This window comes from Halopiger djelfimassiliensis, assembly GCF_000455365.1.
Classification (GTDB): Archaea; Halobacteriota; Halobacteria; order Halobacteriales; family Natrialbaceae; genus Halopiger_B; species Halopiger_B djelfimassiliensis.
Genome location: NZ_HG315685.1, coordinates 25,006 through 80,917, shown reverse-complemented (window position 1 = coordinate 80,917; position 55,912 = coordinate 25,006). Strand labels below are relative to the sequence as shown.

Here is a 55,912-nt window from a genome sequence, read left to right as displayed (position 1 = left end):
CTGATCCCGGACAGGCAGCCAAAGACGGGTGAGAGAACGCGGTCCGTCGACTCCCCGGCAGGGACGACGAGCGGGACTGATCACCGGGTCGACAGCGGCGTGGTCAGGGAACGAACGCAACCCCAAACAACGACAGCAGGAGTACCAGTACCGACCCGGGGAACCCGCCGATCGCGACGATAGCGAGGGCGACCGGCGTGACGGCCACGGAGAGCCCGAACACCGCTTGCGCGAGAAACAGCACTACCAGGCCGACGACCGCGTTGACGATGAGGGGTCTGACCGTCTGGACGAGCGACGACGCCCCCAGAACGGCCGCAAGGACGAGGACTAACAGGAGGATCTCGAGTCCCGTACCCATACGCGACACTACCCTACCGGAGAACAAAACCGTTCGGACCGGAACGAAACCCTTTATGACTTGCGCCCAGAAGGGAGGGGTACGGGATCGTGGGTTAGCTTGGTATACTTCGGGCCTTGGGTGCCCGTGACCCCGGTTCAAATCCGGGCGATCCCATCCTCTTATACGGGTTTTCGACCGAATAGTTGCTTCTCCGACACGGCTACCATCTGGTAACTGAGGATGGTGGCAGTGAGTCGTGTCGTCGAACTCGAGTCACCAGTGTTCGAGTTCTGCGGGTGCGATATCTTGAATGATGGCCAGCGCTACACTCGAGACTCCGGAGAGAAAGCCGACCAACGTCAAGCGGACCGAGGACGGAGGGCACTCGAGAAGCGGCACCCGACCGAAAGACGCGACCACGAACTTTAGCCGCTCGACCGGCGTTCAGTCCGGTAATTGTCATCTGGGTTACTGCCAGCGATTCGAGCTGTTCTGCCACGCGAACGGCACTCAGTCGTCGTCCGCGTTCCCTGGCTCAGTCGCCGAGTCTAGGAGCGCCCCCTCGACGGGATCGAACGCCGTCCCGCCACACTGGCAGCCGTCGCGCCGTCCGATCGGTAGGTAGGAGCCGTCCGAAACCTCGAGCGCTGCATACAGCGCCCCACAGGAGGTACACGCGGCGATCGTTCGATGTCGCTCGTCATCAGCAGTCTCGTCGGAATCAGCCATGGAGAGTCAGTTTCGGGGACGGCTGTCAAAGGACTACGGTGAGCATGCGAGCGACAACACGGTTGTTGTGATCGGCATCACAACGGCACGAGGGACATCGCAGCGAGCGGTGTGATGTTTCGGACCCCTTCAAGGGGCCGACGACAGGGGTTCGAGACCGAATAGATCAGGGAGCCAGCTATTCAGCCACCAGTACCAAAAGAAATTGGCCACACCGACATACCCGATGAGAACGAACCACCGGTGTGGCCACGGGAACTGACGGCAGGGATCAAACGGGGACGGCGTGTGCATCTCGGCTCCCCGGGACCAACGGCGGTTTCGAGCGGCCGGTTCGACCGTGGCCCGGAATCGATCCGTGTTCGAACCGAACGACGGCTGTGACCGCTGACTGCGAGTAGGAACGGGGAAATCAGTTTCGCCCCGCTTTGCAATCATTTATACCCGATGGCGGCCCTAGCAGGGTGCAATGGCGCAAGCGGGAAATTCCGAACTCGTCGACGCGTTCGAGCAGTTCTTCCGCAACTACTACGACAACGAGATCAAACAGCTTGCGCAACAGTATCCCAACGAGCAGCGCTCGCTTCACGTCGACTGGCAGGATCTCTATCGGTACGATCCCGATCTGGCCGACGATTTCCTGAACCAGCCCGAGCAGCTCCAGCGCTACGCCGAAGAGGCGCTGCGACTGTACGACCTGCCGATCGACGTCAGCCTCGGGCAGGCCCACGTTCGGGTTCGAAACCTCCCCGACACCGAGTCCCCCGAGATCCGGGAGATCCGCGCCCGCGATATGAACTCGCTGGTCCAGGTCCGGGGGATCGTCCGGAAAGCGACCGACGTCCGCCCGAAGATCGAAGAAGCCGCCTTCGAATGCCAGCTCTGTGGGACCCTCACCCGCGTTCCCCAGTCCAGCGGCGACTTTCAGGAACCCCACGAGTGTCAGGGCTGTGAGCGACAGGGGCCGTTCAAGGTAAACTTCGACCAGTCCGAGTTCGTCGACTCCCAGAAGCTCCGCATTCAGGAGAGTCCCGAGGGCCTGCGCGGCGGCGAAACGCCCCAATCGCTCGACGTCCACGTCGAGGACGACATCACCGGCGAGGTCACGCCGGGCGACCACGTCTCCGCGACCGGCGTCCTCCGACTCGAGCAACAGGGCGACGGCCAGGACAAATCACCGGTCTTCGACTTCTACATGGAGGGGATGGCCGTCGATATCGACGAAGAGCAGTTCGAGGACATGGACATCACCGACGAAGACAAAGAGGAAATCGTCCGGCTGTCCTCGAGCGACGACATCTACGACCAGATGGTCGCGTCGATCGCTCCCTCCATCTACGGCTACGAGCAGGAGAAACTCGCGATGATCCTCCAGTTGTTCTCCGGGGTGACCAAGCAGTTGCCCGACGGGTCGCGGATTCGCGGGGACTTACATATGCTTCTTATAGGGGACCCGGGGACCGGAAAATCGCAGATGCTGGGATATATCCAAAATATCGCCCCACGGTCCGTCTACACCTCCGGGAAGGGGTCGTCCTCGGCGGGGCTGACCGCTGCGGCCGTTCGCGACGACTTCGGCGACGGCCAGCAGTGGACCCTCGAGGCCGGCGCGCTCGTGCTGGCCGACCAGGGGATCGCCGCGGTCGACGAGCTCGACAAGATGAGATGTGTGACTGGAGATACACTTGTTCATACTGATAACGAAATCAAACCAATCCGCGAACTCGCATACGACGCGATACGAGACGGTTCGATCGAGGAACTCGAGAACGGTCGGACGATTCGTAACGTCGACGCGGCAGTCTGGACGATGGCGGAGGATGGAACGATCGTCAAGCGCGACGTACTCGCGATCCACGAGTACGATTCCCCGGACGAACTTCGGGAGATCAATCTGGAAAGCGGCGAACAGCTAACGACGACGGCTGACCACCCGTTTTTCGTTTTGGACGAGGGTGAGCGAGTGGAACGCCAGGCACAGAATCTGAACGAAGGTGACTGGGTTTTCGTTCCCGGGACGATCCCAGCAGAAGTGACCGACGGTGGAGTCAGTGTCTTACCGTCGCATAGTTCGGAACTGGAAACGAGCCACTTGGATCCCTCGCACGGAGCGATCCTCGGATATCTCACCGGCGATGGAAACGTTTTCTACGACCGGGGCGAGGGCGTCTATGGATTCCGCTTTACGAACAAAGAGGAAGAGCTGCTAACCGACTTCGAGGAGGCGTGTACGGACGCGTTCGATACGCAACCCGTTCGTCATCCGAGTGAGCAACGAGATGACGGCGTCGGGACGGTCCGCGTACACGGAAAAGAGTACGTCGACGAACTCCTCGATTCCGGTGCGAATCTCGAAAACTACGATGGGAAGCGGCTCCCGGATGCAGTAACCGGAGCGTCTCGGGAGACGAAAGCTGCTTTCGTTCGCGCCCTCGCAGACTCGGAGGGGACTGTCGGCGATCGCGCCGTGGAAATCTCCTCTTCGAGTTACGAACTGTTGCTCGGAACGAAGATGCTCCTACTCGAGTTCGGAATCTCGAGTCAAATTCAGATGCGAACCCGAGACGGGAAACGTGATCTGTTTGTTCTTGCGATCACGTCCGACGAATCGCTCGAAGCGTTCCAGCGGCACATCGGGTTTACGCTCGAACGAAAGCAACGTGCGCTGGGCCGCGCCTGTGAACGAACCACCGGAGCGCGCACCATCGTAGATGTACTCCCGGAGTGCGGCGAGCTATTCGAACAGGCCCGTGGTGCGCTCCGGCTACACCAGTCCGAATGTGGTCTCGAAAACGATTCGACCTACTGCAACTTCGAAAACGGCGATGCGAACGCTTCGATTCGTCTCTCGAAGCGGATTCTCGAGGCGTTCGACGATCGGCGGACAGAGGCGACCGAGCATTACGACGAACTTGCGACAGAGACGTCTTGGAACCGACTTGCTGAGCTTCGAGAACGATACCACATCTCACAACGGGAAGTAGCTGCGGAGATGTCGGTGTCCCAGCAGCAACTCTCTGCTCGCTGGGGCGAGCGTTCCGAGCTCCGAGAGCGAGTTCGCAATCGGATTCGTGATCTCCTCGAGACACCAGCCGCTGTCGATCTGGAGCCGTTGCGGGAGCTAGTCGAAGGTGACGTGAAGTGGCGACGCGTCGAAACCGTTCGACGGGTCGATTCACGCGAACACACTGAGACCAGAGTTCACGTTCTCGAACAACGTCTCGCGGACGAAATCGGGACGAAAACCGTCGATACCGTTCGAAAGCAGGCTCGCTCCCTTATCGAGAGCGAGGAGTCCGCCGAAACGTGGGAGGAGCTCCGAGACCGGCTCGAGGCGTATGGGATCTCCTTCCAGCAAGTCGCCGCGGAGATGGACGTGGCAGAGTCGACCGTTTCACGGTGGTTTTCGGGTGACGTCGACGTTGGTAATTTCGATACCGTTCGATCGGTTTGCGAAGAATTACTCGATGCGAAACGGCACCGTGTATCGGCACTTCTCGAAGAGATCGAGCGACGGGATCAGCCACGAGTATACGACCTCACCGTCGAAGGAACCCACAATTTCATCGCGAACGGCATGGTCGTCCACAACTCCGAGGACCGCTCTGCCATGCACGAGGCCTTAGAACAGCAGAAAATCTCGGTCTCCAAGGCCGGCATCAACGCGACCCTCAAGTCCCGTTGCTCGCTGCTGGGTGCGGCCAACCCCAAGTACGGCCGCTTCGACCACTACGAGCCCATCAGCGAGCAGATCGACCTCGAGCCGGCGCTCATCTCGCGGTTCGATCTGATCTTTACGGTCACGGACCAGCCCGACGAGGAGAAGGACAAGAACCTCGCGGAACACATCATCACCACCAACTACGCGGGCGAGTTGACGACCCAGCGCGAGCAGATGAACCAGATCGACGTCAGTCAAAGCGAGATCGACGAGATGACCGATCAGGTCGATCCGGAGATCGACTCCGAGCTGTTGCGCAAGTATATCGCCTACGCGAAACAGAACTGCCATCCTCGGATGACCGAGGCGGCCCGCGAGGCGATCCGGGACTTCTACGTCGATCTGCGCTCGAAAGGGACCGACGAGGACGCCGCCGTCCCGGTCACCGCCCGAAAGCTCGAGGCGCTGGTCCGGCTCTCGGAGGCCAGCGCCCGCGTTCGGCTGTCGGATACCGTCGAAGAGGCGGACGCGAACCGGGTCATCGAGATCGTCCGGTCGTGCCTGCAGGATATCGGCGTCGACCCCGAGACCGGCGAGTTCGACGCGGACATCGTCGAAGCTGGAACGTCGAAATCCCAGCGGGATCGGATCAAGAACCTCAAACAGCTCATCAGCGACATCGAGGAGGAGTACGACGAGGGTGCGCCGGTCGACATCGTCCTCGAGCGGGCCGAGGAGGTCGGGATGGACCACTCCAAGGCCGAACACGAGATCGAGAACCTCAAACAGAAAGGCGAGGTGTACGAGCCGAGTACGGGTAACCTCCGGACGACGTAACGGCGTTGTCCCACGCTTTTGCCTGAGTTCTGTAGCGTTGCGGATCGATGAGGTCGTTGGATACGGCCTCGAGCGCGAGTCGAAACAGTCGGCCTACAGTTCGAGCGTATAGACCACTTCACGGCGCTGCTCGTCGCCGATCTCGACTTTGCCCTCGCCGGTCTGTTCGAACCCGTGTGTTTCGTAGAACCGCTGTCCGCCCTCGTTAGACGCCAGATCGATCGCGCGCAACCGTTCCATGTTGAAATCCTGCAGGTCCTCGCGCAGTCGTTCGTAGAGCGCAGTGCCGATCCCTTCCCCCTGGTGGTCGGGGTGGACCGACAGGCGGAGGATGTCGCCTTCCGCCTCCGTGACGACGCCGTGGGTAAAGCCGACGACGTCGCCGTCCGTTTCGGCGACGAGAAACGCGGTTCCGGGCTTGGACAGCGCCGTCTCGAGCGCGTCGTCGCCGTACCACTCGTCGATGGTCGCATCGATGGTGTCCGCATCGAGTTCGTCGTAGGTGTCGTGCCATGTCTCGCGGGCGACGGCCCTGATACGCTCGCGGTCCTCGAGGGTCGCTGGTCGAATCTCCATAGAACGTGATACGGCCCCAAGTGCCAAAGTGGTTCCACCGGCGCTGTTAGGGACCGGACGACAGCGGCACGTCGGATGCTCGAATACGGAACCGGTCACGGACCGGCGGGCAGTCGAAACGGCGGGATCGGCCGGAACGCTCACTCGCGGACGTCGAAGCCCCGGTCACGGACCGGCGGGCAGTCGAAACGGCGGGATCGGCCGGAACGCTCACTCGCGGACGTCGAAGCCCCGGTCACGGAGCAGGTCGGGCACGCGGCCGCGGTGATCACCCTGCAGTTCGATGCGCCCCTCGGCGACCGTGCCGCCCGTTCCCAGCGACCGTTTGAGGTCCGACGCGGTCGACTCGAGTTCCGACTTCGGAAGGTCGAATCCCTCGACGATGGTCACCGGTTTGTCGTAGCGTCGGCTCTCGGTTCGGATCGACAGCACCTGCTGGGACGTCTCGAGGTCGCTCTGACTGTCTAACTCCTCGAGCAAGTCGTCGAGGTCGTCTTCGTCTGTCATACAGTACCATGTATTGCAGGCGGGCATAGCCCTGTCCTTGCGCTCGCAACGGGCCGCATCCGCCCGCTCGAGTCCGGGAACGGAAGTCGAGAGCACTACAGTCGGGACTTGATCGTCTCCGCGGTCTTCTCGCCGACGCCGGGGACGCTCCGGAGGTCCTCGAGACTCGCGTCGCGAACGTTTTCGACGCTCCCGAACCGGCCGAGGAGCCGCTTTCTGGTCTCGGGACCGACGCCGGGAACCTCGTCGAGGACCGTCGAGACCTCGTCCCGAACGGTCCGGTGGTACTGTACCGCGAACCGGTGTGCCTCGTCGCGGACCCGCTGGAGGAGATGCAGATGCGGCGCGTCGTCAGGCCAGGAAAACTCCCGGTCCGGCGTGACCACGCGCTCCTCGGCTTTCGCAAGCGCGATCGCGGGAACGTCCCAGCCGACATCGGCGAGGGCATCGCGGGCGGCTCCGAGCTGTCCGTCGCCGCCGTCGATCACCAGCAGATCGGGATCGGGGCGGTCGTCCCGGCCCTCGACGGCGCGGGTGGCACGCCACTCGAGGAGCGCCCGCATGTTGTCGTAGTCGTCGTTTTGCTCCGTGAGTTTCTTCCGGCGGTAGTCGCCCGTTTCGGCGCTGCCGTCGACGAAGGTCACGTTGCTGCCGACCGCTGCGGTCCCCTGGGCGTGGCTCACGTCGAAGCCCTCGATCCGGGCGGCAGATTCGATCCCAAGGGCATCGGCGAGCATTCCACACTCGTCGCGGCCGCCGACGTTGCGCCGGGCGTTTTTCAGGGCGAGTTCGACGAGTTTCGCCTCGCGTCCCGCGCCGGGGACGCGAACCGAGACGCCTTCGGCTTCGAGCCACGCCTCGACCTCCTCGTCGTCGTGGCGCTCGGGAAGGAGCAACGCGTCGGGCAGTTCCCGCTCGGCATAGTACTGGACGATGAAGGCCTCGAGAACGGCTGGAACGACGCCACCGGTTTCGTCTCGAGCGACGGGGTCATCGGTTCCGGGTGCCTCGAGCGTGTGCCGGTCCCGGTCGACCAGTTTGCCGTCCTCCGCTCGCAGGCGAGCGACGGTCGCGTCCTCGCCCTCGATGGCGACGCCGAGGACGTCGACGGCCCGTTCGCCGTCGGCCGACTGAACCGCCTCGCCGCCCTCACCGTGGAAGGCCTCGACGGTCTCGAGGCGGTCCCGGAGGTTCGCCGCCCGCTCGAACTGTTGTTCCTGTGCGGCGGCCTCCATCTCCCGTCGCAGCGGGTCCGCGAGGACGCCGGTTTCGCCTTCCAGAAAGCGCTCGACCGCGGTGACGTCCTCGGCGTAGCTCGCGAGGTCGATCTCGCGGGTACAGGGCGCGGTACAGAGTCCCATTTCGTAGTCCAGACAGGGGCGGTCGCGGTTGGCGTACTTGTGATCCGAGCAGCCCCGCAGGCCGTAGGTCTCCCGCAGCGCCTTCACGACGGTCTCGACCTGCCCCTTGTTCGTGTAGGGACCGAAGACCGTCGCGGACTCGTCCGGATCGCGGGTGATCTCGATTTGCGGGGCCTCGTGGTCGGTCACCTGGATCATCGGGTAGGACTTGTCGTCTTTCAGTCGGACGTTGTAACGCGGCTGGTGGCGCTTGATCAGGTTCGCCTCGAGCAACAGCGCCTGCGTCTCGGTGTCGGTGACGGCGATTTCGATCCCGTCGGCGCGGTCGAGCATCCGCCGGATTCGGGCGCTGCGCGGGTCGGCGTACGACCGGACACGGCTCCGGAGATCGACGGCTTTGCCGACGTACAGCGTGGTGGTCCCGTCCCGGAACTGGTAGACGCCGGGCTCACGCGGCAGCGACTGTGCACGTTCGCGAACCCCTTCAGCGTTCATCGGCGGCCCTAGGCAGTCGGTAGCTTTCAGCCTGACTCCTCCGCTCGAGACGGACCGGCGGGTTCCGTCGTTTCGACATCGGCCGCCAACCGACACCGTCAGTCGGACGCCGGAACCCAGCAAACGGTACATTCTCGGTGGTCGGCCCGTAACGCTCGCCTATGAGTGACTCGACGGTCCGGTGCTGGCTCGTCGAACGCGAGTTCGGCGACCGCGACTTCGTAACGCTCGTCTACGCGACGCCCGATGGCTCGCGGTACCAGCAACGACAGCGGTCCTCGACCGCGTTACGGACCGGGTCCGAGGTGACCGCAGCCACCCGAATCCCCGAGGACGACCTCGAGCCGGTCGCCGACGAGGCGACCCGCAACCGGTACGCTGCGGAGGTCGATCGCGTCACCGAGCGGTACGATCCCGACGATCCGATCTAGCCGGTATCGGTATCTTTCCATCGCGTATATCGGTGTATTATCGGCTGTAAGTGGCAAACCTTATCGGGAGACGGTGTGTTCACACAGCTATGTCCGCTATCGTAGTCGAGGACCTGACCAAGTCGTACGGGCAGACCCTCGCGCTCGAAAACCTCTCGTTCGAGGTGCAGGAGGGCGAGGTGTTCGGGTTCCTCGGTCCGAACGGCGCTGGAAAGTCGACGACGATAAACGTCATCCTCGATTTCATCCGCCCCACCGACGGGCGGGTCGATGTTCTCGGACTCGACGCCCAGGCCGACAGCCGGGAGATCCGCTCGCGAACCGGCGTCCTCCCCGAAGGCGTCGAAACCTACGACCGCCTGACCGCCCGCCAGCACCTCGAGTTCGCCATCGAGTCGAAAGGGGCCGACGACGACCCCGAAGCGCTGCTCGAGCGAGTCGATCTGCTCGATGCGATCGACAAGAAAGCGGGGGGGTACTCGAAGGGGATGTCCCAGCGGCTCATGCTGGCGATGGCACTGGTCGGCGAGCCCGACTTGCTGATCCTCGACGAGCCCTCGACCGGTCTCGACCCCAACGGGGCACGAGAGATGCGGGAGATCGTCCGCGAGGAGAACAGACGGGGTGCGACGGTGTTTTTCTCGAGCCACATCATGGAGCAGGTCGAGGCGGTCTGTGACCGGGTCGGCATCCTCCGGGACGGCGAGATGGTCGCCGTCGACTCCGTCGAAGGGTTGCGCGACTCGGTCGGCAGCGGCACGTCGCTGCGGGTCACCGTCGATCGGATCGACGACGACGCCATCCAAGCCGTCCGCTCGCTACCCGACGTCGACAGCGCCACCGTCGAGGACGGCACGTCGCCGACGCTGGTCGTGCAGGTCGACGGGTCGAAAACGGCAGTCCTCTCGGCGCTCGAGGATCGCGGCATCGAGGTGCAGGACTTCTCGACGACGGAGGCGTCGCTCGAGGACGTCTTCCAGACGTACACGACCGGAACGGAGGTGGAAGCACGATGAGTGGAGCATCCGCGAGTTCGATCAACCCCGAAAGCGTCCGTGCAGTGGCCAAAAAGGACTTTCAGGATTCGGTACGGTCGTGGCTGTTCTGGGGGCTGAGTATTTTCTTCTTTACGCTGCTTGTCACCGTGACAGGCTTCATTTCGTACTTCGGACAGGACATCGCGACTCGCGGACAGACGACCGAAGCGCTCGTCGTCTACGTGAGTCAGATCACGCGGCTCGTCATCCCCGTGATCGCGTTGATCCTCGGCTGGAAGGCCATCGCGGGCGAGCGCGAGTCCGGCAGCATCAAAATCCTGCTCTCGCTGCCCCACTCCCGAAAGGACGTCCTGCTCGGGAAACTCGTCGGCCGGTCGGCCGTCCTGTCGATCTCGCTCGTCGTCGGGTTCGGGCTCGCCGCCGTCATCGTGGCCGGACTGTTGGGCTCGTTCGACTTCGTCGACTACGTCGGCCTGCTGGCGATGTCGATCATCTACGGCGTCGTATACACGAGTATCGCCATCACGGTCTCCTCGCTGACGCGATCGACGACCATCGCCTTCGCCGCGATCTTCGCGGTGTTCGTCCTCTTTTATATCGTCTGGGAGAGCGTCCTCGTCGCAGTGGGACTGCTGATGGCGTTTGGCTATCTCCCACAGAGTGAGACCGTCGCGAAGGGCGCGCTGATCTACCAGAACATCGAGCCCGGCACCGCGTACAACAACGTGTTGTCGCTCGTGACCTCCGTCGCCGCGGTCGAGCGAAACCCTCAGGAGGTCGCGCGACTCGAGGCCCTGTTCGACGGGAGCCTGCCGTTTTACCTGCAGGACTGGTTCGCGTTCGTCGTCCTGCTGGCCTGGATCGCCGTGCCGATCGGGATCGCGCTCTACCGGTTCGATCGCGTCGATCTCTAACAGTAGCCGGGAAGCCGATTTCTTTTTCAGCGGCGGCCGTGAAACACGGGGGCAGTCTCACCGGACAAGCCGTGGGTCATGGTCGACCGACGTGGAGATGGCGTCGGTACAGATAATAGGTCAGTGCTGGAACTGAGACGAACAGCAGTTCGGTGAATACGGCCCCGCCGAGGTGGACGACACCCGCGAGTCCCCAGAAACGACTCGGTGACCACGTTTCGGCTCCGCTGAGCATCCGCAGATCCGCAAGCAGACAAACGAGGACAACCACTGCCACGAGAACACCGATCCAGACGGCGAGCGTCTGGAGGACGAACCATGCGACATCCATACCGAGGGGAGAGTCGGGCGATCGAGCAGCGGCGAAAAACGCTTGCGAGGCGAAATCAGCGGCCAACGCCGTCAGAATCACGACAGGGAACGGGACGATGCCGTACCACCACGGTGAACTCGACATACGACACGGTTTCAGCGGTGTTGTATTATGCCTGTTCGTGCAGGAATGAGGTCTTCCGTCCCTGAGACTTCCGTCGGCACTGCCCGCGGGGTTCGCAGACGGAGCACTCGAGTCAGGTTCGATCCTGCGTCCCTGAATCGTACACCAACTGTAAGAGGGCAGGACGGTCACCGCAACCTGACGGGACGTTTAGGGGTCGACACCCCGTTACTCGGCACCGATGACCGAGTGTATCTTCTACGGCGGCAAAGGCGGCGTCGGCAAGACGACCTGTGCGGCGGCGACCGGACTGTCGCTGGCCGCGGCGGGACGGACGGCGCTGCTGGTCTCTACCGATCCGGCACACTCCCTTTCGGACTCGCTCGGGACCGACCTCGGGCCGGAACCGCGCGAACTCGAGGTCGCCGAGCGAACGCGCGATCCGGCCGGCGGTCTCTGGGCCGTCGAAATCGATCCCGACGAGCAGGCGGCACGCTACGAGAAACTGGCGCGGGCGCTCGCCAGGGATCTCCGGAGCGCCGGGATCCGCCTCGACGACGAGGAGGTCAAGCGGCTGTTCACCTCCGGCGCGCCGGCCGGCAGCGACGAAATCGCCGCGCTGGATCTGCTCGTCGAGTACGTCGACGAAGGCGACTGGGACGTCGTCGTCTTCGATACCGCGCCGACGGGCCACACCCTCCGTCTGTTCGACATGCCGGAGGTGATGGGACTGGCCCTCGAGACCGCCCAGTCGCTGCGCGGGCAGGCGAGACGGATCGGCAACGCGGCGCGGACGGCGGTGCTCGGGCCGATGTCGATGCTGGGAACCGACGACGACGAGGAGGAGAGCCTCGCAGCGTTCCGGGCGCGCCTCGAGCGTGCCCGCGACCTGCTGACCGATCCCGAACGCACCGAGTTCCGTGTCGTCCTGCTCCCGGAGGGGATGGCCATCGCCGAATCCGAGCGGTTGGTCGAGACGCTCCGAGAGGCCGACGTGCGCGTCGATCGTCTCGTCGTCAACCGCGTCTTCGAGGACCCCGAGGAGGGCTGTTCGCGGTGTCGGTCCCGCCACGAGCGGCATCTGGAGCGGGTCGCGGAGATCCGGGAGACGTTTCCGAACCTCGAAATCGTGACGCTGCCCGAACGGGAAAACGAGGTGCAGGGACTCGAGTCGCTGGCGGCGATCGCAAAGCGGTTGCCCGGCAAAGCCCGACGATGACAGCAGGTCGCGGTACCGACTCGATCGGCGCCGATTTCCTTGCTCCGACTATCGCCCGCTCCGGCCACGTCGCATCGGCGGCCTCGAGAACCGCCCGCGGCGCGTCCGTGACAACCGTTCTGTCACCGAGAGAACCTTTTTTAGCGTTCCGCGAAAGGTCGGCATATGTCGTTGTTCCCCGCCGAGATGGAGAGCGAACGGCTCCGGTACGAACGCCTCCATCCCGACGACTTCGATCCGTTCGAACTGTACGACCACGCCCACGCCGACGCGCCCGGAATCGACGAGGTCACGGAGTACGTGACCTGGGACCCGTACGAGCAGCCGAAAGACGCGTTCGACTGGGTCTCGACCTGCGGCGCGGCGTTCGACGACGGCGACGAGGCCAGCTACGTCGTCCGACCGAAAGACGGCGATCGTGCGGGGGAGCTGGCCGGCCTCGCGGGCCTGCATCCCGACTGGGACCGCCGGCTGGCGATGCTGGGTGTCTGGCTCCGAAAGCCGTTCTGGGGACGCGGCTATTCGGGCGAGCGCGCCGGCCGCATGCTCGAGCTCGCGTTCGAGCGGCTGGATCTCGAGGTCGTCGCGGTGGCACACGATCCCGAGAACGAGAACTCCCGGCGAGCTATCGAGCGCTACGTCGACCGGTTCGGCGGACGAAAAGAGGGGGTGATCCGAAACGGCATCGTCATCGGCGGCGAGCCGCGCGACTCCGTCCGGTACAGCATCACACGTGAAGAGTGGGCGGAAACCCGGTGACGGGAGACTGAGCGACGCCGGCGATGACGGCCTCGAGGACGGATACTATTTAGTTCCCTGGCATGTTACAGTGGGGTATGGCGTTCTCCATCGGACGCAACTCGTCCTCGCTGCTCACCGCGATCGGAGTAGCCGCTGCACTCGTCGCACTCGTCGGGACTCGGGTGCTCGGCTGGAAGTGGGGCGACGGCCGGCTCGCCCCCGCGGTTATCGGCGTCGTCGCGGCCGCGATCGCCGTTGTCGCGGTCGCTAGCCGGCTCGCTTGAGCCGTCGATACCGGATCGTCGGGAGCGACAGGCGATCACTCGAGGTCGATCCCGTACTCCTCGAGCAACTCGCGGAACGCCGCTTCGTCGAGGATCGGAACGTCGTTGTCCTCGGCGTTCCGTCGTTTCGTCGTCCCCGGATTACTGCCGGCCACGAGATAGTCGGTGTTCCCCGAGACGCTGCCCGTCGCGTTCGCGCCGTGGGTTTCGACGAATTCCTGCGCGTCGCTTCTGGTCATCCCCTCGAGCGAACCGGTAAAGACGAAGGTCAACCCGGCGAGTTCGTCGCCGCCGTCCTCGACGTCGGTCTCTCGAGGTGAGACGTGTGCCAGCAGGTCGTCGACGGCGGCGGCGTTTGCCTCGCTGGTGAAAAACCCGTGAATCTCCTCGGCGACCGTCTCGCCCACGTCATCGACGCCCTCCAGCCGTTCGGGGTCGCTCTCGGCGGCCTCGCGGAACCGCTCGAAGGTCCCGAACTCGCGGGCGAGTTCGCGGGCCGTCGTCGGTCCGACGTGTGGAATGCCAAGCGCCGAAAGGAAGTCCGCCAACGGCGGTTCGCGGCTGGCCTCGATCTCCGACAGCAGGTTTTCGGCGCTCGTCTCTCCCCAACCCTCGAGCGCGGTCAGCTCCTCGACGCCGAGTTCGTACAGATCCGCGACCGACTCGAGTAGGCCGGCGTCGACGAGTTGGCGGACGCTTTTTTCTCCCAGCCCCTCGAGATCGAGGCCGTCGTCGCCGGCGTAGTACTCGATCGAGCGCCGGAGTTGCGCGTCGCAGGCCAGTCCGCCGGTACAGAACGCCATCGGGCCGTCGCGCTCGACGGGACTGCCACAGACCGGGCAGGTATCTGGTAGTTCGTAGTGGCCCTCGCTGTCTTTCTCGACGACCGCCGCGACGTAGGGGATGACGTCGCCGGCCCGCTGGACGCGGACGGTGTCGCCGACGTTGACGTTCTTTTCCTCGATTTCGTCGGGATTGTGGAGGCTCGCCCGCGAGACCGTCACGCCGCCGACGTCGACCGGTTCGAGCAAGGCGACGGGCGTCAGTCGACCGGTGCGACCGACCTGGACCGCCACGTCGACGATCGGCGTCACTTCCGCGCGGGCGGGGAACTTGTAGGCGAACGCGTACCGGTCGTGGCGGGCCGTACGGCCGAGTTCCTCGCGGGCATCGCGGTCGTCGACCTTGATAACGGTGCCGTCGATCTCGTAGTTGAGATCGTCGCGGGCCTCGAGCAGTCGATCGCGGTAGTCGATCGCCTCGTCGATGTCGTCAACCACCTCGACGCGGCCGTTGACCCGGAGTCCCCAGTCGGGGAACCGCTCGAGTTCCTCGCGGTGGCTCTCGGCCCCGTCGCTGCTCTCGAGCACGTCGAAGTAGAAGACCTCGAGCGGGCGCTCGGCGACGACCGTCGGATCGAGTTGGCGGATCGTTCCCGCGGTGGCGTTGCGCGGGTTGGCGAACGGTTCCTCGCCGCGTTCGATCCGCTCGCGGTTGTACGCCTGAAAGGCGTCCTTGGGCATGTAGACCTCGCCGCGAACCGCGAGGAACTCGGGATAGTCGCCGTGGAGTTGCTGGGGGACCGAGCCGATTGTCCGCGCGTTCCGGGTGACGTCGTCGCCCTCGCGCCCGTCGCCCCGCGTTACGGCGCGCTCGAGGCTGCCGTCCTCGTAGACGAACTCCATCGAGACGCCGTCGAACTTGGGTTCACAGACGTAGTCGACCTCGCCGACTTCGCGCTGGAGACGATCGTCGAACTCCCGAACGTCCGCGGCCTCGCCGCTCTGGTCGATCGAGAGCATCGGGGCGACGTGTTCGACCGTCTCGAACTCCGATATCGGTTCACCGCCGACGCTGCGGGTCGGGCTGTCGGGGTGTTCGAGGCCGAAGGCGTCCTCGAGTTCCTGCAGCCGTGCAAAGAGCGCGTCGTAGGTCCGGTCGGCGATGATCGGATCGCTCTCGACGTAATAGCGGCGGTCGTGTTCGCGGATGGCATCGCGGAGCTGTTCGACCTGCTTGCGGGCCTCCGACTCCGAAAGCGTCTCGACCGGCTCGAACTCCGTCGGCGGATCACGGAGGTACGGGTTCTCCTCGTCGTCGGCGACTGACATGGCTCGAGAGTTGCCGCTCGCATCCGTTAACGTTACCGTCCGCAGACGCTCGATCCCCACCGATCCGGACGCTTCCGGCTCGAGACACTCACTTCCAGGGGTTCTCGACCAGTTCGGCGTGGACACGCGAGCCGACGGCAAGTCGGCAGTCGGTCCGCGGCATGGCGATACACAGGAGCACGTAGCCCGCCGTCCGGTGGCGCGTCTTGAGCGCGCGAGGGTCGCGGCGGTACGCGAAGGCGTCGTCGACGGCGACCGTCGAATCCGACCCGTCGGCCTCGAGCAGCCGCCCGGCACAGGTCCCGCAGGCACCGGTGCGGCAGCCGAACGGGAGGGCGAGCTCGGCGCGTTCGGCCGCCTCGAGCACCGTCTCGTCCTCGTCGGCTTCGATCGTCCGCGTGCGGCCGGTCGGCCACTCGAGGGTCAGATCGTAGCTCGTCATCGCTCCGAGACCGGGACGTCGTGAAATCGGATACCCCGCCCGATCATCCGTCGACGGTCACTGCCAGACGTCGCTCGTACAGTCGCCGTCGGGCCAGCGGATCTCGTGGGCGCGGGCCGGTCCCGCCGGACACGCGCCCCAGTCGACGAGGAACTCCTCGTCGAGCTCGAGCGTGCCGTTCCGGGGGTCGACGTCGGCTTTCAGCATCACCGATCCGCGTTCGCCCTCCTCGGGGTAGAACTGCTCGTCCCACGAGGAGAACAGCGACGTCGTCCAGTAGAGCCGTTCGCCGTCCAGCGACAGCTGGAGCATCTGCGGGCCGGCGGCCAGTTCCCGTCCCTGCACTTCCTGAATCTCGCCGAAGTGACCGCCGATCGACAGCGAGTCCGCCCGGCGCGGGTTCGCGGGATCGGAGACGTCGTACATCCAGACCTCGCCGTGGAGCCAGTTCGAGCCGAACAGGTAGCGGTCGTCCATCGAGAGCAGGATGTCCGTCGGCAGCGCCGGCACGGGCATCTCCCAGTCGGGGTGCTCGCGGTCCTCGAAGTCGACGACCTTCTCGGCGCGGTACTCGTCGCCGTCGTCCCAAAAATGGAAGACGTTCGACGACAGCGCGGCCCCGACGAACCCGTGGGTCGACTCGGGGGTGTGCAGAAACCGCACCTCGAGCGGAATCAGCCCCTCCTCGCCGAGGTCGATCGTCTGCTCGACGGTGCCGTCCTCCCAGTCCCAGAAGTGAAGCCGGTGACCGTACCGCCCTTCTTCGACGTCCTCGAGATCGAATCCGGGGTAGTAGGTCTTGGGCGCGGCCCACTCGGTCGAGACCATCACGTTCTGTCGGGGCTGGTACCAGTAGTCGTAGTTCATCCCGATCTCGCCGGGCGGCTCCCACCGGCCCTCGATCTCGAAGTCGTCGTTCAACTCGAGGAACCCGCCGGGAAGGTCGCCGTCGGCGTCCCCGAGCATGCTGATGAGGATCTTGCCCTCGGGCACGCAGTGGACCGTGTGTGGGGCCGAGAGGTCGTGCTCGAAGACCTCATCGGGTTCGATGACAGTCTCGAGTTCCGGGTTCCGCCGATCCGCCGCGTCGATCACGTGGAGCCGCGAGGAACGCTGGCCGGGGACGATCAGGTGCCGTCGCTCGAGTCCCTCGACGTGACACGACGAAGAGCAGGCGTTCCACCCGAAATGATGGAGTTCGTCGCCCCGTTCGGGCATCTCGATCCGGTCGACGATCTCGCAGTAGGTGTCCGACTCGGGATCGAGGTCGACGACGGCCACGAAATCGGGTGCATCGACGTCCGTCCCGACATAGAGGCTCATCACGTAGGCCAGGCGCTCCCGGTCGCTTTCCTCGATCGCAGCCTGCGGCGTCGCATAGCCGGGTCCCTCGTGGTGCTGGTGTTCGTGGGCCGAGTCCGCATCGCTTTGCTCGTGGTCCGGTCCCGCGTCGCCGCCCGCACTCGCATCACTCATGGGTGGTCCCGACCACGAACGCGTAGATAAGTCTGTGCGGGGTGTTACGCCCATGGACTGTCGCCGACTTCCGACCGGACCCGCGGCCCGACCTCGAGACGGCAGTCGGTTTGCGGGGATGCGATACAGAGCAGGACGTAGCCGTCCGCCCGTTCGCGGTCGGTCAGCGCCGCCGGCGACCGCCGATAGGAGAACGCGTCGGCGGGGTCGGGGGGCTGGTCCGTCCCGTCCGCGCCGACGTCTGTGTCCCCGTTCTCGATCTCGAGCAGCCGGCCGACGCAGGTGATACAGGTTCCCTTCCGGCAGTCGTACGGGAGCCGAACGCCGGCCCGCTGTGCCGCCTCGAGCACCGTCTCCTGCGGGTCGACCGGGATAGCGTCGGTTCCGCCGTCCGGCCATTCGAGGGTCACGTCGTATTCCGTCATCGTCGCCCCTCCGACCATGCCCGTCGTTCGTACCGTTCGGTCATGGATCACGGTACGGCTGGAAACGGGAAAAAGTCCGCGCGGCAACGGAAAGCGGACGGGAAGCGAACGGGGCGGAAGGCACAGTTTCACGTCGCTTCGAAAGGACGGTCGCGGTTCGGCGAACGGTCTCAGTCCACGGAGGACGTCGACGCCGCCGTTGCTTCCGGGGCGTCCTGTTCCGGTTCCTCCTTGTAGAAGATCCCCCAGCCGGTCGCGCCCATCAGGATCAACACGAGCGGCGAGATGATCCCGAAGAAGTAGTACGGGGCGTACTCGATCACCGGCACCCCGAGTGCCGAGGCCATGAAGACGCCGCCCGACCCCCATGGAACGAACGCCGACGTCGTCGTCCCCGCGGCTTCGACTGCCCGCGAGAGGTTCCGACTCTCGAGGTCGTACTCGTCGTAGAGGTTCTGCAGCGTCATTCCGGGGACGACGATCGCCATGTACTGTTCCGCCGCGAGGAAGTTCATCGCGACGGTGCCCACGGCCGTTCCGGCCGTCAAGCCCGCAACGCTACTGATAGCCCGTCCGATGTAGTACGCGAACGCCGCCAGCACGCCGGTTTCCTGAAGGATGCCGCCCAACGCCAGCGCGGCGACGACGATCGAAACGACCCACACGGACCCTTCGAGGCCGCCGCTCGAAAGCAGTTCGTTCGTCAGTTCGACGCCCGTCTCGGGGCTGGTCCCGGCGTGGATCGTTTTCCACGCGGCGGCGAAGCCAACACCCTGCACCGTGGTGCTGATCGCGGCGCCGGCGAAGATGCCGGCCCCGAGCGACGGCAGCGCCGGGAAGCCGTAGAACGCGAGCGCGAACGTGAGGACGAGCGGGAGGAACGTCAGCGGCGAGATGACGTAACTGCTCGAGAGTCCGCCCTGGATCTCGGCGATCCGATCGACGGGAACCGTTCCGCTCGCGTTCAGTCCTAGAACGGCGAACAGGAACAGCGAGATCGTAAACGCGATCAGGGTGCCGGGGCGCATCGCCCGAATGTGGTCCATCAGCTCCGTGTTCGTGACCGCGGCGGCGAGGTTCGTGGTATCCGAGAGGGGCGAGTTCTTGTCGCCGGTGTAGGCCCCTGACAGGACGGCACCGGCCGTCATCGCCTCCGGAATCCCCAGGCCGGAGCCGATCCCGATCATCGCAACGCCGAGCGTCCCGGCCGTCGTCCAGGACGATCCGATCGCGAAGGCGACGATCGCCGAGAGGACGACGGTGAACGGGAGGAATATCTGCGGCGAGAGGAACTCCAACCCGTAGTACATCAGCGTCGGGATCGTCCCGGAGTCGATCCAGGACGCGATGAGCATGTAGATGACGAACAGGATGAGGATGGCCTGGAGCCCCGTGAGAATGCTGCGACCGATCCCGTCGTAGAGGTCCTCCCAGGAGTAGCCGAAATAGTATCGGCCGAACAGCCCGGCGAAGGCGATCCCCCACAACAGCGGGATCTGCGGGTCCATCCCGAGCCAGATCATCCCGACCGAGAGGAACAGAAGCATCCCAACAATCGGAACGAGCGCTTCCAACAGTGACGGCTGCTTGTCCGCAGGGATCTCGTCGTATGTCTTCGGTGTGAACTCAAGCACCATGGTATTGGTTAACCATTTCTTTCTATAGGGGGTATAAATAACACCACCATTCGGAATAGAGTTGTTTACTACCGATCGCCGTCGCAGTCGACCCAGTACTTTACCCGTCCCGACCCCTACGATCCGGTAGATGGGACAGGGAACGGATACGGAGTACGGACTCGTCGACCTCGAGGAGTCCGACACGCCGGGCGACGAGTGGGAAGAGATCGACGTCTCGGACACCGAGGCGGACAGGATCGCCCGCAAGCGCGACCGGAAGTTCAACCAGTTTCGCGAGCGGATCACGGACGCCGACCAGTTCAAGGTCGAGCAGTCCGTGTTCGACGACGCGACCTTCGCGGCGCTCTATAAGCTCGTTCAGGACGGCCACGTCGAGGCCTTCGGCGGCCCGCTCTCGACGGGCAAGGAGGCGAACGTCTACCACGCGCTGGGCGACGACCGGGAGGTCGCGGTCAAGGTCTACCGGATCAACGCCTCGAACTTCCGGCAGATGCGCGACTACCTCGAGGGCGACCCCCGCTTCGAGGGGCTGGGTGGCAAGAAGAAAGACGTCGTCCTCGCCTGGACGAAAAAGGAACTCGCGAACCTCCGGCGGGCCAGACGGGCCGGGGTACGGGTTCCGGAGCCGATCGCCGTCGAACGCAACGTGCTGGTGATGGAGTACATCGGCAACGAGGACGGGCGCGCGAAGCGCCTCGGCGAAGTACACATCGAGAACCCCCGGACGGCCTACGAGGTCATGCGCGAGTACATGCGGCGGCTCTACGCCGCCGGCATCGTCCACGGCGACCTGAGCGAGTACAACGTCGTCTTCGACGAGGGACAGCTCGTGCTCATCGACCTCGGGCAGGCCGTGACGGTCCACCACCCCAACAGCCGCGATTTCCTCGAACGGGACTGTCACAACGTCGCGAGTTTCTTCTCCCGGCAGGGGCTCGAGACCGACGAAGACGAACTGCTCGAGTTCGTCACGAGTCCGGACCCGGACCCGTCACGGGAGTGATGCGGCCGGACGCTCGGTCGGCCCGGACGGCCTCGATGCGCCCCTCCGTTTCGGGTGCGATGACCTCGGCCTCCCGGATCCGCTCGATGGCAAGCGCCGACAGCAGCGTTCCCTCGTCGGAAGGGGCGAGCACGTCGGCGTCCGCGAGCATCCCGTATCCGTCGCCGCCGTCCGCGACGAAATCGTTCGTGGCGAGTTCGTACGTGGCGTCGTCAGCGAGGGGTTCGCCAGCGACCGTGACCGCCTCGAGACGGTCGCCGGCGGGTGCGTCCGGATCGTAGGCGTACGACATCCCGCTGACCTGCGGGAACCGGCCGTGGCGCTCCTCGACCGCGCTTACGCCGTGCTCGATCGCCGCACGGAGGGTTGTGCCGGTCACGTCGAGTTTCACGGAGCGGTTCGGGAACGGCAGGATATCGACGACCGTTCGCCGGGTGATCTCGCCGGCCTCGTAACGCCGGTCGCTGCGGATGCCGCCGCCGTTCTGGAGCGCGATATCGGCATCGACGTCGGCGCGCATGAGGTCGGTCAGCCAGCTTCCGACGTTCGACTCCTCGCTGCGGACCGTCTCGATCCGCGTCTCGAGCGGCACCGTCGTCTCGCCGATCACCACGTCGAGTTCGGTCTCGAGGTCGCGCTCGTACTCCTCGAACCGCGCGCGGACAGCGTCGTGGGGCTCGACCGCGCCTCGCTCGACCTCGGCTTCGAGGTCGTACCGTTCGAACGAGTAGTCGACGACGCCGTCGCTTCCGACCGTGAGATCCAACCGGCCGACGTATTCGAACTCGTCGCCGACGACCGAGACGACGGTGTCGTTGATCTCCTTGGGTTCGTCGTAGACCTTCGCGGCGTGGTCGCCGACGGCGACGTCGATGCCGTCGACGGCCGCGACCAGCGCCTCGGTGACGGGGCTGGCGAGATGCGATAGCAGGACGATTACGTCCGCACCCTCTTCTTGCAGGTCGGCGACGACATCCGCGGCCGCGCTCTCGGGATCACGCACCGCGACGTGTTCGCCGACGGCGGTGACGTCGGGGGTATCCGCCGGCGCGAGTCCGGTGATCCCGAACCGTCTGCCATCGATCTCCTCGAGCGCGTACCGTTTGGCACCCTCCGCGGCCGCGAACACCTCGCCGGTTCGTTCGTCGCGAACGTTCGCGCTCACCCAGGTGAACTCGCTGTCGGCAACGTTCTCCCGGAGGCTCTCCGGTCCGTCGTCGAACTCGTGGTTGCCGAACGTATCGTAGGCAAGCGGGCTCGCGTTGAACAGCGAGACCATGTGTGCGCCGTCGAAAACGGACGATTCGACGGACGTGTGCAGGTCGTCGCCGTTGCCGACGACGAGCGCGTTGTCCGTGGGCGCGGCCGCTGCCTGCTCGTCCATCAACCCGAAGTAGTTCGCGACGTTCAGGGGTTCGTCCGGATCGCCCATCGAACCGTGAACGTGCGTGTCGTGGAGGAGACGGACGGTTACCGGTTCGGCGGAACCGGCTTCGCCCGGGTCGTCCGCATCACGCCCCGCGCTCGGTTCCTCGTCGTCCGCCGCGTCGTCGAACGCACATCCCGCCAGTGTGACTGTGCCCGCCGCACCGACGCCGTACAGGAGTCGCCGCCTGTCGATTTCGCCGGCCGTGTCCGATGGCATACACGGCGATCTCGCTCGGCGTATTAATATGACTACTGGAATACATATAATTGGACGAAAATACTGAAACGGACCGGTACGAGCAGCGACACAGACAGACGTTCACAATACATCGGAAACCAGCTCGTTCCGATCGCTGCTCGGCCGAACGAAAGTCTCAACTGCCTCGCGGTCGAACGCCGTCGTAATGGCGTCCGGTCTCGAGTGGCGCTGGCCCACCCCCTCGAGAGCGGACAGTCCCGCCGTTGCGGGCGACGCGGCCTAACCCGGCGGCTGCGGCGGCAGCGGCTCCCTGCGCTCGTTCTCGCGCTCGAACCGCGTGCCAGCCGCTGCAGTCGATACCCGAGACGAATGACGACAGCTGACGATCTGACCACCGATAGTACAGTCACTCCCTACGACGTTAGGGGAGAGATCGACTACGAAAAGCTGTGCGAGCGCTTCGGAGCCGATCCGCTCACCGACGAGCAAGTCGCTCGCTTCCCCGATCACCCGCTGGTCCGCCGGCGGACGTTCTACGCGGGCCGGGACGTCGACCGGTATCTCGCGGCCGCCGACGCCGGCGATCCGCACGCGATCGTCACCGGGAGAGGTCCGTCCGGCCCGATGCATCTCGGGCACGTGCTGCCGTTCTACCTCGCGAAACGGTTTCAGGAGGCGACGGGGGCGACGGTCTACGTACCGCTCTCGGACGACGAGAAGTTCCTCGCGAAAGCCCAGTCCTTCGAATCGATCGGCGAACACACCCGCGAGAACCTCAGGGACGTACTCGCGGTCGGCTTCGATCCCGAGCGGACGCGGATCGTCGTCGATACCGCCGACGCGGACGTGATCTATCCGATCGCGGTTCGCCTCGCCAAGCATCTCACACCCGCCACCGTCGAGGCCGTCTACGGCGAGCAGGAGACCGTCGGGCTGCAGTTCTATCCGGCCGTGCAGGCGGCCCACCTGCTCCTGCCGCAACTGGTTGCGGGCCGCCGGCCGACCCTCGTCCCGATCGCCGTCGATCAGGACCCACACGTTCGGGTCTGTCGTGACATCGCCGCGAAGGACGCGCTTCCGGTCGAAAAACCGGGTGCCCTGCTCGGACGCTTCCTCCCGAGCCTCGAGGGGCCGGGCAAGATGAGTTCGTCCGACGACGCGCCGTCGATCGAACTCATTGCCGACCCCGAGACGGTCGCCGAGACGATCCGGACCCACGCCTACACCGGCGGTCGGGCGACCCTCGCGGAACACCGCGACCGAGGCGGTGATCCGACCGTCGACGTCCCCTTCCAGTATCTGCGCGTGTTCTTCGAACCCGACGACGCGACCCTCGAGCGAATCGCCCAGCGGTACCGTTCGGGGGACCTGCTCAGCGGGGAGTTGAAAGAGATCGCGATCGATCGAATCACCGCGTTTCTCGAGGGCCACCAGCGCCGCCGCGCTTCCCTCGGCGATCTCGGGACCGAACTCGAACCCTACCGCCTCACCGACGGCGAGCGCCGGTCCGCGCTCGAGCGGGCCGGCGTCCCCCCGGGGCCGACGACGCGTCCCCGAACGCAGTAGTGACTCGCCCGCACCCGACTCGATATGCACATCGGGATCATCGCCGACACCCACGACAACGTTGCGGCGGCCGAACGGGCGGCCGAGATCTTCGAAGCGGAGGGCGTCGAGGTCGTCGTCCACTGCGGTGACGTCGTCGCTCCGCCGACGGTGTCCGCTTTCGGGGGGTTCGAGGTCCACGGCGTCCTCGGGAACAACGACGGCGAGATCGCCGGCCTCGAGTCGGCGTTCGACGCGCTCGGCGGCGAAAGTACGCTCCACGGTCGCTTCGCCGACCTCGAGTTCGACGGGCTTTCGGTCGCGGTACTCCACGGCGAGTCGAAGGCCGAAATCGAGTCGCTGGCGGCCGCCGAGACGTACGATTTCGTCTGTTACGGGCACCACCACGAACGCGAACTCGCCGAGGAAGGACGGACGACGGTACTCAACCCCGGTGCACACTACCCGCCGACGCCCGACGATCACCGAACGGTCGCGATCGTCGAGACGCTCTCGGAATCGGTGCGGTTTCGCTCGGTGCTCGAGTAGGCCGGGACCGCTCGAAGGGCCGAAGCAAGCGGATCCGTCGCCCGAGCGGACGGCCGTCGGCCGGACCAAGCCCTTAACCTCACCGAGTGAATAGTGAGTGCGTATGCAGCACGTGAAGATTCCGCAGGACCGCATCGGCGTTCTCATCGGCGAGGGCGGCGAGACGATGCGCGAGATCGAGGCGGAAGCCGAGGTGCGACTCGACATCGACTCGGAGAACGGCTCCGTGGCGGTCGAAACCGTCGGCGATCCCGTTCGCGGCCTCAAAGGTCCCGAGATCGTCCGCGCGATCGGCCGTGGCTTTTCGCCCGACGAGGCGCTTCGACTGCTCGAGGACGACATGATGCTGTTCGACGTCGTCGACATCGACGCCGCCTCGCGCAACAAAAACGACATGAAACGGAAGAAGGGTCGGCTCATCGGTGAAGGCGGCCGGACCCGCGAACTCATGGAAGAGCTAACCGGTGCCGACGTCGTCATCTACGGGTCGACGCTCGGGATCATCGGCGCACCCCAGGAAGTCGATGCCGTCCGCAGCGCCGCCGAAATGCTCCTCGACGGCGCGCCACACGGTGCCGTCTACTCGTTCCTCGAGGAGAAACACAACGAGATGAAACATCAGGGGCTGGAGTACCACCGGTTCCCCGGCGGCCAGTCCTGATCCGACGGTCGGAGCCGACTCGCCGCTCGCCCGCCGATTCCCGCGGACATCCCCAGCCGCGATCGATTCTCATCGACTTCGAACTCGAGTTGGATATAAATAGTTGGAACGCGTCCGCGACGGAACCGCCGTACAACGCCCCCGTAGGGGGAGTTGGTTTGCAGATCCTCGAAAGTTTTATATAGAATAGCAATCAATCCATCGAGTGACCATGGCACAACAGCAGATGGGCAACCAGCCCCTCATCGTCCTCTCGGAGGACAGCCAGCGGACCTCCGGCAAAGACGCACAATCGATGAACGTTCAGGCCGGGAAGGCCGTCGCCGAGTCCGTACGGACCACGCTCGGTCCGAAGGGGATGGACAAGATGCTCGTCGACTCGACGGGCAACGTCGTCGTCACGAACGACGGCGTCACCCTCCTCTCGGAGATGGACATCGATCACCCGGCGGCCGACATGATCGTCGAAGTCGCCGAGACACAGGAGGACGAGGTCGGTGACGGGACCACGAGCGCCGTCGTCGTCGCCGGCGAACTGCTCAGTCAGGCCGAGGACCTCCTCGAGCAGGACATTCACGCGACCACCCTCGCACAGGGGTACCGACAGGCCGCCGAGGAGGCCACCGAGGCCCTCGAGGAGATCGCCATCGACGTCGACGAGGACGACACCGACATCCTCGAACAGATCGCCGCGACGGCGATGACCGGCAAGGGTGCCGAAAGCGCACGCGACCTGCTCGCGGGACTCGTCGTCGATGCCGTCCAGTCCGTCGCCGACGACGACGGCGTCGACACGGACAACATCAAAGTCGAGAAGGTCGTCGGCGGCTCCATCGAGAACTCCGAGCTCGTCGAGGGCGTCATCGTCGACAAGGAGCGTGTCTCCGAGAACATGCCGTACTTCGCCGAGGACGCCAACGTGGCGATCATCGACGGCGATCTCGAGATCAAAGAGACAGAGATCGACGCCGAGGTCAACGTCACCGACCCCGAACAGCTCGAGCAGTTCCTCGAACAGGAGGAACAGCAGCTCAAGGAGATGGCCGAGACGATCGCCGACGCCGGTGCCGACGTCGTCTTCGTCGACGGCGGCATCGACGACATGGCCCAGCACTACCTCGCTCAGGAGGGCATCATCGCCGTCCGCCGGGTCAAATCCAGCGACCAGACCCAGCTTGCCCGCGCGACCGGTGCCCGGCCCGTCTCGACGGTCGACGACCTCACCGAGGACCACCTCGGCTTCGCCGGCAGCGTCGCCCAGAAGGAGATCGCCGGCGACCAGCGCATCTTCGTCGAGGACGTCGAGGACGCAAAGGCCGTCACCCTGATCCTCCGCGGTGGCACCGAGCACGTCATCGACGAGGTCGACCGCGCCATCGAGGACTCGCTCGGCGTGGTCCGGACGACCATCGAGGACGGCAAGGTGCTCGCCGGCGGCGGCGCGCCCGAAGTCAACCTCTCGCTCGCGCTGCGTGACTACGCCGACTCCGTCGGCGGCCGCGAACAGCTCGCCGTCGAGGCCTTCGCCGACGCACTCGAGGTCATCCCGCGCACGCTGGCCGAGAACGCAGGGCTGGACCCCATCGACTCGCTGGTCGAACTCCGCGCCGACCACGACGGCGGCGACACCGCCGCCGGACTGGACGCCTTCACCGGCGACACCATCGACATGGCCGAGGAAGGCGTCTACGAGCCGCTGCGCGTGAAGACCCAGGCCATCGAGTCCGCCACCGAAGCCGCCGTCATGCTGCTGCGCATCGACGACGTCATCGCCGCCGGCGACCTCGCCGTCTCCGACGACGACGACGAGGAAGACATGCCCGCCGGCGGTGCCGGCGGCATGGGCGGCATGGGCGGTATGGGCGGCGGCATGGGCGGCATGATGTAAGCGAGAGCGACACGAACCACCTCGCTCCCGCCGCTTGAACGTGCCGTCGTTGTGCGCCGTTCGACCACGCCGGTGAGATCCGGACGACACCGGCGCTCGACGCCGTCGATTCGAGAGCATGCGGTTCGGGCACTCGAGTCGGCCCATCTTCGATACGCCGTTTCGTCGTAGCTCCCATCTCCGTTTTCCCGACGCTTCGAGGCGAACGCCACGACACCAGCCGTAGCCGATAGCGTTGCTTGCGTCCGACCGTCGAAAAGAGTGCGGTCGGACGGAGACGAGGGGAACGGCTCACTCCGGCATCCGAACCACCAGCGGAATCTGTGGATCACGGACCGCCTCGTCGCGACAGCAAAGCGCGCTGTCGCCGGCGATACCGCACCGGCAGTCGAAACGGCTCGATCGCCTAGTCGAGCCAGTTTTCACCCCACTCGTCTACGGCCTCGAAGACGGGACGGAGTGCACTTCCCTTCTCGGTCAGAGCGTAGTAGCTTGCGACCGGCGACTCGAGTTCCGTTCGGTTCTCGACGAGTCCGTGCTCCTCCAGGTCATCGAAGACACGCGAGAGGGTATACGAACTCGCACCCGTGGATCGCTTGAGTTCGTTGAACCGCTTTTCGCTGCCTCGCAGGTCGTGGAGGACGATGAGTTTCCACTTCGAACCGATCTCCCCGATCGCCCCCACGACGTTGCAGATATCCGCAGTTTGTCGTTCGGCCGCGGTGTCGCCGACAGTGTCGTCCGCCGGTGGTTGGGTCGTCATTACCTGGTAACACTATTGTTGCCTGACCTATATGCGGGTTTGGCAACAAATCAGGTAATACAATGAAACCACAATCCGCAACGGTAGCCGTGACCGGCGCAACCGACAACGGAAAACCGGACGAGCAGAACGGACAGACGACCGCCAGCAAGCCGGAGTTGGAAGGGTAATCGCACGGACGATGTCACGTCAGCTACTCCCCGAAACGGCTGGGCAGTGGAGTCCGGTACTCGTTCGACTAGCGCTTGGAATCCCGATGTTCGTCTCCGGCGTCGGCAAAGTCTTCGCGGTCGGGCCGAAATCGATGGGAATCTCGGGCTTTGCGGGCTTTCTGGCGAGCGTCGGCGTTCCACTGCCGACGATCGCTGCATGGGGTGTCGGGCTCGTCGAACTCGTCGGCGGGATCGCGTTGCTGATCGGTCTGGCTGTCCGAATCACGGGGGCAGTGATCGCCATCGACATGCTCGTCGCGACAGTATTGGTCCACCTCCCCAACGGGTATCCGACCTCGAGTAACGGGATCGAATTGACGCTCACGCTAAGCCTGATCGCGCTCGCGCTCGTCGCGAGTGGGCCGGGAGCGCTCTCGGTCGACCGTGCGCTTTTCGACACCGAGGGCCGGACGGCTGGCTCCACGGTCGAGGGACACTGACCGATACCCCACAGTACTAGTATGACACAAATGGATCCGGACGCCCTCCCACAGGGAACACGTATCGGTCGGACAGCACTTCGGGTTTCGGACCTCGAGGAGGTGACGGAGTTCTATCGGGACATCGTCGGTCTCGGTGTGCAACGCCGCTCCGACACCACCGCGGTTCTCGGCGTCGATGAAACGCCGCTCCTCGTCCTCGAGGGGGGCGCGGATGCATCTCCGCGGCGTGGGTCGAGCACGGGACTCTACCACAACGCGTTCCGAGTCCCCTCGCGTGAGGCACTTGGCGACGCGCTGAGGCGGATCCGGAACGAGTGGCAACTCGATGGGGCCTCCGACCACGCGGTCAGTGAGGCCCTCTATCTCACGGATCCGGAGGGAAACGGCGTCGAGATCTACCGCGATTTCCCGCGCGACGAGTGGCCGGTCGACGACGATGGCAGGGTACGGATCAGTACCGAGCCGCTCGATCTCGAGCGTATCGATGCCGCTGCCGGCGGGAGTACCCGAGCACCGCCGGGAACGGACATCGGACACGTCCATCTCGAAGTCTCCTCGCTTGAGACGTTCAGAGACTGCTACGTTGAGACCCTCGGGTTCGAGGTCCAAACAACCACTCCACGGGCGTTCTTCGTGTCTGCCGGCGGGTATCACCATCACATCGGGGCGAACACGTGGCACCAGCGAACAGCGCCAGTCAGCGGTCGCGGGCTGTCCTGGTTCGAAGTGATCCTTCCCGACACGCAGACACTCGACGCACTTCGCGAGCGACTCGCTGCCAGTCAGGTTACAGTAACCGAGACGGATTCGGGTATTGCAGTCACGGCTGCAGACGGGATCGAGGTCCGGTTCCGCCTCGGATAACGCCTCGGAAACAGTTTTCGTGCGATTTTCTCCCACAATCCGCTTGAAAACAGCGTTGGCGATCCCGACGGCCGCCGTCAGCCGTCGGTCAGTCCTGATTACGCGTCGTTGCGTCGTCTTCGGGTGCTGTGTCGTCCGCGAGCGGGTCCGTATCGTCCTCGGGTTCAGTAGCCTCCGCGAGCGATTCCGCGTCGTCCACGAGATCGGCGGTGTCGGTGGATTCACCCTCGAGCGCACTGGGTTCCGAGCCCGTGGTCGCTTCGGTTTCGAACTCGTCGAGGATATCGAGCAGGCGCGTCGACTGATCGGTCAGCTGTTGGGCCGCGCCGGTGACCTCGCTCAGCGCGGAGGTCTGTTCCTCCGCCGCTGCGGCGACGCTTTCGGCCTCGCTGGTCGTCTCTTCCGAAATCGTCGCCGCCTCGTCGACGATGGTAACGACTTCCTGCGTCGTGGCCGCCTGCTGCTGGGTCGCCGCGGAGATCTCCTGAATGCCGGTGTTGGTCTCCTGTGCGTAGTCGGCGATCCGGGTGAGCGCATCCACGGCCTGCTCGACGCGAACGGTCTGGTCTTCGACCTGCTGGGTCGTGCCTCTGACCTGCGTGACGGCAGTCCGTGTCTGCTCCTGAATTTCCTCGACGATCTCCTCGATAGCGTCGGCGGCTTCCTTCGTCTCCTCGGAAAGCTCCTTGACCTCGGTCGCGACGACGCCAAAGCCCTCGTTCGCGGAACTATCGTGGGACCGAGAGGCCTCGATGTTGGCGTTCAGCGCGATCATGTTCGTCTGCTCGGCGATTTCGGAGATGAACGAGGTGAGTTCGTCGATCTCCTGCATCTCCTCGTGGAGCGCTTCGATCTCTTCGAGCGCCGAGTCCGACTCCTCGAGGACGGTCTCCATGCCGTCGATGGCCTCCTGTGCGGCGTCGCGTCCCTTCGAACCGGTTTCGGCGGTTCGTTCGGCGAGGTCTGCGACCTCGTTCGAGGAGGCCGCGATCTCTTCGGTCGTCGTCGAGAGCGCGTTCATCTCCTGCGAGGCCGACTGGAGGCTCTCGTTCTGTCGCTGTGCACCGACGGAAATCTGCTGGACCGATTCGGAGACCTGTTCGCTGGCCGACCGGACCTCCTCGCTCGAGGCGGTCACCTGTTCGGAGGCCGTCGCGACCTCCTGTGCGAACGCCTTGACCTCCTCGGTCGTCCGCTCGATGGCGGCGATCATCTCGTTGAAATCGCGGGCGATAGCGGTCATCGCCTCGTTTTCGCTCTCCGGATCCATCCGGACGGTAAAGTCACCGTCCCCGGCGGCCTGCATGACCCCGCTGTACTCGTCGGCTTTCCGCTCGAGGTGGTTGTTGAGCTTTTCGGCGCGCTTGCGTGCCCGTTCGGCGTTTTCGCGGGCGGATTCGGCTTCGTCGATCTGCTCGCGCAGGGCCGTCTGCATCGAGTCGAACGCCGTGTACAGGCGGCCGATGTTGTCGATCCGGTCGGTCTCGAAGGAGACGTCCAGATCGCCGTCCTCCATCCGTCCGGCCTTTGTCGTCAGGCGATCGATCGCCGTCGCCGTGTTCCGTCCGAGGACGACGCCGACGACGCCGATTACCAACACGCCGATCAGCGTCGCGAGGGTCCCGAACCGGCCGACGGTCGCGACGAACCCGTACGCGTCGTCGGTGGGCGTGTGCACGAGCATAACCCACTCACGGTCACCGAGTTCCATCTTCTCGTATCCGACGACGTACTCCTCGTTCGGGAACCCGTAGTTCTCGTCGTCGACGATCGTCGACGGCGGCGTGGCGTGTGTCGCCGATCCGGACCGTTCCATTCCGGCATCGAGACTGAAAGCGTCCGCGACGACGCCGTTTGCGTCGTCGTACTCCGCGAACAGCTCGGCGTCGCTTTCGTCGGTGAAAATCACCTGCTCGTCCTCGTTGACGACCAGCGTAACGACGTTCTCGGCGGTTGCATAGCTCCCGAACTCGCTCGTGTACTCGTTGAGTCGGACCGTGTAGACGAGTGCCCGATCGTCACCGCCGTCGACCGGTTCCACGTACGAGATTACGGGCTGGCTCAGGGCGTCGGTTTCGTAGGTGTACTCCGTCGTCACGAACCGCTCCCGGTCCGCAAGCCGATCCTCCGCAGGGAACCCGTACTCGGAAACCGACTCGATATCGCGCGGTGACGACGCCAACACCTCGCCGGAATCGGTGTCGACGTAGTCGATCTGGAACGCCTGTTCCGGAAGTTGGTTGACGTCAAGATAGTCGTCGATCGCCTCCGTCTCCCCCGATTGCACCACCGGCGTCTCCGCGAGTACCTGTATCGTTCCGCGGTTTTCCTCGTCCCAGTTCTCGAGGTTGCTCGCCTCCTGTTCGGCCGTCGACTGTATCTCGCCGTTGACGATCTCTTCGACTTCGTTCGTTACTTGCCCGGTCCCGATCGTTCCGATAAGTCCGATCGATAATCCGAGGATAAGAAAGGCAATCCCGAACTTCACCGCGTAACTTTTCCGGATAAAGTCCGGAGTGAGCCGGCTCAAAAGCCCCATATGCTCGAACTGTAATGAAGTAAGTAAAGTGTTACTACCAAGACCTATTAATAAGAATATTGTTTCATTTTCAGTGTTGTTAGTATATGAATAGAAAATATTGTTTTTCCTGTCGAAGTATATGGAGATAAATCCGGTTAGAAATGAGATATAAGAACCAGTCAATTATATTTCATAAATACCATAGTATTTATTCGAATAGTATAGGAATTCGAATATCGGCGGTTGAGTCCCAAAATAGCTTAATACATTGTCTGCGATGGGTCATGTCATGGGAGATGACAGTATGCGGGGGAAAAGAAGAACGTTTCTCAAACAGGTAGCTGCGGGTAGCAGTGTGGCTGCGGTCGGATCGACCGCCGGCTGTCTCGGATCACTCCCGACGGACCTTCTCGGGGACGAAGAGACCGAAATCGAAGTCTGGCACGGATTGACCGGCGGACTCGAGGAAACCTTCGCGGACCTGACCGTGAAGTTCAACCGGAGCCACGAAAACGTCACGGCTCGTCTCGTGGAGTACGACAGTTACGACGAGGTGTTCGAAGAGACGATGGGGGCCGTCACCGAGGGGGAACCGCCGGCAGTCTCGATGTTCGCCGAGATCGGCACGAGGCAGGCCATCGACAGCGGCAAGTTCGCGCGGATGGCGGATGTCGTTCCGGACCTCCCGGAGGACGACTTCATCGACCCGATACTCGATTACTACCGGGTCGACGGAACGCTGCACTCGATGCCGTTCAACCCCTCTCACGCGTTCATGATGATCAATCGGGACGCCTTCGAAGCGGCGGGCCTCGATCCGGACGATCCGCCGCGCTCGTTCGAGGGGGTAACAGCGGCTGCGGAAGCGATGGTCGAGGCCGGAGCGGTCGACAACGGGATCACGTGCCCGAACATTTCCTGGTTCATCGAGCAGTGGTTTGCAACCCAAAACGCCGAACTCGTGAACAACGAAAACGGCCGTGCGGACCCCCCGACCGAGAGTAATCTCACGTCCGAGGCCGCACGGGAGATCTACGAGTGGTGGGCCGATCTCGAGGACCGCGGGGTCTTTCACGTCGGCGACGGCTGGTTCGACTCGGAAAACGCCTTCGCGAACGGCACGGCGGGCATCCTCATCTACTCGACGGCCAGCATCAAAACGTTGCTCAATCGAGCGGCCAACGAAGGGGGCTTCGAGGCCGATGCGGCGTACCTTCCGGCACCGGGCGGCGACCAGACCGGACTCGTCATCGGCGGCGCGTCCCTGTGGGTACCCGAGGCGATCGACGACGCGAAAACGTCGGCCGCGGCCGATTACCTGACGTGGCTCACCGACCCCGTCCAGCAGCGTACCTGGCACCGCGAAACCGGTTACTTCCCCGTTCGCGAGACAACCATCGACGAACTCGAGCAGGAAGGGTGGTTCGACGCGAACCCCGATTACGGCGTCGTCTTCGATCAGCTCGCCGACTCCGAATCGACGACGGCGACGCAGGGTGCGACGATCGGCCCGTTCCCGCAGGTTCGCACCGAAATCGAAGGCATCTGGACGGCGATCGAGGACGGCACGCCGGTCGAAGAAGCGATGGCGGACGGAAAGGAACGTGTCGACGACCTCCTGACCACCTACGTCGACGAAGCGCTGTAAGCGGCCGCTGGACGCTCGGATCGAGTCGGCACCGCGGTCGTCACCAGCCCGCCCGTTAGACCGGTTCCGCGCTGGAAAACGGGCGATCGGTTTCTCGGAATTTATAAATAGTGCACCCCAATATTCACGGACATGAAAACGCTTCTTCTGGAGAGCGACGAGGTCGACGAGGCCGCACAGATGGCAGACATCGTCCGTGCGATCGAGCAGGCCTTCGGTGCCTACGAACGCGGTGACGCACAGATGCCGGCCAAATCCTACATCGACCTGCCACAGTACAACGGCGACTTCCGGTCGATGCCCGCCTATCTCGAGACCGACGAGTGGGACGCCGCGGGGCTGAAGTGGGTCAACGTTCACCCCGACAACCCCGCCGATCACGACCTGCCGACGGTCCTCGGGACGATGATCTACTCCGACCCCGAGACCGGCTTCCCGCTTGCGATCATGGACGGGACGACGCTGACGATGAAACGGACCGGTGCGGCGGCCGCCGTCGCCACCGACTACCTCGCCGTCGAGGACGCTTCGAGCCTCGGCATCGTCGGGGCCGGCGTCCAGTCCTATACGCAACTCGAGGCAATCAGCGCGATCCGGCCGATCGAGGAAGTCGTCGTCGCGGACAAGGACGAGGACCGCGTCCAGCGGTTCATCGACGCCTTCGGCGACGAGTTCGACGTCCGTGCCGGATCGATCTCCGAGGCCGGCCACTGTGACGTGCTCTCGACGGTCACCCCCGTCGAGGAGCCGATCGTCACCCCCGAAGACGTCGGCGAGCAGACCCACATCAACGCGATGGGTGCCGACGCGGAAGGGAAACACGAGCTCAGCGACGACCTCCTGCTTGAGGCGATGATCGTCATCGACGACCACAAGCAGTGTACCCACTCGGGCGAGATCAACGTCCCCTACGGCGAGGGAACGCTGACCGACGCGGACATCGACGCCGAACTCGGCGAGATCGTCGCCGGCGTGACGGACGGCCGCACCGACGACACCGGCGTCACCGTCTTCGACTCGACCGGACTCGCCATTCAGGACGTCGCCGCGGCCCACGTCGTCTACGAGATCGCTCTCGAGACCGACGTCGGCTACGAGTTCGGCATGATCGACGCCGCTCAGTAACGTCGGCGTCCGAAGGGGTCGACTTCGACTGACGGCGACCCGACCGCGAAAACAGTCACGCGATCCCCTGTCGTGGATCGCGGACGACCCGCAATCGTTAGTCGTCCGTCTTCGCGGGACCGGCCTGATCGTCGTCGACACCGCGACCGATCGCCGTCTCGCGGAGGTCGGCTTCGATCTCCTCGAGCGAGCGTCCCTTCGTCTCGGGGACGAGCTGGTAGCAAAACACGAGCGCGAACAGGGAAAACAGGCCGTACAGCCAGAACGTTCCCGACTGGCCGATCGCGTCGACTAACCCGAGGAAGGTCAGCGAGACGATCAGGTTACCGGCCCAGTTGAGGACCGTGACGACACCCATCGCCGTCCCCCGCACTTCCATCGGGTAGATTTCGGAGATCATCAGCCAGAATACCGGGCCGAGGCCGATCGCGAAACAGGCCACGTACAGCATCAGGCACCCGGCCGCGATCCAGCCGAGGGCACCGGAGAGGCCGGGCAGATAGAACACGATCCCGAGGATCGCCAGCATGACGGTCATCCCTCCCAGTCCCGCGAGCAACAGCGGGCGACGGCCGGTGCGGTCGATCAGCAGGACGGCGACGACGGTCATCGCGACGTTGACCGCACCGATTCCGACGGTCGCGAGGATCGATGCGATGTCGTTGAAGGCGGTCGCCTCGAGGATCGTCGGCGCGTAGTACATGACCGTGTTGATGCCGGTCACCTGCTGGAAGACCGCCAGGCCGATCCCGACGACCAGCATCGGACGCACCCACGGCTGGAACAGGTCACGAAGGGTGCCGGTTTCAGTGCGGATCGTCTCTTTGATTTCGCGGAGTTCGTCCTCGACCTGGCTCTCGACGCGGGTCTTGGACAGCACCTCGCGGGCGTCGCTTTCGCGGCCCTGTTCGTAGAGCCAGCGGGGGCTTTCGGGCATGAAGAGCATGCCAACGAAGAGGACGGCGGCGGGAACCATGCCGAGTCCGAGCATCCAGCGCCACTCTCCGTTGGCCGAAAACGCGTAGTTGACGAGGTACGCGATGAGAATGCCGCTGGTGATCGTCAGTTGATTCAGCGAGACCAGCGAGCCGCGGATCTTCGGCGGTGCGATCTCGGAGATGTACAGCGGTCCGACGACCGAGGCAAAACCGACTCCGATGCCGTCGACGATCCGTCCGACGATCAGGATCTCGGTGGTCGGAGCGATCGCCATGATGAGCGACCCGACGAAGAAGATGACGGCTCCGACGAGGATGAGCCGTCGTCGTCCGAGTCGGTCCGCGACCCGACCGCCGATCGCCGCGCCGATCATCGCACCGATCATCGCGCCGCTTACGATCACACCCTCGACGTACGCCGGATCGACCGAGTAGCCGAGTATCGTCGCCATATCGAACGTCCGTCGGATGTACAGCATCGCACCGGAGATGACGCCGGTGTCGAACCCGAACAGGAGCCCGTTGAGCGCGGCGAGCGCAGCAACCACGTAGACGAACGAGTTGCGCCGAGTGGCAGCATTCCTAACCATTATCCGGTTAGAAAATTTACTCGGTACATTATTTATAATTTACCAAGTAACGATTGATTCGCGGCTCCGACGTTCGGCGCGTTCGATCGAAGTGTACTCGCTCCGGAAGCCGGATCAAGCAGCCGCAAACCGGTGAGTGGACGGGATACTCGAGAGCCACCTACGAAAGCCGACGAAGGATCGAACCGGTCATCGACAGTTCATCACAGAAGTGAACGACCGGATCCGCCGCCGGCGTCGGCAAGTCGTTGGCGGCAAACAGCGTGTTCTCGTGAATCGTCACCGTCGCCGGCTGGAGCGGCCACGGCTCGTGGGCGATTTCGCCGGCCAGAACGCCCCCGTTTGCCGGCGCGTAAAACCGGCGGCGTTCGACGAGCCAGTAAGCGAGCGTCTCCGGCTCCGGGGTAAAGACCGGCCCATCGGGGCGGTAGGTGGCGGCAAACTGTGCCGGAACCCTGTCCGCCGACGCGGTTCGAGACGCATCGTCCAGCCGTGTACTCGAAAAGACGATCCCCTCGTCGCTGCCGCTGACCCGCATCCGTGCCCGGGAAACGGGCAACCGAGTCACCAGATCGACGAGGGTCGCGACGAGCGAACTTCCGATGTCGATGCTGAAGAAAAACAGCCCGGGATCGCCCCGGTACCGGACGTACGTCCGGACGTTGAGTTCGGCAAAGGCCGTCCTGAACGGCGACGGCGTCCGCCGAATCCCGACGTCCGTGAGCACGAACGGAAGCACGCTGAGCCAGGCCTGTCCGTCCCGCGTCTCGAGTGTCACCTGATCGGGAAGCTGCGTCCGAAGCGCCTCCGGGTCGACCGGCCAGTGGACGAACAGCCCGTGACGCCACGTCATCGACACGACGTGGGGAGCACTCGGCGATGTCCTTCCCGAAAGCCGCCATCGAAACGGATCCGTACGTTGTTCTGTCATCTCGAGCAACAGCCCAAACCGCTATCACGGCGTACGACCGGAAGGCGTATAAACTAGATAGCTGTCTGTCAGCTTCCGTGACCGTAGACGGTCGTGGTCCCGGACAACAAACTCGCGTTGCCGACTCGAGCGGCGATCCGGAACGCCGTCCTCGAGACGCGTCCCGGGGATCGGGACGCGGTCACGCGGTTCGTATAAATATTAAATTTCCAATCATTCGGTTGATTTAAATAGTATTGCGGGACCAGACCTGTCACGAAGAAGCTTACCAATGGCAGAGATCGACTCGCCCGTAATCTGTCCCGAATGCAAGGGAACGGTACGACAGCAGGGGACCGAACTGGTCTGTGAGGACTGCGGACTCGTTTCCACCGAGGATCCGATCGACCGTGGCCCCGAATGGCGATCGTTCGACGACGACGAAACGGACCGGCGACGCACCGGCGCGCCGCTCACTCGCTCGAGACACGACCGCGGGCTCTCGACCGAAATCGGCTACGGCACCGGCTCCGACGTCGGATACAGTTCTCGGGTGACCGGCCGAAAGCGCCAACAGATCGCGCGACTGCGACGGGAGCACAACCGCGCACGGATCTCCTCGAAGGCCGAACGAAACCGAGTCTACGGATTCACGGAGATCAGGCGTGTCAACGCCTCGCTCTCGCTGCCCGACTACACGCGGGAACAGGCCTGTGTTCTGTTCGAGTCCGCCCAGTCCGAGGGGCTGCTCCAAGGGCGGTCCCTCGAGGGGTTCGCCGCGGCCGCGATCTATGCGACCTGTCGAACCCGTTCGAACGCCCGAACTATCGACGAAATCGTCGCCGTTGCCCGCGCCGACGGCGACGAACTCACGGTCGCCTACGACGCCCTCAACCGCGAGTTCGGACTTCCGACGGGTCCGATCGATCCCACCGAGTACCTTCCGCGGTACGCCTCGAAGCTCGGACTCGAGACGGCCGTCGAGCGCCGGGCCCGCGAACACGTGAACGCGTTGTTCAAGGCGGGCTTGATCGGCGGCCGCAATCCGAGCGGCGTCGCCGCAGCCTGTCTCTACAAGGCTGCCGACGAGCGCGAGGCCTGGCCGTCGATCACCCAGGCTGCTGCCGCTGACGTCGGTGACGTCGCGCCGGTAACGATCCGGTCGACCGTAACGGACCTCGACGCGCTTTGAGACGATCAGGAGCGGTTCCGGCGAGGACCCCGACGTTCGACCTCGGTTCGGCGAGCGCCGTCGGCCCGTGACCGAAGGACGGCGGAGAAACAGGTCGCCGGCCGGACGCTATGGACGATTGAGTCATCTACCCACGGCTAAAGCCGTTGGCTTGAGCGTGGGACTCCCCTTCTGCCGACACGGTGTCGTAGGCGGTGTAATCGCCGTTCAGGGTCAACGTCCCGCTCTTTAGGGCGAGTGACCCTCCTGCTGTATGCGATCCCGCTGACGATGGCCGGGTACGGGAGGGACCAGACCCCACGCTCAGAACTCCTCGGTCGGCGGCGCGATCCCCTCGTCCTCGCCGCCGTCGAGATCGAACTCCTCGCGGACCTCACGGATCCGGTCCCGGATGTCGGCCGCGAGTTCGAACTCGAGGTTGCTGGCCGCTTCCTCCATTCGCTCCTCGAGATCGGCGACGTAGCGGGCGGCCTCGTCGTCGTCAGCGAGGTCTTTCCCGGTGACGCCGGAGGTTTCGGTCTTGCTGCCGGGGAGGTTGGCCTCGCTCACTTCCTTCTCGATCGTCGTCGGCTCGTAGCCGTGTTGCTCGTTGTACTCCCGTTGGATCTCCCGGCGGCGCTGGGTCTCTTCGATCGCCGATTCCATCGCGTTCGAAACGTCGTCGGCGTAGAGGACGACCTCGCCGTTGACGTTCCGGGCGGCCCGGCCCATCGTCTGGACGAGCGTCGTCTCCGACCGCAGGAACCCCTCCTGATCGGCGTCGAGGATCGCCACCAGCGATACTTCGGGGATGTCGAGTCCCTCCCGAAGGAGGTTGATGCCGACGAGAACGTCGAACTCGCCGAGCCGAAGCCCGCGGACCAGTTCGTGGCGCTCGAGGGTGTCCGTCTCGTCGTGCATGTACTCGACCGCGACGCCGGCCTCCTCGAGGTACTCGGTGAGGTCCTCGGCCATCCGTTTGGTAAGCGTCGTGACGAGCACCCGCTCGTCGCGTTCGACGCGCTCGTCGATCCGGTCCATGAGATCGTCGACCTGCCCGCTTGCGGGCGAGACCTCGACCTTCGGATCGACCAGATGAGTCGGCCGTACGATCTGTTCGACGACCTGATCGCTGTGGTCGTACTCGTAGTCGCCCGGCGTCGCCGAGACGTACAGCGTCTGGTTCGTCTTCTCCTCGAACTCCTCGAACGTCAGCGGCCGGTTATCGTAGCTCGTCGGCAGCCGGAAGCCGTTCTCGACCAGCGAATCCTTGCGGGATTTGTCGCCCTCGTACTGGCCCCTGATCTGGGGAAGCGTCTGGTGGGACTCGTCGACGACGGTCAGGAAGTCGTCGGGGAAGTAATCCAGCAAGGTGTAGGGCGCATCGCCCGAATCGCGGTCCGAGAGATAGACCGAGTAGTTCTCGATCCCCGAACAGTAGCCGGTCTCCTGCATCATCTCGAGGTCGAACGTCGTCCGCTCCTCGATCCGTTGTGCGGCGACCATGTCTCCCGTGCGCTCGAAGTACGAGATGCGCTTATCGAGGTCCTCCCGGATCTCCGCCATCGCCCGCTCGAGTTTCGTCTCCGGGATCGAGTAGTGCTCGGCAGGGTGGACGAGCACGGCTTGCTGGTCGCCTTTGGTCTCGCCCTCGAGCGGGTCGACTTTGACCATGCGATCGATCTCGTCGCCCCACAGTTCGACGCGGACGGCGTACCGGCCGTACATCGGGTAGATCTCGACGGTGTCACCGCGAACGCGGAAGGTCCCCTGCGTGAAGTCGACGTCGTTGCGCTCGTAGTTCAGGTCCACCAGCTGCTTCAGGAGTTCGTCGCGGCCGACCTCCTCGCCAACCTCGAGTCGCAGCGACATATCGACGTAGTTGCGCGGATCGCCGAGGCCGTAGATCGCGGAGACGGAAGCGACGACGATCACGTCCTCGCGCGTCAGCAGCGATCGGGTTGCGGAGTGGCGCAGTCGGTCGATCTCGTCGTTGATCGAGGCGTCCTTGTCGATGTAGGTATCGGTCTGTTCGACGTAAGCCTCGGGCTGATAGTAGTCGTAGTAGGAGACGAAGTACTCGACGGCGTTGTTCGGAAAGAGGTTCCGGAATTCCTCGTACAGTTGCGCCGCGAGCGTCTTGTTGTGGGCGATGACGAGCGTCGGCTTCTGGATTTCCTCGATGACCCACGAGACGGTGTTTGTCTTGCCCGATCCCGTCACGCCGAGCAGGGTCTGTTTGTCCATGCCCGACCGGAACCCGTCGGCGAGTTGGTCGATCGCCTCGGGCTGGTCGCCCGCGGGGTCGAACGGGGCGTCGACCTCGAACGGGCGGTCGACGTCGGGACGGTCCGGCTGCAGCGGCCCTCGCGTGTCGGTCATTATCGGGATCAGGGGTTCGAGGCACTTTACCCGCTCGCATGCGGCACGCGGGACGAGACCGTCGGGATCGAGTCGAGCCCGGCGGTGACCGATCGAGCGTCGGCCGGCCACCGATACGTGGCCAATGTCCGCCCAACCGTTATGAGTCACGTCGTGGTGTCGTCGCGTATGACACAGGAACTCCAGCAGGCACGTGACGACCTCGAGCAAGCGGCGAAGACGGCGGACGACGACGACGACGTCCGCGGCGACATCCGCGAAACCGCCGACGCGTTCGCCGACTACGTGATGAGCGACACCGAGCCCGATCACGCCCTCCTCGACGAGCGGCTCAACACGCTCCGGCAGGTTCGCGAGCGGGCGGACGGCAACACCGAATCGAAGGTCGAATCGGCGATCGAGACGACGGAAACCTACCGCGAGAGCCTCGACCAAGCCTGAGAACCGGAGCGGACGACGTGTTTTAGTATTCGCGCGGCGACCGGTCCTGCACGTCGACGTCGGCGCTCGTCTCCGCGAGTAACTCCTCGAAACCGTAGTGCTTGAACTGGGCGACGACGGCCGCGCGTTCGCCCTCGTCAACCGCGTCGAGGACCGTCCCGAGAACGGTCGTCGCCGCTTTTTCGCCGTCGAGGTCGACGGTGTCCATTCGCTGGTCGATTCGGGAGACGAACTCCGCTTCGGGGAAGCGCTGTCCCGATTCGCCCTCGACGAGGTCCCGACTCAGGTCGCCCGGCAGTTGCGCTGCAAGGTCTTCGGCCTCGTCTTCGCTTAGCCGCTCGCCGAGCGTCGTGAGTACCGCCTGCGTGGCGTCGGTCGCCGACTCCCGATCGGTCTCGGTGCGGTCGCTCACCGTTTGGAGCAGTGCCTCTCGATCCATGCGTGTAGCCACGCCGACTCGCTCCCTCACGTTTCGGGCGGCAACTGCCGGGGTTAGCTCCGAGCACCCGGACCGGACTCGAGAACGATCGTCTCGTATCCGAGTTCCTCGAGTCGCTGCCCGAGATCCTCGCGTTCGTCCTCGTCGACGTGCTCGAGCAGCGTTCCGAGGACGGCCCGCGAGAGCCGCTCCGGATCGCCGACGTCGGCGCGATCGGTTCGACCCGTGACGCGCTCGAGGAACTCGTCGTAGTCGAACCGCCGGCCCGAGGCACCGTCGGTGAGGTGGTCCCCGATCCCGTCGGGGAGGTCGCCGTCGAGGCGCTGGAGGCGCGTCTCGTCCAGCCGTTCGCCCAGCGCGGACAGTACCGCCTGCGTCGCGTCCCGCGCGTCGGCCTCGTCCGCGAGGGTCGCCTGGCGTTCGACGGATCGGTAGAAGTCGTGGCGTTCCATACCGGTCGTTGGACGGAGCCGCCCGTGGCAGTTGGGCCGGCGACTGCTTGCTCGCGGCCGCCCGCCCGATCACTCCGGAATCGACGGCGATAGCCGCCGTGGATCGATGTTACGTTCGTGATCGAGCAGTCGATCGTGGTCCCGCTTTGCGGCTTCGTGTGCCGCGGCGTCGTTTTCGCCACGGTCGGCCAGTTCCTTCAGCCGTTCCTCCTGCCCGTACGCGATGATCCGATCGCCGGGGTGTATCGTGTGCTTGCCCGCCGGCGCGCCGATGTAGGTCCCGTTCCCGCGTTCGATCCCGAGGATCGTCACCCCCTCCGTCGAGCGCAATTCGAGGTCGTCGAGGCGCTCGCCGGCCAGCCAATCGCCCTCATCGACCGCGACGTCGGCCACGCGGTAGTCCCGATCGAGGTTCAGGAGTCCGGTGTAATCGCGCGGCTCGAGGCGGGCGGACCGGGCCAGTCCCCACTTGATGACGGGCGTGAGCAGCTCGTTGAACCGCTTGCTGCGTGCGAGTGCGATCAGAACGAGACAGACGGCGACGAGGACCACCAGCCGCTCGAGGCGCGTTACGGGATCGGCGAAGGAGACGACAAGCGAGGCGATCGTCGTCACGAGGCCGACGTTGCCAAGCCGCATGAGCGTCTTGACGGTGCGGCGGCGACTGGGGTACGCCGTCGCCTCCTCGGCCTCGTCGGTCGTGAATCCGGCCCCGGAGAAGGCCGACAGCGACTGAAACGACGCGACCTCCTTCGACAGCCCGGTCATCGTGAGCGCGACGGTCCCGACGCGAACGACAAGCATCGACAGCGAGATAATGATGAGCAGAGAGACGAACGCATACATCGTCCCTCTGGGTAGGGGCGAAACTTCATTTGTATCCGGTGCCGGCCCATTCAAGGGACCCGCGAGTTCGGAGCCGGACTCGAGAGCCGGACAGCGAACGGAAGCTACTCGAGCCGTTCCAACACGGCGTCTTTCTCGTAGGACAGCGACAGCGATCGAGAACGTCCCCGCCCCTCGACGTCGGTGTACTCGGCGTCGATCAGTCCGAGCTGATCGAGTTTGTTGACGATCTCGGAGTAGCGCGTATAGCCCAAATCGGTCCGGTCGTGAAAGACCTCGTACACCTCGCCGGCCTGATCGCCGTCGTGGTGGGCGATCACCTCGAGCAGCGTTCGTTCGGTGTCGGTCAGCCCCGACAGCGAGCGCGAGAGGTTGACGTACTTCGACTTCTCGTAGGCCTGTTCGACGTCCTCGCGCTCGACGGTTCGGCTGGCCCGCATCTCGGCGGTGAGCCCGGCCCGGCGCAGGAGGTCGATCCCGACCCGGAGGTCGCCGCTTTCGGCCGTGAGTTCGGCGACGTACTCGAGGGTGTCCCGGGAGATGACGCCGTCGTGGAAGCCGCGCGTGACGCGCTCGGAGAGGATGTCGACGATTTCGGGCTGGTCGTAAACCGGGAAGTAAACGTCCTCGGGGCGAAAGACGCTCTGAACGCGGGAGTCGAGCGCATCGATAACGTCGAGTGCGGGGTCCGAAGAAACGACGATCACGCCGATCTTCGCGCCGGGGTACTCCTCGTGGGCACGCAACAGCGAGTACAGCGTGTCGCTGGCCTCGTTTTCGTAAAAGAGGTAGTTGACGTCGTCGAGCGCGACGACGAGGACGCGGTCCTCCTCGACGAGTTTCTCGGCGATCTGCCCGAACAGCTTCTTGAACGAGATTCCCGACGACGGCGGCTCGTAGTCGAAGGTCCCCTCGAACAGCCGCGAGAACACCGAGTACCGCGTCGCGTTGACCTGACAGTTGACGCGAATGGTACGGACGTCGCTGGTCTGGGCACCGACCTCGTCGTACAGCTTCTGGATCGCGGTCGTCTTGCCGGTTCCGGGCGGCCCACGGACCATCACGTTCAGCGGGCGCGACCCCCGCACCGCCGGGCGCAGCGCGTACGTCAGGCTCTCCATCTGGCCCTCGCGATGCTTGAACGTCTCGGGGACGTAGTCGATTTCGAAGACGTGCTCGTCCCTGAACACGGATTCGTCCCACGACAACATCCCCTCGTCGGGGTCGTCTGCCATCACTTTCACCACGCTGTCGGAGCTACTTAGTTGTTCGTAGCGGACGGCGTCAGGCCAGTTCGATACGCTCGATTCCGCGATCGATATCCGCCTGTGCGATCCGAGTTCCGTGAGTCATGCGAACGTGTGCTCGCACGAGCCGTTTCACCTCGACCTCGCTGCTCGAGCGGATCCGAAACTGGCAGTTCCCCTGGGAACACTCGAATTGGTATGGCATACCGTGGAAAAGGAACGGTACCGTGGTATGCGTTATACTTGCACAGTCCTGCGACTGTTCCGTCGGTTCCGACGACCGAACGGCGTCGTAGCGGCCTTCGAGCGGCCGCGGTCGGCTACTGATCGAGAACGGCCATCCGGCTACTCGAATTTCTCGAGCAACCGATCGTAGAAGACGGGTTCGGCCTCGCCGTCGGCAGTCGATTCGGTCCCGCCGTTCGTGGCCACGCCCCGCGATTCCGTCGCCAGTTTCTCGACGATCAGCTCCGGCGTCGACCGGGCGAGGTGGTCTTTGACCGGCGAGCGGTTCACCTCGAGTTCCCCGTCGACCAGTCCCACCGCCTCGATCCCGTCGACGGTGACGTCGAAGTCGGCCATCTCGCGGATCTCGTCGGCAAGGTGGGAGACGAACACGGCGGTCGCCCCGTTTTCCGCAAGCGCCTCGAGAATGCCGGCGATGATCTTCGCCGACGCCCCGGGTTCGGTGATGCTCTCGAGTTCGTCGACCAGGACGAGCGACCCCTCGCCGCCCTGTGCGAGGTCGGCGAACTCCCTGACGGTCGACTCGAACGCGCCGGCGTCGAGCGTGCCTTGGGTTTTGGCGTGGTAGTGGAGGTCGTCGAACCGCCGTAGTTTGGCCCCCTCGGCGGGAACGGGAAGCCCCATATGCGCCAGCACGACGACGCTCGCGACCAGATCCAGCGTCGAGGTCTTCCCGCCGCTGTTGACGCCCGACAGCAGTGCGACCCCGGACACTTCGTAGTCGACGGGGTCGATCGCCTCGAGCGGCTCGTCGAGCAGGGGTGAGCGGCCACCCTCGATGGCGAAGCCGGTCTCGTCCGCCGCGATATCCCAGACGAACTCCGGCATCATGCACTCGAAATCGGCGGCGAACCGGGCGACCGCGAGTTCGACGTCCAGCTCGAGGGCTGTCCGAACGAGGCCCCGAGCACCCTCGCGCTGGTCGGCCAGATCGGCCGCGAGGTCGCGCTTGAGCCGCCCCGCCCGCCGTTCTTTGGCGGCGGTCAGCTCCTCGCGAAGCCGGCTGACGGCGTCTTCGTCCCGTTCGACCGGGAACGTCGGCTCGTCGCCGAAGACGCGACGCGCGATCTCCGCCTCGCCGGTCTCGAGATCGAGCGCGTCGATCAGGTGCTCGCGGGCGGCCGAGACGGCTGCGGCGTACTCGTCGGCCAACTCCCGGGAGAGCAGCGAGTCGACGCCGGCACCTCGCTCGACGAGCGAGAGGAGATCGGACCCCTCGATCGTCACGTCCTCCTCGCGGATCGCCTCCCGCAACTGGTCGTTCGCGACGCTTTCGGCCGCGCTCACCGCCGCGTCGAGATCGTCGACCGCCGTCGTCAGCCGGTCGAGTTCGTCGTCGCCCGCGACGGTCCCATCGTCGTCGAGTCGGTCGAGCCCGTCCTCGAGGGCTTCGAGGTCGCAATCGGCCTCGAGTCCAGCGGCCCGGTGGACGGCGATAGCCGCCTGCAGTCGGTCGCGGTTGCGCGCGAAAAACGACAGCGGGCGCTCGGGGACGATCTCGGCGGGGTTCTCGAGGGCGTCCGGCCTGACCTGGACGTCACCGTCGATCGTCACGCCGGCGAAGGACTCGTCGAGCGCGATCACCGTCGAGTAGCCCCGCGCGAGTTCCGCGAGTCCCTGCGCGTCCTCGACGACTTCGACGGAGAGTTCGGGGATCGTCCCACGGGCCTCGCTGTATCGTTCGGCGTCGGTCGTCGCGAGACACCGCTCGCGGACCCGGACGTCGCCGGGGTTCTCGAGGGGGGCGACGCCCTCGAGGGCAGCGAGGACGTCCGGATCCGGATCGCGCTCGAGGGCCGTCGCTGCGAACTCGCGGACCTCCTCGATGCGCGACCGGCAGGGGCTCGGATAGAGCGTCTCGAGCCGCTGGGCGGCGTAGTCGGTGACCGTCCGGGCCTTGAGCAATCCGAGTACCTCGCGGTAGACCTCGCGGGCGCGGTCGGTCGCGAGGAACCCGCCGGGATCGTCGTGTTTCGTTCGGATCGCCCCGCGGGCGATCCGAGCGGCCCGCCCCTGAGAGATGCCGGGGGCCGTCGCGATCGCCGCGACGTCGCCCGACCGCAGCGCGCGCTCGGGATCGTCGAGTTCCGACAGCGCCCGGGCCGTCTTCTCGCCGACGCCGGGGATCGACTCGAGGTCCATGTTCTCGACCGGCGTATCAAACCGGAGCGAGAAAAAGTTCCCGCCCGGGTTTTTCGGGAATGGTGTGGTACCACTGGGCATGCCGATCGGGGCCTTCGAGTACCACGAGCGGACGAAACACTCGCCCAAACGCGTCCGGGAGGGCAGTCACGGGCTGGATTTCGACAACAAACCGCGGCCGTACAAGGAGTACACGGACCTGCCCGCGATCCCGCTGATGGACCGGATTCGCCCGCCACAGCAGCCGGCCCTTGCGGCGATCGCCGAATCGACGCCCGACGGACGGGATCGGGGGCGGCCGGACCGAGAGATCGTGACGACCCTGTGTTACTACGCAGCGGGGATCACGACGGCGATCGAACGACGTGGGCGGACCCACCTGTTTCGCGCCGCGGCGACCACCGGCGCGCTCTATCACGTCGACCTCTACGTCGTCTGCGGGGATCTCGGAAGCCGGGACGGAGCCGGCGACCTCGCGGCCGGCGTCTACCACTTCGATCCGCGGACGCTGTCGCTCGACGTGATCCGTAAGGGGGACTACCGCGGCGTGCTCGCGGCGGCCAGCCGGGACGAGGGGGTCGCGACCGCGCCGCTGTCGATCGTCACGACCTCGACGTGGTGGCGAAACGCCTGGAAGTACGGGGAACGAACGTTCCGTCACGCGTTCTGGGACTCCGGAACGACGCTCACGAACCTGCTCGCGGTGGCTCACACACTGGAGTACCGCGCCGCGGTCGTCACCGGGTTTGCCGACCAGCCGATCGCCGAACTCCTCGGCATCGATCCCGAACGCGAGGCCCCGCTCGAGATCGTCCCGGTCGGCGACGGCGACCCCGCGCCGGACGCGCCGACCGTCGAACCGATCGATCCCGATACGAAGCCGCTCTCGCCGACCGAGAGGGAGTTCCCGCCGATCTACGAGGCCTGGAACGCCGGAGCGCTCGCGGACGGGGCCGCCGCCGACTCGTGGCGCGCCGACCGACCGGAGGGACCGATCGGCACCCGTGACCCCGGCGACGGGGAACGGGTTCCCCTCGAGCCGGTCGATTCCGAGACGGCCTCGAGCCGGCCGCTCCACCGGACGATCCGTCGTCGCGGCTCCTGTCGCGAGTACGAGCGCGAGCCGATCAGCGGTCGACAACTGTCGACCGTGCTCGACCGGGCCGTCCGCGGCGTCCCGATGGACGTTCGCGGCGAGGACGACCCGCCGCTGTCGTTCGTCGACGCCTATCTGCTCGTCAACGGCGTCGAAGGGCTCGAACCGGGGGCGTACCACTACCATCCCGCGGCGGGAGACCTCGAGCGCCTTCGGGCCGGCGAGTACCGCCGGGAGGCGAGCCACCTCGCGCTGGATCAGCGCCTCGGTGGCGACGCCGCCGTCTGCCTCTATTGCATGACCGATCTCGAGGAACTCGTCGACGCCCTCGGCGACCGGGGGTATCGCGTGGCACAACTCGAGGCAGCGATGACCGCGGGGCGGTGCTATCTCGGGACCTACGCCCACCGCGACCTCGGCGGGACCGGGCTGACCTTTTACGACGACGTCGTCACGGAGTTCTTCTCGCCGCGGGCCGGCGGCCAGACCCCGATGTTTCTGTATACGATGGGGCGGCCGGCGTGACACACGGCGTCGAACCCGGACGCTCGCAGGGGCTTGCTCGCTCCGGGCGCGTCGTTATTCTATCGCCGCCGCAAGTACCGGTATGCCACTCACGAAACTCCTCGGTTCGAAAGCCACTCGATCGCTGACGGTCGTGTCGGTGCTCTCGGAGGCGAAACGAGCGTTCGGTCGCGGAAACAGGAGCCGCGGACTCCTGTTGCTCGGCGTGGCCGTCCTCGCCTGGAAGTGGACGGTCATCGGTCTGGCCGCGCAGGGCCTGCTCAAACTGGTCCGGGGCGGTTCGTCGGCCTCGAGTCCGGGCTAGCAAGCTGGTCGTCTAGAGCCCGATTCAGTCGCCGAAGTCGGCCTCCTCGAAGTGTTCGTTCGCCAGTTCGTCGATCAGGTCCTCGATTTCGGCTTTCGTTTCCTCGTCCAGATCTTCGACCGCGCCGACGCCACGGCCGCCGCTTTTCGCCGTACTGAGGGCGTTCTTGTTCAGGTTTCCGTCCGGGTCGACGACGGGGAGTTTGAGATCCGTGAAGTTCTCCGGCGGAACGCCGGACGCCGAAAGGAGAAAGTGATCCGCGACCTCGCCCAGGTCGTCGGTGTCGAAGTCCTCGAGTTGCGGTTCCTCCCACTCGTCGGTCGTCGTATCCGAAAACTCGGGCTCGTGCATCTCGTAATCGGGCATAGATAACGGTTCGTCGACCCGAACAATCGGCGTACCCCTTGCGAGTTCACGGCTTCGACGGGCAGTCGTCGGCGACCGTCACCGGATCGCCGACGGCGACGGTCGCGCCGCGATCGTCCTCCGGAACTCGCGTGATGAGCATCACCGCGTAGTAGTGATCGAAGGCCTCCTCGTCGGCCCAGTCGGGGAACGTCTCCCGGCGCTTCTCGACGAACCGTTGTTGAAACTCGGGGATCGGATCGCCGGTGTCGGGATCGCGCCGTGGGACGACACAGCGGCCACACGGCGTCACCCCCTCGAACGTGATCCCGTCGGCCGTAAACGACGGCGCGGACGCGCCGACGAACCGGTCCTCCCAGAACGGCTCGACGCCCGAAACCTCGACGTTCGCCCGGAGTCGCCGCCGTGCTCCCTCGACGGTCATCCCGTCGAACCAGGACGCCACGGTTCGAAGGGTCGCGGTGCTTATCACCGACGGCCCCATCCCGCGTCGGTCCACGAACCCCCGCGAACGATCGCGCTCGAGGGTCAGATCCGCGTCGAAGAAGTCGCCGAACCAGGCTTCGGCCCGCTCCCGATCCGCGTCCGCTTCGAGGTCGAACCGATCGGTGTCGCCGTCGGGGGCTTCGACCTCGAGAACCCCCGTCTCTGGATCGAAGTCGGTCGCGAGGTCGTGGACTCGGTCCGTTCGCTTGCCGTTGATGACGTCCCCGTCAGGGTCGGGAGAACCCGACACGTTTCGATCGTTATCGATGAGTACGAACTCCCTGTCGCGTGCCAGCGTCCCGCCCTCCAGAATCGTCGCCTCCTCGAGTTCGATGCCGTCGAGGCCCTTTACGGGATACACCCTGAGTCGGTCGATGTGTGCCATTTTTCACACGTATCGTCGCGACCGCCGTATAAGTGTTCGTTCGACCAGTATTGGCGAATCGAAACGGCCGAGCCCGTGCCGGAGGACGGAGGGGTTGAATCGGATCTCGACCGGAACCGGACTGTCGTCGAGTGCAGGCTATACTACTAACTCTCCGATCGGGGAAGGCGCGTTCGATGAGTCATATCGACGATGCGGACGAGATCAGATCGCTCGAGATCGGGGACATCGGCAGCCTGTTCGAGAGCGCGACGTTTCCGATGACGACCGCGGAAGTGCTCGACGAGTTCGCCGACGTCGAAATCACGTATCCGCGCGAGTCGGATACGTTGCGGACGATCCTCGAGACCTCCGGCCACGAGACCTACGAGACCAAAGACGAACTCGAACTGGCGATTCTCAACGGGGTCAGACGCGACGCCGTGGGTCGGCCGCGGTACAGCGACCGCGGGGACAGCCCGCACGACACGGACGAGCACATGCGGATGCAACAGTCGTTCTGAGCGGTTCGGTCCCACTTCGTTATGAGCACGACACCCACACCACGCGACGCACTGACGGCCGAACTCGAGCGACTGTACGCCATCGAGCGGGAACTTCGGTCGGCGCTCGAGACGCTGTCGGCCGACGTCGCGGTCGATGCGCTGGACGACCTGCGCGAGTTGGAGTGTCGCGAGCAGTTGCAGTCCGCGATCGACGACCACCGCGAGGAAACCGAGCGCCATCTCGAGCGCATCGAGCGCGCCTTCGGCGCGCTGGACGAAGCGCCCGAGACGCGGCCCGTTCCGGAACTGAACGGACTGCTCGCCGACAAGGAGAAGTTCAACAACGTCGTGCTGAACGACGAACTCCGGCCGCTGTATTACATCGAGACGACGCTGAAACTCGAGGCGATCGAGTGTACGGCCTACGAGACGACCATGGCCCTCGCCAGTACGCTCGACGGGAGCGAGGCCGACGACGTCGTCGACGCGCTCCGGACGAACTACGACGACGAGCGTGCGCTGCGAACGGACCTCGAGGAACTCGCCGGCAGCGACGCCGTGGAATCGCTGCTCGCGGCGAGCCCGGTCGACGACGGCCGGCGGGCGTCGCTCGATCGATCGTGGTGACACACCGTCCCGACCACGATGGAGTGCGAGCGAGACCGCGATATCCCGGGCCCGATCGAGAACGAGCGAAATCGCAACGCGCCAGCCGACCACCCAGCGGAATCTACCGTTCTATGAACATCGAGACACTCGAAGACCTGTTCGGATACCAGTTACAGCACGCGTACTACGCCGAGCGTACCCACGTCGAACTGCTCGCGGAACTGAGCAACGACGCGTCGAGCGACGAACTCGCGAGCCGGTTTACCGACCACCGCGAGGAAACCGACCGCCACGTCGACCGCCTCGAGCGCGTCTTCGAGGCGCTCGGTCGACAGCCCCGGGCGAGCCGGTCGCGAACGGTCGACGGACTCGCCGAAGCCCGGCGGCTAGGCCACGAATCAGCGATCGGCGACGACGGCAACGCCTCGTCGATCCCGGGCCCACTCGAGATCGGGCTGCTCGCGGAACGCCTCGAGATCAGGTCGTACGAGACGCTGCTCACGCTCGCAGGCCGACTCGCCTACGCGGACGACGTCGTCGAACCGCTCGAGGCGAACCTCGCGGACGAACGGGAGACGCTCCAGGCGCTCGAAGACCTCGAGACGGAGCTGTCGATCGTGGAATCGCTGGAACCCGACGAAGCGTGAGCCACGTCGCGAAACGCGACGTGTTCCGCCGTGGTTGGATCGGGCTCGATTCGCTCGAGTCGATGAGAAGCGTTCCGCGGGAGCGCCGACGGTCACGAGACTGCACGCGAAACGAAGGGGTTCGGACGGAGTCGTCACGGCACCGGTTCTCCGCACCCGAACCGGACGCGATCGGGCGGTGAAGTACGGCAGGCGGCTGCAGGCACGGGCACTTCGGCCGCACACGCGGAAACGGCGACCACGGGAAAACGACCCTCGGCGGACGGCGATCGGAGTGTTTTGAGCGTCCGACGGACGAGCGCGAAAGTCCAACACGAGCATGCAAACGAGCATCGAAATCGAGTACTGGGTGATCGACACCGACGGCGAACTCACCTCACCGGGCTCGCTCGCCGATGTCTCCGAGCGAACCGAACGGGAGTTCGTCGAACCGTTGTTCGAGCTGAAAACACCACCGTGTGAGTCGATCGCGGAACTTCGAACGGCGTTCGTCGAGTGCCTCGACGACGTGCTCTCGAGGGCGGCGGAGCTGGACAAGCGACTCGTCCCGCTGGGAACGCCGATCAACACCACGTCGATCGATCGCCGGCCCGGCGAGCGAGCCCGCATCCAGAAGGCGGTGATCGGCGACCGGTTCGCGTACGCGAAACGGTGTGCCGGCACGCACATCCACATCGAGAAGCGAAACGTCACCGACCAGCTCAATACGCTCATCGCACTGGATCCGGCACTGGCGCTGGTCGCCTCCTCGCCGTACGTCGACGGCGAGCGGGTGGCAAACAGTGCCCGCGCCTACTGTTACCGAAAGCAGTGCTACGAATCCTTCCCCAAACACGGTCAGCTCTGGCGCTACGTCGAAAGCGTCGGCGAGTGGCGACGCCGACTCGAGAACCGCTACGACGAGTTCGAACGCGCCGCGGTCGACGCGGGAATCGACGAGTCGACGATCGAGGAACAGTTCTCGCCGGACGACGTCGTCTGGACGCCGATCCGGTTGCGGGATGCGATGCCGACCGTGGAGTGGCGCTCGCCCGACGCAGCGTTACCGAGCCAGCTCCTGCAACTGGCCGCCGATCTCGAGTCGGTGATGGAACGGCTCCATCACACGAACGTCGAGATCGATCCCGACGCGACCGTCGACGACGCCGGCAGCATCACCGGCGACGGGATCGCGTTGCCCGACTTCGAGACGACCTGCGACCTCGCGGAGACGGCGATCCACGAGGGGCTCGAGTCGACCGCGGTCGTCGACTACCTCGACCGAATGGGGGTTTCGGTGGCCGACTACCATCCGATCGCGACGCGAATCGACGGTCGCGAGTACGTGACGCGGGGCGACGCGTGTGACCTGCGACTTGAGTACGCCAGTCTGCTCGAAGAAGACCTCGAGCGCCTCGTTGACCGGCGATGAACGCGACCTTCCGACGAGGACGGCCGCCGTGATCGCCGCAGGGAGGGCCTTACCCGCTCGGTTCGCTCCCGGTGGCGTTCGCAGCCCGCGATCAACAGCAGCGTCGGGGGTCGATCCATCGATCACGTGATCGGCGTACTGTACCACGGGACTGGCCGCTAGCGAACCAGCGGCGGAACGCGTTCGTGTCCGTCCCGACGAACCGGGCGTGTGAACTACTGTGGATCCACGGTTCGTTCGAGCAGCTTGAGGCCGGCGTAGACGGTTGCACCGACGAAAAGCGCCTCAAGCGCCCCGTGTGCAACGGGAGAGTCCACGAACGAGAGCTCGAATAGTTCGGTGACTGCGCGGCCGAGGGCTGCAAAAACGCCGGCAGCAAGCGCAAATTTGAGTCCCTTGATATGTTCTGTCTCTCGTGTTAGTTGTCATAAACCGTTCGGATGAGAGAGACGGTTCACCCGCGAAAGACACAGCGGAGAGCACCTGCGATCTCGAGTTCAGTTCCCGTCGTCGTACTCGTACTCCGTCTCGGGGTCTTCGACGCCCTCGGTTCGGGAGCCGATCCAGGCACCGAGCGAGAGTCCATAGACGAGATGGCCGGCGTGAAACAGGGCGAGTTCGTCGGCTTCGAGGCGGATGTCGAGCAGTTCCTTCAGCAGCACCTGCGAGCCGAACGCCGACAGGACCATGCCGTAGATCGACCCCCAGACGAGTCCTCGCTGTTCGGGTTCGATCGACCGCTCGGCGTCCTGTAGGGCAAACAGCGCGCCGAAGATCGCACCCGCCTGGATCCCGTACCCGAAGTGCAAGAGGAGGCCGGCGATCGGGTGCGCCTCCGGATCGCCGCCGGTGACGTACTGTGCCCAGAAGTTCGCCGACGGCGGCAACGAGCGTAGGATCGGCAGCCGGAACGCCGTCATGATAAGCGTCGCGACGAATCCGGCCTGAATTCCGCGAAGCGCGGCCCCGGCGGCGTGTTCCGCGCGCGAGTGCTCGTCGGCCGGGACGGCGTGCCCTTCGGTGTCGACGACCGACCGCACGCGTCGGAGGTGATCGGACACGGACATTGGATACGCGAGGACCTACTACGAACGGCGACTTAACGGCCCGGCGTGCAGTGGACGGCCGTCAGCGGCGAGGACGAGTCCATCCGGTGACGAGACCGGAACAACGAGCGGGAAAACAGTATGCGGGACTCGCTCGAGCGAGCGCCGACGACAACGTCCTTTTGCCCGTCCGGTGTGAACGACGGGCCATGACAACGGTCGAGGCGAAACTCGAGGCCGCACGCGAGGACCTCGCGGGACGGGACGGCGTACTGGTCGCCTTCTCCGGCGGGGTCGACTCGAGCGTCGTGGCCGCGCTCGCCCACGACGCCCTCGGGGACGAGGCGGTCGCCTGTACCGCAAAGAGCGAGACCCTGCCGGCGGCCGAACTCGAGGACGCCAGACGGGTCGCCGACGAGATCGGCATCCGTCACGAGATCGTTTCCTTCTCGGAACTCGAGAGCGACGCCTTCGTCGAGAACGACGACGATCGCTGCTATCACTGCCGGACGATGCGGCTGGGCGAGATGCTCGAAACCGCCCGCGAACTCGGGATCGGGACGGTCTGTGACGGCACCAACGCCGACGATCCCGGCGCGGGACACCGCCCCGGGCTGCAAGCGGTCGAGGAACTCGAGGTTCACTCGCCGCTTTTGGCCCACGACATCACCAAAGACGAGGTGCGCGAAATCGCCGAGCGTTACGGGCTCTCCGTCGCCGACAAGCCGTCGATGGCCTGTCTCTCCTCCCGGATCCCGACGGGGCTTGCGGTCACCGAGGAGCGACTCACCCGCGTCGAGCGGGCCGAAGCGCTGTTGCGCCAGTGGGGGTTCGACCAGTTCCGCGTCCGCGATCACGACGGTCTCGCACGCATCGAGGTCGCCGCGGAGGAACTCGAGCGGGCGCTGCAACTCGAGTTCGTCGAGACCGTCCGGGAGGAACTCACGGAGATCGGGTTCGACCACGTCACGCTCGACTTACACGGTTATCGGACCGGCAGCGTGAGTCCGGAAGGCGATGGGGAACCCGCAGGCGCTACCGCCGACGGTGACGACAACCACCCAGCCGACCCGCGAACGAACGGCTGACGATCAGGACGGACCGACGGCGATTCCGTCACTCGTTCGAAACGAACGGCTACGACCGAACGTTCATCCAAAATATAACCGTATTCATCCCGCCAAACCACTGATAGTTGGACATCTGGAACAACGTTCGAGAATATTGCACAATACGATACGAACGTATCCCTCGGTGCGGTACCGGTGACCGATGGACGCCGACGTACCGCCCGAGTGGGCCATCGAAGAGTGTCGGACGTATACCCCGGCCGAGACGGACCGGGAACTGCAGTACCGCACCTATCGCCACGAATCGGGCGACGTACGGTTGAAGGTCGCACCGGCCTCGCTCAGCGGCGAAGATCACCCCGGCTACGCGCTGACGACGACGACCTACCCCGGCCTCGATATCTCCGAGACGACCCGCGTCAGAACCGTCTTGACCTTCGAACGGTGCGATCGAATCGCTCACGACTTCATGGATCTGTTCGCCGGTCGCTACGACGGCCCCGGCTCGGTCGAGGAGGCCGTCGACTACGCCTCCGAGCGGACGCGGGACCACCGCTAGCCAGTCGAGAAGCGTCGGGGACAGCACCGGAAGCCCGATACGCGAGACGCCGTCCGTCACGCCACTTCCCGCTCGAGTTCCCGGACCGTCGCGTCCGTTCCGGCAACGACGACCCTATCGTCGTCCTCGATCGGCGTCGTCGGGTCCGTCCGAAACGTCCCGTCGCGTTCGATGCCGACGATCACCAACCCGGCTTCGACGTCCCCGTTGGCCGCCTCGAGCGTCCGCCCGGCGAACGGTTCGGCCGCCCTGCGGACGAGTCGAAGCTGACCGACGGGCGAGACCACCTCCTCGCCGTTTTCGTTGTACACCCAGCGGGCTTCGAGGGTGGCGTCTTTGAGCAGACTCTCGTTGTCACTCTGGATGTCGAGTTGGAAATCCAGCGTCTTGACGAGAGCCTGTGCGTCGGTCATTCTTCGTCTTGTTCGGTGGGTTCTGAGGTGCGGATGATCACGTGTCTCCAATATGGGTGAGAAGCGGTCGAACCACACGGTGTACAACGTCAACTACCACTTCGTGTGGTGTCCGAAATCAAGCAAAGCGAAGCTTTGCGTACCTCGCGGGATCTTCGATCCCGCTTAGTACCGCCACGCGATTCTCGAACCAATCGATGACTCGCTGGAAGCGATTTTCCGCGACGTGTA

At 64.8% G+C, this 55,912-nt stretch carries 54 protein-coding genes, 1 tRNA gene and 1 pseudogene (1 of these 56 cut by a window edge); 29 read left to right on the top strand and 27 right to left on the bottom strand.

Annotated elements, in window-relative coordinates:
* Positions 1-32, top strand: partial view of a hypothetical protein gene (locus TX80_RS06315; RefSeq protein ID WP_049922294.1) — the end only. 247 nt of this gene lie to the left of the window's left edge; only the last 32 of its 279 coding nucleotides appear in the window; the start codon falls outside the window, past its left edge; its stop codon occupies positions 30-32.
* Positions 33-103: 71 nt separating this feature from the next.
* Here the strand turns inward: TX80_RS06315 and TX80_RS06310 are convergent, their stop codons facing one another.
* On the bottom strand, positions 104-361 hold the full coding sequence (locus TX80_RS06310) for a pro-sigmaK processing inhibitor BofA family protein (protein WP_049922293.1): 258 nt from the start codon (positions 359-361) through the stop codon (positions 104-106).
* An 83-nt stretch (positions 362-444) separates the two neighbouring features.
* Here TX80_RS06310 and TX80_RS06305 point away from each other — a divergent pair.
* A tRNA-Pro gene (locus TX80_RS06305) sits at positions 445-517 on the top strand.
* Positions 518-853: 336 nt separating this feature from the next.
* On the opposite strand, the gene TX80_RS06300 is transcribed toward TX80_RS06305, so the two are convergent.
* Positions 854-1,072 (bottom strand): hypothetical protein, encoded by a 219-nt coding sequence (locus TX80_RS06300; protein ID WP_049922292.1) that lies wholly within the window; start codon positions 1,070-1,072, stop codon positions 854-856.
* Between the two features lie 469 nt (positions 1,073-1,541).
* Between TX80_RS06300 and TX80_RS06295 the strand changes: the two genes are divergently transcribed.
* Positions 1,542-5,570: an LAGLIDADG family homing endonuclease gene (locus TX80_RS06295; RefSeq protein WP_049922291.1), complete on the top strand. Its 4,029-nt coding sequence runs from the start codon at positions 1,542-1,544 to the stop codon at positions 5,568-5,570.
* Positions 5,571-5,663: 93 nt separating this feature from the next.
* Here the strand turns inward: TX80_RS06295 and TX80_RS06290 are convergent, their stop codons facing one another.
* The 3 genes from TX80_RS06290 to TX80_RS06280 all read right to left on the bottom strand — a co-directional run bounded on the left by TX80_RS06290 (position 5,664) and on the right by TX80_RS06280 (position 8,509).
* Positions 5,664-6,146 (bottom strand): GNAT family N-acetyltransferase, encoded by a 483-nt coding sequence (locus TX80_RS06290; RefSeq protein ID WP_049922290.1) that lies wholly within the window; start codon positions 6,144-6,146, stop codon positions 5,664-5,666.
* A 210-nt stretch (positions 6,147-6,356) separates the two neighbouring features.
* Positions 6,357-6,653, bottom strand: coding sequence for a translation initiation factor (locus tag TX80_RS06285; protein WP_049922289.1), 297 nt, complete (start codon positions 6,651-6,653; stop codon positions 6,357-6,359).
* A 95-nt stretch (positions 6,654-6,748) separates the two neighbouring features.
* Positions 6,749-8,509 carry an excinuclease ABC subunit C gene (locus TX80_RS06280; protein WP_049922288.1) on the bottom strand — a complete coding sequence of 587 codons (1,761 nt, stop codon included), beginning with the start codon at positions 8,507-8,509 and terminating at the stop codon, positions 6,749-6,751.
* A 161-nt stretch (positions 8,510-8,670) separates the two neighbouring features.
* Here TX80_RS06280 and TX80_RS06275 point away from each other — a divergent pair, with 161 nt between their 5' ends.
* From TX80_RS06275 to TX80_RS06265, 3 genes are all read left to right on the top strand, one after another.
* Positions 8,671-8,940 (top strand): hypothetical protein, encoded by a 270-nt coding sequence (locus TX80_RS06275; protein ID WP_049922287.1) that lies wholly within the window; start codon positions 8,671-8,673, stop codon positions 8,938-8,940.
* 89 nt (positions 8,941-9,029) lie between these two features.
* Positions 9,030-9,956: an ABC transporter ATP-binding protein gene (locus tag TX80_RS06270; RefSeq protein ID WP_049922286.1), complete on the top strand. Its 927-nt coding sequence runs from the start codon at positions 9,030-9,032 to the stop codon at positions 9,954-9,956.
* Entirely contained in the window at positions 9,953-10,852 is a 900-nt protein-coding gene (locus TX80_RS06265) for an ABC transporter permease (protein WP_049922285.1), read from the top strand. Before TX80_RS06270 ends, TX80_RS06265 begins: the two co-directional genes overlap by 4 nt.
* A 76-nt stretch (positions 10,853-10,928) precedes the next feature.
* Here the strand turns inward: TX80_RS06265 and TX80_RS06260 are convergent, their stop codons facing one another.
* Positions 10,929-11,309 carry a hypothetical protein gene (locus TX80_RS06260; protein WP_049922284.1) on the bottom strand — a complete coding sequence of 127 codons (381 nt, stop codon included), beginning with the start codon at positions 11,307-11,309 and terminating at the stop codon, positions 10,929-10,931.
* Positions 11,310-11,529: 220 nt separating this feature from the next.
* Between TX80_RS06260 and TX80_RS06255 the strand changes: the two genes are divergently transcribed.
* The 3 genes from TX80_RS06255 to TX80_RS06245 all read left to right on the top strand — a co-directional run bounded on the left by TX80_RS06255 (position 11,530) and on the right by TX80_RS06245 (position 13,532).
* Positions 11,530-12,507, top strand: a complete 978-nt coding sequence (locus tag TX80_RS06255) for an ArsA family ATPase (protein WP_049922283.1) — start codon at positions 11,530-11,532, stop codon at positions 12,505-12,507.
* A 165-nt stretch (positions 12,508-12,672) separates the two neighbouring features.
* Positions 12,673-13,266, top strand: a complete 594-nt coding sequence (locus tag TX80_RS06250) for a GNAT family N-acetyltransferase (protein WP_049922282.1) — start codon at positions 12,673-12,675, stop codon at positions 13,264-13,266.
* Positions 13,267-13,343: 77 nt separating this feature from the next.
* Positions 13,344-13,532, top strand: coding sequence for a hypothetical protein (locus TX80_RS06245; RefSeq protein WP_049922281.1), 189 nt, complete (start codon positions 13,344-13,346; stop codon positions 13,530-13,532).
* A gap of 35 nt (positions 13,533-13,567) precedes the next feature.
* On the opposite strand, the gene ligA is transcribed toward TX80_RS06245, so the two are convergent.
* The 5 genes from ligA to arcD all read right to left on the bottom strand — a co-directional run bounded on the left by ligA (position 13,568) and on the right by arcD (position 19,623).
* Positions 13,568-15,643 carry an NAD-dependent DNA ligase LigA gene (gene ligA / locus TX80_RS06240; RefSeq protein WP_049922280.1) on the bottom strand — a complete coding sequence of 692 codons (2,076 nt, stop codon included), beginning with the start codon at positions 15,641-15,643 and terminating at the stop codon, positions 13,568-13,570.
* A gap of 88 nt (positions 15,644-15,731) precedes the next feature.
* Entirely contained in the window at positions 15,732-16,085 is a 354-nt protein-coding gene (locus TX80_RS06235) for a 2Fe-2S iron-sulfur cluster-binding protein (RefSeq protein ID WP_049922279.1), read from the bottom strand.
* Positions 16,086-16,142: 57 nt separating this feature from the next.
* Positions 16,143-17,561, bottom strand: coding sequence for a selenium-binding protein SBP56-related protein (locus TX80_RS06230; RefSeq protein ID WP_049922278.1), 1,419 nt, complete (start codon positions 17,559-17,561; stop codon positions 16,143-16,145).
* Positions 17,562-17,605: 44 nt separating this feature from the next.
* Positions 17,606-17,986, bottom strand: coding sequence for a 2Fe-2S iron-sulfur cluster-binding protein (locus TX80_RS06225; protein WP_049923169.1), 381 nt, complete (start codon positions 17,984-17,986; stop codon positions 17,606-17,608).
* A gap of 170 nt (positions 17,987-18,156) precedes the next feature.
* A complete protein-coding gene (arcD, locus tag TX80_RS06220) occupies positions 18,157-19,623 on the bottom strand; it encodes an arginine/ornithine antiporter ArcD (protein WP_049922277.1) in 1,467 nt (488 codons plus the stop codon).
* 130 nt (positions 19,624-19,753) lie between these two features.
* Between arcD and rio1 the strand changes: the two genes are divergently transcribed.
* Positions 19,754-20,629, top strand: coding sequence for a serine/threonine-protein kinase Rio1 (gene rio1 / locus TX80_RS06215; protein ID WP_049922276.1), 876 nt, complete (start codon positions 19,754-19,756; stop codon positions 20,627-20,629).
* Here the strand turns inward: rio1 and TX80_RS06210 are convergent.
* Positions 20,595-22,274 carry a bifunctional metallophosphatase/5'-nucleotidase gene (locus tag TX80_RS06210; protein ID WP_049922275.1) on the bottom strand — a complete coding sequence of 560 codons (1,680 nt, stop codon included), beginning with the start codon at positions 22,272-22,274 and terminating at the stop codon, positions 20,595-20,597. The two genes, rio1 and TX80_RS06210, sit on opposite strands and share 35 nt — an antisense overlap.
* A gap of 351 nt (positions 22,275-22,625) precedes the next feature.
* Between TX80_RS06210 and TX80_RS06205 the strand changes: the two genes are divergently transcribed.
* The 4 genes from TX80_RS06205 (at position 22,626) to thsA (ending at position 26,899) form a co-directional block, all read left to right on the top strand.
* Positions 22,626-23,822 carry a tryptophan--tRNA ligase gene (locus tag TX80_RS06205; protein ID WP_049922274.1) on the top strand — a complete coding sequence of 399 codons (1,197 nt, stop codon included), beginning with the start codon at positions 22,626-22,628 and terminating at the stop codon, positions 23,820-23,822.
* A gap of 24 nt (positions 23,823-23,846) precedes the next feature.
* Entirely contained in the window at positions 23,847-24,350 is a 504-nt protein-coding gene (locus TX80_RS06200) for a metallophosphoesterase (RefSeq protein WP_049922273.1), read from the top strand.
* 103 nt (positions 24,351-24,453) lie between these two features.
* The gene (locus TX80_RS06195) at positions 24,454-25,011 is read left to right on the top strand and encodes a KH domain-containing protein (RefSeq protein ID WP_049922272.1); all 558 of its coding nucleotides are present in this window, start codon (positions 24,454-24,456) and stop codon (positions 25,009-25,011) included.
* Between the two features lie 226 nt (positions 25,012-25,237).
* Positions 25,238-26,899, top strand: coding sequence for a thermosome subunit alpha (gene thsA / locus TX80_RS06190; RefSeq protein WP_049922271.1), 1,662 nt, complete (start codon positions 25,238-25,240; stop codon positions 26,897-26,899).
* A gap of 406 nt (positions 26,900-27,305) precedes the next feature.
* On the opposite strand, the gene TX80_RS06185 is transcribed toward thsA, so the two are convergent.
* Positions 27,306-27,662, bottom strand: a complete 357-nt coding sequence (locus tag TX80_RS06185) for a winged helix-turn-helix transcriptional regulator (protein ID WP_049922270.1) — start codon at positions 27,660-27,662, stop codon at positions 27,306-27,308.
* A 181-nt stretch (positions 27,663-27,843) separates the two neighbouring features.
* Between TX80_RS06185 and TX80_RS06180 the strand changes: the two genes are divergently transcribed.
* Both TX80_RS06180 and TX80_RS06175 read left to right on the top strand, forming a co-directional pair.
* Entirely contained in the window at positions 27,844-28,314 is a 471-nt protein-coding gene (locus tag TX80_RS06180; protein ID WP_081661478.1) for a DoxX family protein, read from the top strand.
* A 30-nt stretch (positions 28,315-28,344) separates the two neighbouring features.
* Positions 28,345-29,181, top strand: coding sequence for a VOC family protein (locus tag TX80_RS06175; RefSeq protein WP_081661476.1), 837 nt, complete (start codon positions 28,345-28,347; stop codon positions 29,179-29,181).
* An 88-nt stretch (positions 29,182-29,269) separates the two neighbouring features.
* On the opposite strand, the gene TX80_RS06170 is transcribed toward TX80_RS06175, so the two are convergent.
* The gene (locus TX80_RS06170; RefSeq protein WP_049922267.1) at positions 29,270-31,720 is read right to left on the bottom strand and encodes a methyl-accepting chemotaxis protein; all 2,451 of its coding nucleotides are present in this window, start codon (positions 31,718-31,720) and stop codon (positions 29,270-29,272) included.
* Positions 31,721-31,991: 271 nt separating this feature from the next.
* On the opposite strand from TX80_RS06170, the gene TX80_RS06165 reads away from it, so the two are divergent.
* Positions 31,992-33,350, top strand: a complete 1,359-nt coding sequence (locus TX80_RS06165) for an ABC transporter substrate-binding protein (protein ID WP_195893047.1) — start codon at positions 31,992-31,994, stop codon at positions 33,348-33,350.
* 132 nt (positions 33,351-33,482) lie between these two features.
* Positions 33,483-34,475 (top strand): ornithine cyclodeaminase family protein, encoded by a 993-nt coding sequence (locus TX80_RS06160; protein WP_049922265.1) that lies wholly within the window; start codon positions 33,483-33,485, stop codon positions 34,473-34,475.
* 97 nt (positions 34,476-34,572) lie between these two features.
* Here the strand turns inward: TX80_RS06160 and TX80_RS06155 are convergent, their stop codons facing one another.
* Both TX80_RS06155 and TX80_RS06150 read right to left on the bottom strand, forming a co-directional pair.
* Positions 34,573-36,003: a sugar porter family MFS transporter gene (locus TX80_RS06155; RefSeq protein ID WP_049922264.1), complete on the bottom strand. Its 1,431-nt coding sequence runs from the start codon at positions 36,001-36,003 to the stop codon at positions 34,573-34,575.
* A 160-nt stretch (positions 36,004-36,163) separates the two neighbouring features.
* Positions 36,164-36,934 carry a YqjF family protein gene (locus TX80_RS06150; protein ID WP_049922263.1) on the bottom strand — a complete coding sequence of 257 codons (771 nt, stop codon included), beginning with the start codon at positions 36,932-36,934 and terminating at the stop codon, positions 36,164-36,166.
* Between the two features lie 271 nt (positions 36,935-37,205).
* Here TX80_RS06150 and TX80_RS06145 point away from each other — a divergent pair, with 271 nt between their 5' ends.
* Positions 37,206-38,105 (top strand): transcription initiation factor IIB, encoded by a 900-nt coding sequence (locus TX80_RS06145; RefSeq protein WP_049922262.1) that lies wholly within the window; start codon positions 37,206-37,208, stop codon positions 38,103-38,105.
* Between the two features lie 303 nt (positions 38,106-38,408).
* On the opposite strand, the gene uvrB is transcribed toward TX80_RS06145, so the two are convergent.
* Positions 38,409-40,466 (bottom strand): excinuclease ABC subunit UvrB, encoded by a 2,058-nt coding sequence (gene uvrB / locus TX80_RS06140; RefSeq protein WP_049922261.1) that lies wholly within the window; start codon positions 40,464-40,466, stop codon positions 38,409-38,411.
* A gap of 168 nt (positions 40,467-40,634) precedes the next feature.
* On the opposite strand from uvrB, the gene TX80_RS06135 reads away from it, so the two are divergent.
* Positions 40,635-40,907, top strand: a complete 273-nt coding sequence (locus TX80_RS06135) for a DUF7553 family protein (RefSeq protein ID WP_049923168.1) — start codon at positions 40,635-40,637, stop codon at positions 40,905-40,907.
* 22 nt (positions 40,908-40,929) lie between these two features.
* Here the strand turns inward: TX80_RS06135 and TX80_RS06130 are convergent, their stop codons facing one another.
* The 6 genes from TX80_RS06130 to TX80_RS06110 all read right to left on the bottom strand — a co-directional run bounded on the left by TX80_RS06130 (position 40,930) and on the right by TX80_RS06110 (position 46,279).
* Positions 40,930-41,346 carry a DUF2267 domain-containing protein gene (locus TX80_RS06130; RefSeq protein ID WP_049922260.1) on the bottom strand — a complete coding sequence of 139 codons (417 nt, stop codon included), beginning with the start codon at positions 41,344-41,346 and terminating at the stop codon, positions 40,930-40,932.
* Positions 41,347-41,399: 53 nt separating this feature from the next.
* Positions 41,400-41,798: a DUF2267 domain-containing protein gene (locus tag TX80_RS06125; protein WP_049922259.1), complete on the bottom strand. Its 399-nt coding sequence runs from the start codon at positions 41,796-41,798 to the stop codon at positions 41,400-41,402.
* A gap of 69 nt (positions 41,799-41,867) precedes the next feature.
* On the bottom strand, positions 41,868-42,644 hold the full coding sequence (locus tag TX80_RS06120; RefSeq protein WP_049922258.1) for a TrkA C-terminal domain-containing protein: 777 nt from the start codon (positions 42,642-42,644) through the stop codon (positions 41,868-41,870).
* 104 nt (positions 42,645-42,748) lie between these two features.
* A complete protein-coding gene (locus tag TX80_RS06115) occupies positions 42,749-43,879 on the bottom strand; it encodes an ORC1-type DNA replication protein (RefSeq protein WP_049922257.1) in 1,131 nt (376 codons plus the stop codon).
* A gap of 49 nt (positions 43,880-43,928) precedes the next feature.
* Positions 43,929-44,096 carry a DUF1059 domain-containing protein gene (locus TX80_RS18925; protein WP_154658593.1) on the bottom strand — a complete coding sequence of 56 codons (168 nt, stop codon included), beginning with the start codon at positions 44,094-44,096 and terminating at the stop codon, positions 43,929-43,931.
* Between the two features lie 140 nt (positions 44,097-44,236).
* Complete coding sequence (locus tag TX80_RS06110; RefSeq protein WP_049922256.1) at positions 44,237-46,279, bottom strand: MutS-related protein; 2,043 nt, start codon at positions 46,277-46,279, stop codon at positions 44,237-44,239.
* A 79-nt stretch (positions 46,280-46,358) separates the two neighbouring features.
* Here TX80_RS06110 and TX80_RS06105 point away from each other — a divergent pair, with 79 nt between their 5' ends.
* Both TX80_RS06105 and TX80_RS06100 read left to right on the top strand, forming a co-directional pair.
* Complete coding sequence (locus TX80_RS06105; protein ID WP_195893046.1) at positions 46,359-47,900, top strand: SagB/ThcOx family dehydrogenase; 1,542 nt, start codon at positions 46,359-46,361, stop codon at positions 47,898-47,900.
* Between the two features lie 82 nt (positions 47,901-47,982).
* Positions 47,983-48,204, top strand: coding sequence for a hypothetical protein (locus tag TX80_RS06100; protein ID WP_049922255.1), 222 nt, complete (start codon positions 47,983-47,985; stop codon positions 48,202-48,204).
* Positions 48,205-48,228: 24 nt separating this feature from the next.
* On the opposite strand, the gene TX80_RS06095 is transcribed toward TX80_RS06100, so the two are convergent.
* Both TX80_RS06095 and TX80_RS06090 read right to left on the bottom strand, forming a co-directional pair.
* A complete protein-coding gene (locus tag TX80_RS06095) occupies positions 48,229-48,570 on the bottom strand; it encodes a hypothetical protein (RefSeq protein WP_049922254.1) in 342 nt (113 codons plus the stop codon).
* A 46-nt stretch (positions 48,571-48,616) separates the two neighbouring features.
* Positions 48,617-49,441 carry an MOSC domain-containing protein gene (locus TX80_RS06090; protein ID WP_049922253.1) on the bottom strand — a complete coding sequence of 275 codons (825 nt, stop codon included), beginning with the start codon at positions 49,439-49,441 and terminating at the stop codon, positions 48,617-48,619.
* Positions 49,442-49,617: 176 nt separating this feature from the next.
* Here TX80_RS06090 and TX80_RS06085 point away from each other — a divergent pair, with 176 nt between their 5' ends.
* From TX80_RS06085 to TX80_RS06065, 4 genes are all read left to right on the top strand, one after another.
* Positions 49,618-49,944: a DUF5789 family protein gene (locus TX80_RS06085; protein WP_049922252.1), complete on the top strand. Its 327-nt coding sequence runs from the start codon at positions 49,618-49,620 to the stop codon at positions 49,942-49,944.
* 21 nt (positions 49,945-49,965) lie between these two features.
* The gene (locus TX80_RS06080) at positions 49,966-50,553 is read left to right on the top strand and encodes a YciE/YciF ferroxidase family protein (RefSeq protein ID WP_049922251.1); all 588 of its coding nucleotides are present in this window, start codon (positions 49,966-49,968) and stop codon (positions 50,551-50,553) included.
* Positions 50,554-50,666: 113 nt separating this feature from the next.
* Positions 50,667-51,182 carry a YciE/YciF ferroxidase family protein gene (locus TX80_RS06075; RefSeq protein WP_049922250.1) on the top strand — a complete coding sequence of 172 codons (516 nt, stop codon included), beginning with the start codon at positions 50,667-50,669 and terminating at the stop codon, positions 51,180-51,182.
* 319 nt (positions 51,183-51,501) lie between these two features.
* The gene (locus tag TX80_RS06065; RefSeq protein WP_049922248.1) at positions 51,502-52,593 is read left to right on the top strand and encodes a glutamate-cysteine ligase family protein; all 1,092 of its coding nucleotides are present in this window, start codon (positions 51,502-51,504) and stop codon (positions 52,591-52,593) included.
* 497 nt (positions 52,594-53,090) lie between these two features.
* Here the strand turns inward: TX80_RS06065 and TX80_RS06060 are convergent, their stop codons facing one another.
* Positions 53,091-53,660, bottom strand: coding sequence for a DUF6789 family protein (locus TX80_RS06060; protein WP_049922247.1), 570 nt, complete (start codon positions 53,658-53,660; stop codon positions 53,091-53,093).
* A 188-nt stretch (positions 53,661-53,848) separates the two neighbouring features.
* On the opposite strand from TX80_RS06060, the gene larE reads away from it, so the two are divergent.
* Entirely contained in the window at positions 53,849-54,727 is an 879-nt protein-coding gene (gene larE / locus TX80_RS06055) for an ATP-dependent sacrificial sulfur transferase LarE (RefSeq protein WP_049923166.1), read from the top strand.
* Between the two features lie 184 nt (positions 54,728-54,911).
* A complete protein-coding gene (locus TX80_RS06050; protein WP_049922246.1) occupies positions 54,912-55,268 on the top strand; it encodes a hypothetical protein in 357 nt (118 codons plus the stop codon).
* A 56-nt stretch (positions 55,269-55,324) separates the two neighbouring features.
* Here the strand turns inward: TX80_RS06050 and TX80_RS20085 are convergent, their stop codons facing one another.
* A complete protein-coding gene (locus TX80_RS20085) occupies positions 55,325-55,555 on the bottom strand; it encodes a TrkA C-terminal domain-containing protein (RefSeq protein ID WP_394324879.1) in 231 nt (76 codons plus the stop codon).
* 178 nt (positions 55,556-55,733) lie between these two features.
* Here TX80_RS20085 and TX80_RS18530 point away from each other — a divergent pair.
* Positions 55,734-55,912: pseudogene (locus TX80_RS18530) on the top strand (IS200/IS605 family transposase); the annotation flags it as partial.

Bases quoted from the DNA above. Each gene is read 5' to 3' on its own strand.
- TX80_RS06205 (WP_049922274.1), top strand. From the start codon at position 22,626: ATGACGACAGCTGACGATCTGACCACCGATAGTACAGTCACTCCCTAC.
- TX80_RS06230 (WP_049922278.1), bottom strand. From the start codon at position 17,561: ATGAGTGATGCGAGTGCGGGCGGCGACGCGGGACCGGACCACGAGCAA.
- TX80_RS06200 (WP_049922273.1), top strand. From the start codon at position 23,847: ATGCACATCGGGATCATCGCCGACACCCACGACAACGTTGCGGCGGCC.
- thsA (WP_049922271.1), top strand. From the start codon at position 25,238: ATGGGCAACCAGCCCCTCATCGTCCTCTCGGAGGACAGCCAGCGGACC.
- TX80_RS06265 (WP_049922285.1), top strand. From the start codon at position 9,953: ATGAGTGGAGCATCCGCGAGTTCGATCAACCCCGAAAGCGTCCGTGCA.
- TX80_RS06195 (WP_049922272.1), top strand. From the start codon at position 24,454: ATGCAGCACGTGAAGATTCCGCAGGACCGCATCGGCGTTCTCATCGGC.
- TX80_RS06280 (WP_049922288.1), bottom strand. From the start codon at position 8,509: ATGAACGCTGAAGGGGTTCGCGAACGTGCACAGTCGCTGCCGCGTGAG.
- ligA (WP_049922280.1), bottom strand. From the start codon at position 15,643: ATGTCAGTCGCCGACGACGAGGAGAACCCGTACCTCCGTGATCCGCCG.
- TX80_RS06290 (WP_049922290.1), bottom strand. From the start codon at position 6,146: ATGGAGATTCGACCAGCGACCCTCGAGGACCGCGAGCGTATCAGGGCC.
- larE (WP_049923166.1), top strand. From the start codon at position 53,849: ATGACAACGGTCGAGGCGAAACTCGAGGCCGCACGCGAGGACCTCGCG.
- TX80_RS06285 (WP_049922289.1), bottom strand. From the start codon at position 6,653: ATGACAGACGAAGACGACCTCGACGACTTGCTCGAGGAGTTAGACAGT.
- TX80_RS06095 (WP_049922254.1), bottom strand. From the start codon at position 48,570: ATGCCCGATTACGAGATGCACGAGCCCGAGTTTTCGGATACGACGACC.
- TX80_RS06080 (WP_049922251.1), top strand. From the start codon at position 49,966: ATGAGCACGACACCCACACCACGCGACGCACTGACGGCCGAACTCGAG.
- TX80_RS06160 (WP_049922265.1), top strand. From the start codon at position 33,483: ATGAAAACGCTTCTTCTGGAGAGCGACGAGGTCGACGAGGCCGCACAG.
- TX80_RS06165 (WP_195893047.1), top strand. From the start codon at position 31,992: ATGGGAGATGACAGTATGCGGGGGAAAAGAAGAACGTTTCTCAAACAG.
- TX80_RS06225 (WP_049923169.1), bottom strand. From the start codon at position 17,986: ATGACGGAATACGACGTGACCCTCGAATGGCCGGACGGCGGAACCGAC.
- TX80_RS06245 (WP_049922281.1), top strand. From the start codon at position 13,344: ATGGCGTTCTCCATCGGACGCAACTCGTCCTCGCTGCTCACCGCGATC.
- TX80_RS06175 (WP_081661476.1), top strand. From the start codon at position 28,345: ATGGATCCGGACGCCCTCCCACAGGGAACACGTATCGGTCGGACAGCA.
- TX80_RS06275 (WP_049922287.1), top strand. From the start codon at position 8,671: ATGAGTGACTCGACGGTCCGGTGCTGGCTCGTCGAACGCGAGTTCGGC.
- TX80_RS06115 (WP_049922257.1), bottom strand. From the start codon at position 43,879: ATGGCAGACGACCCCGACGAGGGGATGTTGTCGTGGGACGAATCCGTG.
- TX80_RS06130 (WP_049922260.1), bottom strand. From the start codon at position 41,346: ATGGATCGAGAGGCACTGCTCCAAACGGTGAGCGACCGCACCGAGACC.
- TX80_RS06085 (WP_049922252.1), top strand. From the start codon at position 49,618: ATGAGTCATATCGACGATGCGGACGAGATCAGATCGCTCGAGATCGGG.
- TX80_RS06170 (WP_049922267.1), bottom strand. From the start codon at position 31,720: ATGGGGCTTTTGAGCCGGCTCACTCCGGACTTTATCCGGAAAAGTTAC.
- TX80_RS06235 (WP_049922279.1), bottom strand. From the start codon at position 16,085: ATGACGAGCTACGATCTGACCCTCGAGTGGCCGACCGGCCGCACGCGG.
- TX80_RS06100 (WP_049922255.1), top strand. From the start codon at position 47,983: ATGCCACTCACGAAACTCCTCGGTTCGAAAGCCACTCGATCGCTGACG.
- rio1 (WP_049922276.1), top strand. From the start codon at position 19,754: ATGGGACAGGGAACGGATACGGAGTACGGACTCGTCGACCTCGAGGAG.
- TX80_RS06260 (WP_049922284.1), bottom strand. From the start codon at position 11,309: ATGTCGAGTTCACCGTGGTGGTACGGCATCGTCCCGTTCCCTGTCGTG.
- TX80_RS06145 (WP_049922262.1), top strand. From the start codon at position 37,206: ATGGCAGAGATCGACTCGCCCGTAATCTGTCCCGAATGCAAGGGAACG.
- TX80_RS06060 (WP_049922247.1), bottom strand. From the start codon at position 53,660: ATGTCCGTGTCCGATCACCTCCGACGCGTGCGGTCGGTCGTCGACACC.
- TX80_RS06150 (WP_049922263.1), bottom strand. From the start codon at position 36,934: ATGACAGAACAACGTACGGATCCGTTTCGATGGCGGCTTTCGGGAAGG.
- TX80_RS06065 (WP_049922248.1), top strand. From the start codon at position 51,502: ATGCAAACGAGCATCGAAATCGAGTACTGGGTGATCGACACCGACGGC.
- TX80_RS06250 (WP_049922282.1), top strand. From the start codon at position 12,673: ATGTCGTTGTTCCCCGCCGAGATGGAGAGCGAACGGCTCCGGTACGAA.
- TX80_RS06180 (WP_081661478.1), top strand. From the start codon at position 27,844: ATGTCACGTCAGCTACTCCCCGAAACGGCTGGGCAGTGGAGTCCGGTA.
- TX80_RS06255 (WP_049922283.1), top strand. From the start codon at position 11,530: ATGACCGAGTGTATCTTCTACGGCGGCAAAGGCGGCGTCGGCAAGACG.
- TX80_RS06300 (WP_049922292.1), bottom strand. From the start codon at position 1,072: ATGGCTGATTCCGACGAGACTGCTGATGACGAGCGACATCGAACGATC.
- TX80_RS06310 (WP_049922293.1), bottom strand. From the start codon at position 361: ATGGGTACGGGACTCGAGATCCTCCTGTTAGTCCTCGTCCTTGCGGCC.
- TX80_RS06210 (WP_049922275.1), bottom strand. From the start codon at position 22,274: ATGCCATCGGACACGGCCGGCGAAATCGACAGGCGGCGACTCCTGTAC.
- TX80_RS06075 (WP_049922250.1), top strand. From the start codon at position 50,667: ATGAACATCGAGACACTCGAAGACCTGTTCGGATACCAGTTACAGCAC.
- TX80_RS06185 (WP_049922270.1), bottom strand. From the start codon at position 27,662: ATGACGACCCAACCACCGGCGGACGACACTGTCGGCGACACCGCGGCC.
- TX80_RS06270 (WP_049922286.1), top strand. From the start codon at position 9,030: ATGTCCGCTATCGTAGTCGAGGACCTGACCAAGTCGTACGGGCAGACC.
- TX80_RS06120 (WP_049922258.1), bottom strand. From the start codon at position 42,644: ATGTATGCGTTCGTCTCTCTGCTCATCATTATCTCGCTGTCGATGCTT.
- TX80_RS06050 (WP_049922246.1), top strand. From the start codon at position 54,912: ATGGACGCCGACGTACCGCCCGAGTGGGCCATCGAAGAGTGTCGGACG.
- TX80_RS06090 (WP_049922253.1), bottom strand. From the start codon at position 49,441: ATGGCACACATCGACCGACTCAGGGTGTATCCCGTAAAGGGCCTCGAC.
- TX80_RS06155 (WP_049922264.1), bottom strand. From the start codon at position 36,003: ATGGTTAGGAATGCTGCCACTCGGCGCAACTCGTTCGTCTACGTGGTT.
- TX80_RS06105 (WP_195893046.1), top strand. From the start codon at position 46,359: ATGCCGATCGGGGCCTTCGAGTACCACGAGCGGACGAAACACTCGCCC.
- TX80_RS06125 (WP_049922259.1), bottom strand. From the start codon at position 41,798: ATGGAACGCCACGACTTCTACCGATCCGTCGAACGCCAGGCGACCCTC.
- TX80_RS06295 (WP_049922291.1), top strand. From the start codon at position 1,542: ATGGCGCAAGCGGGAAATTCCGAACTCGTCGACGCGTTCGAGCAGTTC.
- TX80_RS18925 (WP_154658593.1), bottom strand. From the start codon at position 44,096: ATGCCATACCAATTCGAGTGTTCCCAGGGGAACTGCCAGTTTCGGATC.
- uvrB (WP_049922261.1), bottom strand. From the start codon at position 40,466: ATGACCGACACGCGAGGGCCGCTGCAGCCGGACCGTCCCGACGTCGAC.
- TX80_RS06110 (WP_049922256.1), bottom strand. From the start codon at position 46,279: ATGGACCTCGAGTCGATCCCCGGCGTCGGCGAGAAGACGGCCCGGGCG.
- TX80_RS06135 (WP_049923168.1), top strand. From the start codon at position 40,635: ATGACACAGGAACTCCAGCAGGCACGTGACGACCTCGAGCAAGCGGCG.
- arcD (WP_049922277.1), bottom strand. From the start codon at position 19,623: ATGGTGCTTGAGTTCACACCGAAGACATACGACGAGATCCCTGCGGAC.